Raw genomic sequence first — 57,671 nt, 5'->3', positions numbered from 1 at the left:
GACGGAGATAATAAGGGGAGCGATCGCCATAAGGCGCACCTAATTTTTCATAAGGATGAGGAGATTCCACCGCAAACAATTCTAAAGGAATCTCCACCAACGGTTCACCACACTCAAAAATCGGGATTTGATGATAAGGTCTCATCTAGTCAGCTACACAGGACTTACGGATTTTAGCGCAAGCATAGTATTTTGGTAAAAATTTAAGCAATTGCCAAATCATAATGTAAAACTAAGATTTCATCTGCTTTCAAAGTCGCCATTGCATATTCGCAGCCCTGCGTATCAGCAAACTCAACTAAATAATGATATTCTTCTTCTTGCTCATACACTTCTACAATTGTCCCAACTTGCCCACTAGGTAAGCTTTCGATAGAAGTATAATTTTCTTCTATTAGTTGTAACCTCTCAATGGGAATAGGCTTGAGTGTAGCAATAGTATCCAAAAGTTTAACTTTTTTCATTTAACTTCAGAAATGCAGTAATCAAACGTGGATAAACATTATTAGCGGTAGTTTCCCAGATTGTTCGCAGCCTGATTCCGTCTGTATCAGGTACTATCCAATCTACCTTAAACTGTTGACCAAATTGTGTGGTACTTTGCTGAACAACTTCACCTGCAACTGCTGCTGTTTGAATAAGTTCACGCAAAACATCAGGGTTTTCTAGTGTGATTCCTAAAATTGATGCGAAAACTCTAGCTTTATGTTTCCCACTTGGATGTTCTGGGTTTAGACAATAACCTATGAGCTTTTGCACAGAAATCTCTGCTTGCTCGCCGTTGGGTAATTTCATTGTCTATGAATATGCCCTAACAGATTTCAAATTTTATCATTAACGGTTGGTTTTATTTAAATGCTCAATCAAAATCAAATACCCTTATTAGATGCCTTGAAAGCCAATGCAGCAAGATTCCATGCACCTTTTTACACCCCAGGACATAAACAAGGTGAGGGAATTTCTCAACCCTTAGCTGACTTATTTGGTAAAGCTGTCTTTCGCGCTGATTTAACCGAATTAGCAGATTTAGATAATCTGTTTGCGCCTCAAGGCGTTATTCAAGAAGCACAACAACTAGCATCTGAGGCATTTGGCGCTTCACAAACATGGTTCCTTGTCAATGGTTCTACCTGTGGGATTGAAGCAGCAATTCTCGCTACCTGTGGCACAGGCGATAAAATTATTCTGCCTCGCAATGTCCATTCATCTGCGATCGCTGGTTTAATTCTCTCTGGTGCAATACCTATTTTTCTCAATCCTGAATACGATCCAGTTTTAGATATTGCCCATAGCATCACGCCTAATGCTGTAGAATCTGCACTCCAACAACATCCAGATGCTAAAGCAGTGTTGACAGTTTACCCAACATATTACGGCGTTTGCGGAAATTTGAGTGCGATCGCCAACATCACACATCAATATAATATTCCTCTACTTGTAGATGAAGCACATGGCGCCCACTTTGCCTTTCATCCAGAATTACCCACTCCAGCTTTAGCCGCAGGTGCTGATTTAACTGTACAATCCATCCACAAAGTACTTGGTGCAATGACACAAGCATCAATGCTGCACATCCAAGGTAATCGAATAGATGGCGATCGCATCAGTAAAGCTTTGCAACTCTTACAATCTACCAGTCCTAGTTATTTACTTTTAGCTTCTTTAGATGCGGCACGTCAGCAAATGGCACTCCACGGAAAAATGCTGATGTCTCGCACTTTAAAACTTTCTGATGAAACTAGAACAAAAATCAGTCAAATTCCTGGATTATCAGTTTTAAGCCCCCCTTTAAAAGAGGGGTTAGGGGGATCTCCCGGCTTTGTGGCTTTAGACAAAACGCGATTAACAGTAACTGTTTCTGGTTTAGGCTTAACCGGATTTGAGGCAGATGAAATTCTGGATGAAAAATTTGCTGTCACTGCTGAATTCGCCTCACTGCAACATCTCACCTTTATCATTAGTTTGGGCAACACCCCAACCGATATTGAGCAACTGCTACAAAGTTTTACCACTCTTGCCAAAGAATATCGCCGAACCAACTTGAATGTTAAAAGCCATCTTTGGCAAGAGCTTTTCACTACACAGTGTCATGCTTTATGTTGTTCTCCCCGTGAAGCCTTTTTTGCTGTCAGTGAGATACTACCTTTAATACAGACCAATCAACGCATCTGTGCCGAAATCGTCTGTCCCTATCCCCCAGGAATTCCTGTATTAATGCCAGGAGAAGTCATCACCAAACCCGTCCTTGACTATCTGCAACAAATCCAGGCAATGGGAGGATTGATCAGTGGTTGTGCTGATAGGAGTTTACAAACCTTAAAGGTAGTAAACTAATAACTTATATGGTAAATTTAAGCATAATAGCTTAAACATATTTCTCACAATGATTGCTCATTTTTCAAATTTAGCTAAATAATCCTCTATTAAGAATAAATTTAAATCAATGAAGAGAAATTTTTGGTTAGTAGCAGTTCTACTTTCTCTGGTAACAACCTATGATAGAGCCGCTTTTGCTCAAAGTCCAACTAATCTTATTCCACCAAGTAATAACGCTCAAGAAATAGAAAAAACTAATAATATCAAGAAATTGTTTGAGTTAACTGGTGTGAAAAATCTTTCTCGACAGATCCTCACTCAATTATTAAATAATGTTAAGTCCGATTACCCTCAAGTCCCTCAAAATTTTTGGGATAAGTTTGCTACTGAATTCAACTCAGATGATCTTGTAGATGAGATTATTCCTATTTATAATAAATATTTTACTAATGAAGAAATAAAACAACTTATTACATTTTATCAGACACCTTTAGGACAAAAAACAATTACCGTTATTCCCCAAATTTCTCAAGAATCTTATGATGTTGGAAGAAAATATGGAATAGCAGCAGCCCAAAGAGCTTTAAAAAAATTGGAAGAAGAAGGATATATTCGCCCTAGTAAATAAAGCAGTGTATGATTTTAATTGAAATTTAGGAATGGGTAATTTTTAGGTTCTACTCAATCACTAAACTGATGCGCGAAAAGAATTGTACATTTTTGCATTCAGACCGTCCTAAGTCAATTGGTCATCTGTCCTTTGAAATACAAAGCTTCCTCTGTGCCTATTGTGACTTGCTTGATAAAGCAACTTTAAACTCAGATCAACTTTGCTCTCCACCTTCTACAATAAAGATAGACTTTATTGAGATTTGTATAGTTGGGGAAAAGCTGTCATGGCTCCCGCCGTTTTCATTCAAAATTTGCAAAAGCGCTACGGCACAGTGGTCGCCGTCCAAGATGTTTCCTTTCAGGTAGAATCAGGAGAAATCTTTGGTTTACTAGGCCCCAACGGTGCTGGGAAAACTACAACCTTGCGTGCCTTATGTACACTTACCACACCGGATGCTGGCAAAATCGAAGTATCTGGTATCTCTGTGTTAGATAATCCGAGAGTGGCAAGACAACGATTAGGCTACGTAGCTCAAGAAGTCGCTATAGATAAGGTGCTGACAGGAAGAGAACTGCTGCAACTGCAAGCCGCACTTTATCACCTCCCAGGCGCAGTAGCCAAACAGCGCATTGAGACTGTATTAGATTTACTCGGTTTGCAAGAATACGCCAATAAAAAGACAGGAACCTATTCCGGCGGTTTACGCAAGCGCCTAGACTTAGCTGCTGGATTACTCCATTCACCGGATGTTTTAGTCTTAGATGAGCCAACAGTAGGGCTTGACATAGAAACACGCTTCGTGGTGTGGGATTTCCTGAGAAAATTACGCGCCTCTGGGACAACGGTAGTAATTACCAGCCATTACTTAGAAGAGGTTGACGCTTTAGCCGATCGCGTAGCAATTATAGATCGCGGCGTTGTAATTGCGGCTGGCACACCTTCACAATTGAAAGATCAAGTAGGGGGCGATCGCATCACTTTGCGAATCCGCGAGTTTTCCCCCATTGAGGAAGCCGAAAAAGCTAAAAACCTCTTGCAACCTTTGCCGTTTGTGCAAGAAGTGATCATCAACAGTGCTCAAGGTAATTCCCTCAACTTAGTAGTGACACCTCAAAACGATGCTCTGATTAACATACAGCAAGCGCTAAATACTGCTGGCTTACCCATATTTGGCATAGCCCAATCTCGCCCCAGCCTCGATGATGTTTACCTCGCCGCTACAGGACGCACACTGATGGATGCAGAACTAGCAGCCGTTGCCACTCGCGATCCTAAAGCTGAGAAAAAGCAGAATATGAGATAAAGCAGGGGAAGCAGAGGAGGCAGGGGAGGCAGGGGAAGAAGAACGAACTATTAACCAATCCCCAGCCCCCAATCTAAAATTCAAAATCCAAAATCTAAAATTGCTATGAGCGTTACTCCTAAATCTGATATCAATTGGCAGCCGTTAGCATCGCCACAAGCAGATGTTAATCCTGCACCTAACTTTTTCGGTGAATTGGTACAAGAGACGTTGGCTTTAACTCGTCGCTTGTTTATTCAGTTACAACGGCGTCCCTCCACATTGGTTGCCGGAATTATTCAGCCGGTGATGTGGTTGGTGCTATTTGGTGCTTTATTTCAAAATGCACCCAAGGGATTGTTTGGCAGTACGACAAATTACGGACAATTTTTGGCTGCTGGAGTAATTGTGTTTACAGCCTTTGCTGGGGCGTTGAATGCTGGTTTGCCCGTAATGTTTGACCGCGAGTTCGGCTTTTTGAATCGTTTGCTGGTAGCACCCTTAGCATCACGCTTTTCCATTGTCTTTGCTTCAGCAATCTTTATCATCAGCCAAAGTTTGCTGCAAGCAGCCGTGATTGTTGCAGCAGCAGCGTTTATTGGGGCTGGACTACCAGATGCAACGGGTTTATTTGCGATCGCTCTAATTGTCTTTCTCTTAGCTTTAGGCGTAACAGCAATCTCCCTTGGTTTAGCTTTCGCTCTACCCGGACACATCGAATTGATTGCAGTGATTTTCGTCACTAACCTACCATTATTGTTTGCTAGTACTGCTTTGGCTCCTCTATCCTTCATGCCTGGGTGGTTGCAGGTTATAGCTACCCTAAATCCCCTCAGCTATGCGATCGAACCTATTCGCTATCTATATCTCCATAGTAGTTGGGAACTAAGTAGCGTAGTCATGCAAGCTCCTTGGGGTGATGTTACCTTCGGGGGAGCATTGCTGGTATTGTTTAGCTTTGCCGTTGTTGCCTTACTGAGTATCCAACCCCAACTGCGACGAACTCTTGCTTAAAGAGATAAAATAGAGCAATTTTAGGGTCAAAATCCCATGAAAAAATCATTTTTACAAATTCCTAGACTCTTTGTAGCTACCCTGGCAGGAATTAGTTTTGCTTCCTTGCTGATGGCTCAACCAAGTTCGGCTCAAGTCAGCAGCCCAGCCGATGCTTTTCCCAGTAATAGTACAACTGACCAAAATACCGATCCCTTCTCCCGTTCAAACTCAGACAACTTTAACATGTTTGACCTGATTCATCGGGCAAATTTCGGGACTCTCAACTGGAATTCTAACCAACAGAACGAACAACTAGACTCAGCCGCAGCAGCTTTTAAAGCAAGACAACAAAAACTAATTCGAGGTCAACAACAGCAAGCAACCCCCAGTTTGCCATCGTTTACACTACCATCAGCTACACCGCCATCGGTTACACCACAATCAGGTAACTGAATTCAAATAAAGAACCCCAAGCTTGTAGTGCTTTGTAAAGCAGGGCTTGGGGCTGAAACTATTAAAAAATCTTTAGTTATCAGGTAAAAAACTACAGTCCAAGTGCAGTTAAAACATCGCTAGCATGGGTGGTGGTATTTACACTAGTGTCAACATGGGTAATTTTGCCGTTGGGGTCAATTACGTAGGTGACGCGCTTGGCATAACCACCGCCATCCACATCGAAAGCTTTGATGAGGGATTTGTCGGTGTCAGCCAGTAGAGGAAAATTCAAATCATATTTTTGGGTGAATGCCTGATGAGAGACTTCATCATCTGCACTGACTCCCAAGATGACAATATCTTTACCTTGATATTGAGCTTGGGCATCCCGAAAACTACAGGCTTGTTTGGTGCAGCCTGGCGTGTCATCTTTGGGGTAAAAATACAAAACAACTGTCTTTCCCCTCAAATCAGATAGCGAGACTGTGTTGCCGTTTGTATCTTTGGCGGTAAATGCAGGTGCATCCGTACCAACTGCTAGAGGCATAATTAACCTTTCCTGTTTCAGATTGTTGATGCACTTGAAATTTTACATTAATTTATAATCATTAAATATAATTACTAAAAAATAGCATAACTATACTTTAGGTAAGCAGTTTTTGCTTAAATAAGGTAGTTGCTACAAGGAAAAATATATTCTTACATTAATTTTTATCAGAAGAAAAATTACTACCTATACACAATGGCTGCTGTTGATTCCCAAAACCCAAATATTTTTGTCTATCCTCAAAGCACAGTAGACAGAGCCGAGCGATCGCTAGTGTGTTCGCCCTTCAATTTATCTTTATTTGAAGTCATGGGACAAAGAAGTGTGTCATTAGCTGCGATCGCCTTAGAAAATGGTCTCAAGCAGGGCTATACTAAACGCCCTTTATCAGAATTAGCCTGTGACAACGCCTTGGGCTGGCTGATTCAAGTGGGTGTATTACGGCGAGAAGTCGATGGTCAGGGGATTACAGATAGTTTTCGCCTCACTCCCTTGGGTCGTCAGTTGGTAGAACAATATCAGGGAAAAAATTGGCGGACACCTTCATGGCGCGATCGTTTATCCGATATTGTGATTCGTTGGTTACGGATACCTTTTTAGAATAAAAAACTAAAAAGTTAGGATTAGGGAATCAAAGGGAACAATATATACGGAAACGTCACATCTATTCATGAAGTCTTTACCATAATCATCTAATAATTAAAATTTGTGATGCTTGTGGTGAGCATGGGGCATTGGGCATTGGGGAGCCAGTGCGTTGGGCGGCTCTGCCGACTTGAAGCAACTGGCGTCATTGGGCATTGGGCATGATGTATTAGTTCTTCTCCCTCTGCTCCCTCATCCCCCTCATCTCTCTGATCTCCCCCTGCTCGGCTATTGTTCGCTCCTAAAAATTCACCCTGTATCCTGAAAACTAACTAATAGCAACTATGAAATCAATTATGGTGGTGGGGACAACATCCCATGCAGGGAAATCACTTTTAACTACAGCTATTTGTCGCATTCTGTCGCGGCGTGGCTGGCGAGTGGCTCCCTTTAAAGGTCAAAATATGGCTTTAAATGCTTATGTCACTGCAAATGGTGGAGAAATTGGCTATGCCCAAGCAGTGCAAGCTTGGGCGGCGGGAGTCGTGCCTTGGGTAGAAATGAACCCAATTTTACTCAAACCTCAAGGGGATATGACTTCCCAAGTAATTATTAAAGGCAGGTCTGTTGGTAAAGTAAGCGCCTCAGATTACTACGAGCAATATTTTGACCTGGGGTGGCGGACAATTGAAGAATCGCTACAGCATTTAGGAACAGAATTTGACATGGTGGTTTGTGAAGGTGCCGGTAGTCCAGCAGAGATTAACCTCAAGCACCGCGACTTAACTAATATGCGAGTGGCAAAACATTTAAATGCGCCAACGATGTTAGTAGTTGATATTGATCGGGGTGGTGCTTTTGCCCATGTCGTGGGAACCTTAGAGTTATTAGAACCAGATGAACGCGCCTTAATTAAGGGTATAGTAATTAACAAATTTCGAGGGCAGCGATCGCTCCTAGATCCGGGGATAAAATGGTTAGAAGAACGCACAGGTATCCCTGTTATTGGTGTTATACCCTACTTACAACAAGTATTTTCAGCAGAAGACTCTCTTGATTTGCTAGAACGTGAATCCTATAAAGCCCAAGCTGACCTCAACATTGCCGTCATCCGCCTACCCAGAATTGCCAATTTTACTGACTTTGACCCACTCGAATCAGAAAGCACTGTTTCAGTAAAATATTTAAGTCCTAAGCAAGATTTGGGACATCCTGATGCCGTGATTATCCCAGGTACAAAAACCACAATTGCTGATTTGCTACTGTTGCAAAAAAGCGGTATGGCAGAGGCTATCCAACACTATGCGGCTTCTGGGGGAACGGTTTTAGGTGTCTGCGGTGGGTATCAAATGCTCGGTCAAATCATCGCTGATCCGGAAGGGATAGAGGGACAAGCAGGCAGGTATCAGGGGTTAAATCTTTTACCAATCAGAACCGTAATTACTGGGCAAAAAATCGCTCGCCAGCGTCAAGTTAGCTCGAATTATCCGCAACAGGGCTTACCAGTAAATGGCTTTGAAATTCACCAAGGGCGATCGCGCATCGAACAGCAAGGTATAGACCCTCAATCGTACCATGCCCTATTTGATGATATTAATTTAGGGTTAGTGGATAGTTGTCAATCAGTCTGGGGAAGTTATCTCCACGGGCTTTTTGACAACGGCCCTTGGCGACGCGCTTGGTTAAATCGCCTCCGTCAACAGCGCGGTTTAAAATCTTTGCCCACCGGAGTTGCTAACTACCGGGAACAGCGAGAGCAGATTTTGGACTCTTTAGCCACTGAAGTAGAAAGCCATTTAGACTTAACTCCATTTTTGTCTTAAACTAGGCTCTAATTGGAAATTTAAAAAGGATCTATTGTTTGCAAATCAGGCTAAAGCAATGAAAACTACTTTGAGTGTGTCCCAATTACGAATTACGAATTACGAATTATTATCTAATGATTGTTCGTGTCCGCTTTTTACCAGATGATGTCACAGTAGATGCCGAAGTGGGAGAAGCCCTATTAGATGTAGCAGACCGGGCTGGGGTATTTATTCCCACCGGTTGTTTAATGGGGTCTTGTCACGCTTGCACCGTCGAATTAGAGGATGGAGAAATCATCCGCGCTTGTATTACCGCAGTACCACCACACGAGGACTTGACAATTAATTTGTTTAGTGACCCAACTTGGTAATTTTTTAACCTTCTAAGTTCAGAAAATCAGATGAATAAATAGAGGATAAAAGACAATATGAGTAAGCTTAAATACCAAATGCTTATTCAGTGGTCTGATGAAGATGATTGCTTCTTAGTAGGATTTCCTAATTTTCCAGGACAAGCCTGGCGAACTCACGGGGATACTTATGAGTTGGCGGTGGCAAATGGAATTGAAGCTTTAGAGTCTCTAATTATTGCTTACGAAGCTGTAGGCAATCCACTTCCAGAACCAACAATAAGTAGAGTGCGTTAACGGGATTGAGTAGGTGGTAATTAATGCTGCACAACTTGTGCAATACGGCTTATTTTGCTTGAAATAGTATTTTTGTATTTAAAAAATCCATATTTTCCCTATTAGACAGCAAGAAACTTTTAGAGATTGTTTCCTACTGTCTGTTTTTGCTATATATATGAATTAATTAGCCTTAACATTCAGCGCGTATTCTTTAAACCTTTCCAAGTCAGCTTGAATTGTCGATTCAACTACACGCCCCAGAAACAAGTTATCCATAATTTTGCCAAGAATGCCGGGGATAGCGTAGGAAATGGTCATTTTAACAATGCTACTATTGTGGCGATCGTAAAAGCGAATCGCTCCCTGATTTGGCAAACCATCAATCGATTCCCATTGGATAATTTGGTTGGGAATAACTTTGAGAATTCGGGATTTCCAAGTAAATTCTAGACTGCCCGTCTTCAGTTTCCAAAGAGATATATCTGGATTATCCGGTGGAATTTTCACCGAATCAATCCACTTCATCCACCGGGGCATTTGCTCCAAATCTGACCAGAGGCTCCATACTAAATCTATGGGAGCGTCTACTTCTACCTGCACAGTATGCTCTAACCAATCTGACATTCTCTCTTTTTCCTTCTCTTTGAGATGCTTTGCATAGCTTGTTTTTTGCAGGAGTACGCGGTTAGTTATTTCTTCAAATTCTCCAAAATCACTTTTGCCGCCCGCCGTCCAGAAATAGTAGCACCTTCCATGCTGTCGATGTAATCTTGCTGAGTATAACTCCCTGCAAGGAAGAAATTATCTACTGGTGTCTTTTGGTTAGGACGGTATGCATCCATCCCTGGCGCTTCTCGGTAGAGAGACTGAGCAAGTTTTACCACACTATACCAAGTCATATTTAGCTCCCGCGACGAGGGAAACAGTTCATGCACTTGCTTGAGGACATGCTGGGCGATCGCTTCATTGCTTTGTGCAATAAAAGGATCTCCCGGTGTCAGCACTAACTGTAACAGTGAACCCTGTCCTGGGCGATAATAATCAGCAGGGCTAGTCAACGCCAAATCGGCAAAACAAGAAAAGTCAGCATCTGCTGTGTATAGCAAATTATCAATTCCAGCTGCATGATTTAGCTGTTTACGTTGCTCTCCATCGTTGAGTTCAGTTACCCAGCCATCGAAACGTAACTGTACTGTAGCCACTGGCACTGCATCTAGTTTGTAAATATTGTCAAATTCTGACCACTTACGCCACTCGTGGGGTAGGATGCGTTGAATTCCTGGAACATCACAGGCAAAGACATAAGCATCAGCAGTGATAGTTTCTAATGTATCACCTTGGGCAACTACTATACCAGTGACGCGCGTTTGTTCGTCTAACTCAGTAAATTGAATTTCTCGAACTTGCCGACGCGTATAAACTTTCGTGCCTCTAGCTTCTAAATATTCTAGAATGGGCTTGTGCAAATACTCAGATGGAGAACCTTCCAGCATTCGCAAAACAGAGGCTTCAGTTCTGACTGCAAATAACTGAAATATCGTTAACATACAACGGGCAGACATATTTTCGCAATCAATAAATCCCAATGCGTAGGCAATGGGGTTCCACATACGTTTGATGCTGCCATTGCTCCCACCGTGGCTGCGGAACCAGTCGGCAAAGCTAACTTTATCTAAGTTGCGGATGGTTTTCATCGCCCCGTTAAAGTCTACCAACCCGCGAACTATGGGACTAGTACCCAGAGCGATCGCATTTTGCAGTTTATCCTGCAACGATAGTTGAGAGGTCGTGAAAAATGCCTTTAAGCCATTGAAAGGCGCACCTGTTAGGAACCGAAAATCCAAAGCACCGGTGCGGCCTCCTTTATTAATAAAAGTGTGGGTATGTTCTTTGAGGCGTAAGTTTTCTAACACCCCCACTTTCTTCATCAAGTCAAATAGTTGGTAGTAGCAGCCGAAAAATACATGCAAACCCATTTCTAGATGGTTGCCATCGCCATCAACCCAACTGCCAACTTTACCACCCACAAACGGACGAGACTCAAAAATCTCTACTTCACAACCAGCATCAGTTAAATCTACTGCGGTTGCTAGCCCAGCCAGTCCCGCACCTACGATTGCAACACGCATTCCGTCGTTCCTTTTCAGTTTCTTTACAGATTGTAACTGCGTTGGTGTCGGAATTTGCTACTTAATATCAACTCCACCACATATTAAAGCATCGCAATTGCGATACTAAAATCTTTTTCATCGCTCGTTTTAATCCTGGCAATTGACCAGACGCGAGAAAAACGCGTCTGTATCAGCTACACAAACTCTTGTCCATAGCGACGGACTCAAAAAAATATCATAGCTATTTTTTGGTAACAAAGCAGTTATCTGGTAAATCGTAAAAGCAACTTCTTACTTGTTTACATCTTTGTCGTCATCGGAGACAGGCAAACTTCTAATCAGTTCGCGAATCACATCGGTTGCGGGTCTACCTGTTTGTTGACAATATTTTTCTAGCTTTTCCGCTTCCTGTGTTGCGAGATTGACAGTTATACGTTTAACAGCCCATTTTTTATTTGTCATTATCATGCTATCTGCTGGATATTTAGATCGTTGGAAGATTCTAAATTAAAGAGGGAACCGATAAGGTTATCAGAATTTGTCTCACGAAACAAGTAATATTATTAATATTAAAAATGTTCGTTTTGTCAAAGTATTCATCATTTCCTAAAAAAAATAAAAAACTACGCTTTATTTGTTACTCTGGTGACAGGATAAAGACCACATAGTTGCTTTTGAAGATAATAACGCTACTAACATCATGAGTAAAGCCTGACAATGAAATTTTATAAATGAATTTGAGACACGTACTGTTGATTCAATCAAGATTTCCAAAGTTATTCTCCATCGGAAGTATTTGACCTTATCTCTTAACCAAGTTCGCCAAACCCACTTGAAGAGAACATCTCAGATAACACCATAAAATAAAGCTTCAGAATCATTATCATGCCGAAATGCTTTATGACAGGCGAGTTACCATCGCCTATAGAGGTTGTGAATAATCACTTAAAAGTAGGCAAATAAGCGTTCGCTCTAAAACAAACACCCATCTAAACCCATTACTCTAACCATGAAGTTAAAAGCTACTTGAACGTTTATGAATTTTGGCTATCCTCTATCAAGCTGATTGCTTCTTTGCGTCAATATAGTAACCACCAAAAAACTTATAAAACTCGGTTTCCTGGGTGTAAATCGCTAAAACTTTGGTAAATTTTAACAGCATTGTCTGTAATTTTACACAGATAAATGCTTGCAAAACAGAGATGGTGTTACTTGACTGTTGCCGAAAACAATATTTTATTTTTGCTTCATTCTTTTACACTAACTCGCCGTAAAAATACGATGCAATCTAAGATGTGTTTTATCTTCTCTCTAGTGATATAGTTTGTCTTAGACTCAGTGCTTTTTTTCCCATTCATAGTATGTATCCATTGAAAGATTAGACAAATTATTTTTTTTGCAAATTTTTGTACCATAAATTAGGCAGTAAATTTTTTCAAAAATAAATTACTGCTAATATACTTTTAATTTGCAAACATTTATTATTTAGTAAGTATACTCATAGAAATAATTATACATTCCGTTTTTTTCAATTATGTATTCATTATAGCTATTGTTTATACGCTTTAAATAATCTTCATTTAGAGACTAAATAAACTCATTCTCATTTTTTATAAAAAAATTACAAAGAAAAAGATATATTCTCAGATTTTGCTTAATTATATTGATATATAACAATATAAAAAACTCAGTAAATAGTTAAAAAATATTTCTATATATAGGTGCGTCACCTAGATTTTATGAAACAGAACTTTGCGGAACTTTTTTTGGTTGTTTGTACTGATTTATACTAGTAAATCTTCATATAGAAAGGCTGGAAAAATTTCAAAATACAGCTCCTTCATGAAATTGAGGTAAAGTTAGGTTCTAATCATTGGTTACCTACTGCTGTTGATATATAGCAGAATTCAGAGAGAACTCTGAGCTAAAGGAAAATCCAGAGCGGATATTTTCTCCTCTCTGGATTTTCCAATCTTTGGCTTTCTTAAAATCAGAATTTTGAAGAGTTAGAAAGCCATACGCTTGGAAAAAGATCAAGCTTTCCTTTTTCTTATGCCGAATGCAGTTTTGTCAATATGTGAATCAAATATCTATCAACTTACAGCACTTTGCAAGTAAGTGAGGTACAAAATGCAAGATTCACGCATCAGAAATAAAGAGTTTGTACCTCTTGCCTCAAAACCCTTAGCTTCATACTTCATGCAAAAGAAAACTGCTTGTAATTTGTTATAACTACAATTTGAGATTGAGGATTGGGGAAATTCGTGCAACTATTCAAATTTAAGTTGGGGCATCAGTTGAAGAGTGCCAATACCTAAATCTTTAGGTGAAAGCGATCGCGCTTCAAACAAAGCCATCATATCTCGTAACTGAGGATTGCCACGAGAGGCTCCGGTTAGCCCTTTGGCAATGATTAAGCCACAATAGCCCTTAGTATTTTTACAGCGCTGATTCCATTTTTTCCGGGCTTCTACATGAATCGGATCTTCATCTAAGAATTCACCAAATAGGAATAGTTCGCCATTGTGAGTTTGTAATAAACCCAGGTCGTAGCGATCGCCATCGAAGGGATCAGCACCTGGATTAAAACAAATAGCTCTCAGTCCGCCTGTTGCTTCAATTCTTTCAATTACAGTCTTAGCCTTGGGTCGGGAAGTTTGAATTAAAATCACCGGCAAACCGTCACCCACTTGTTTGATTTCACCAGCCGGATGGTAGCTAACCCCTTTACGCAGGGACTCCAACATTTCCCAAGACACTACACCTAAGCTGAGGAAGGAATCTTCTGGTATCAAGTCATCTTGCAATGATTGGAAATTTAGAGAGTTAAGGTTTTCGCTCTCCTCGTCATCGACATCAAAGCCTGCCATTTCCTCTAATTCTGCTGCTAACTGCGGCATGGTAGAGACTGTAACAGGCAGAGATTTAGTTGATTCTTCCGACTGCGGCAGAGAAATGCGATAGCGGCGGCTAAGGGGAGGGAAGATGTCCTCATGAAGCTGGCGACGGTGATCGCGAATAAAGCGGATCAAGCTTTCGATCGCAACCAAGATTACCAGTGCTTCTTCGTCATACAAAACAGAACGTAGTCCTTCTAAGGGGTGGATATTACCGAAGGTGGGGTCAATTTCTGATAATGGCAGATCCGCCAAATCACTTTCTTCATCCTCATCTTCATCGGTTTCATCACTACTCTCAAAGGTGAGAAACAGGCAATCTTGCTTGAGGAACGCTTCTTCTAGATGCTCCGTTGATTCTTGATCTGTTAAAACGGCGGCGCGAAACTGTTTTAAAGACTCTTCTGAGCGATAAAACAAAATCCCATACTCCATTCCCAGCATTCCCATGACTGAGGCGTAGAGTGTGCCAACATCCCACTTATTAATCTCGATTGACAAAATTTGCTGTTCTTCCAAAAATTCCCAAGGTGCTGCTTGCCAAATTGCAAATGCTTTTTCTCGCAAGATTTGTGCATACTGTGGGGGTAAGTCGGGGGTTTGACTATCGAGAATGTCAGCAAACCCGCGAAACAGTTCGTCAATTAAAGGCAGTTCTGGTGCGTAGTCAATGGCAATATCCAAATCTTGCAGCACCCCCCGCAGGTAAAATTGGATTTCCCGGTCTTTGACTACAATTCTTTGGGGTCTGGCAGGTCTTGCCGGACTGTGGGGATGCTCCATTGCTTGCATTAAAGTCCGAACTATTGCTTCTGGGCCGATATCTGAAGCTACCACGTCCATTCCTCGAACCACCCCTTGGGAGTAATCTACCCAAAGGATGCATTCTCCCTTTCCTTCTGAGTCTGAATGCTGGTTTGGTGATGACAACGGACGGCGATCGCCCTCCCATACAGAAGGAATTTGAGTTAATTTCTTCAACCGACGACTGGTAGAGCGATTAAAACTTGTCATAGAGTAAGTTAATCAAAAGAAGCAATTTGGAAGTAGACTTTGGGGGATAGCTAGCCTCGGATTAGGTTTTTATGGCTGCACCTGAAAGATAGTTGCTTCTGGTGACTGCCGCCAGGCTTGAACTCCAAAAATACCGAATCTCTAAACACACTGAGTCTCTAATTCTAGAATAAAAATGTTTGGCTGCTTTTAACGGAGTGTTTACAATTTGGCATCTAACGACATCTAAGCCGCTAGAATAAATACAAAAACACTAACGGCAACCCAGAAGCATTAACAAGCTGATATAGGGTAAAGATTAAACTAATTAAGGAGTTAAAAAAGCAGATGACACAAGCAATTCAGCCTCAACAACGCGGAATTTTGTTGAGCGAAGCCGCATTGCACCAGGTAAAATCCCTCCGGGACAAGCAAGGCACAGATTTCTGCTTACGGGTAGGAGTCCGCCAGGGTGGCTGTTCAGGGATGTCTTACATGATGGACTTTGAAGACACTAGCAAGATCACCCCGCAGGATGAAGTTTTTGACTATGATGGCTTCAAAATTGTTAGCGATCGCAAGAGTTTATTATATCTCTACGGTTTAATGCTCGATTACAGCGATGCCATGATTGGCGGTGGCTTTCAATTCACTAACCCCAATGCCAACCAAACTTGTGGTTGCGGTAAGTCGTTTGGGGTGTAATATTGTCATTTGTCATTTGTCCCTTGTCATTGGACGAAAGACAAATGACTAATAACCCTTCGGGTTCACTAGTTGCTCATGGGGGAAACCCCCAAGACCGCACTGGCTCACCAATGACTAATGACTAATGACCAATGACTAATACAGTTGAATCCCTATTTGATACAGGTTTAGAACGCTATAAAGCAGGAGAACCAGTAGATTCTTTAATCCCTGTGTTTAAAGAAGTGTGCGATCGCGCTCCTAAAACTAGTGCTGCTTGGATTTGTTTAGCCTGGTTATATCTACTCGATAACAAACCCAACTTGGCTTACAAAGCTGCACAGAAAGCAGTCAAGTTAAATCCCCAAGATCCACAGGCTAGAGTCAATCTGGCCTTAGCAATGCTGGAAACAGGTCAAAAAGGTTTACGAGAACATATTGACATAGCACAGCAGCTAATGTTTGTCAATGAAGAATGGCGTGATGAAATAAAAACCAGTATTGAAGACGGTTTCAGTAGAAAACCAGATTGGCAGAGTTTGACAAAAGTCAAAAAGTGGCTGTTTGAAGAATGAGGATGGGGAGCCGGGAGAGACACGATAAATCGTGTCTGTACGGAGTCAGAAAACAAGGATAATTTATTGAATAAGTTTTCTCCCTTGTCTACCTAGTCTCTTATTAATACCAACTCCCTATTCCTCATTTCCCATTCCCCATTCCTCATTCCAATCATGAAAGATAAATTGTTAAATTGGCTAAACACGATTTTAGTCGCCGATGTTTTTTTGGTTTTGTTTGGCTTTATCTGGTTAGCGATCGCAGCGATCGGTGATTCTGTAGGAGTAAACTTGGGTTTGGATTTGTGGCATAAACTGTGGCAACCTGTATTTAACCCAGCGATCGGCATCCTTATGGGTGGTGCCATTCTCAGTGGTATTATCAGTTGGGTTTCCAAAAAATTTCTATCTAGTCAATAGATTGTGCATAGGGCATTGGGCATGGGGCATTGGTTTAACCACATCTTCTTCTATTCCCCACTCCCCACTCCCCACTTCCCACTCCCTTTTGATTTATGCAAGAATTTGTGTTAACGCTGATTGCAAATTAGGATATTTGTACTCAAAACCTGTTTCTAAAGTACGTTTGGGAAGGACTTGCTGACCTTCTAAAACTACCATAGCCCCGTCTCCTAAAAGAGCTTCGATCGCAAAACTAGGAACAGGCAACCAAGAAGGGCGATTCATTGCTTTTCCCAAGGTTTGGCTTAAATCTGCCATCGTGACTGGGTTAGGGGCAGTGCCATTATATACACCTTCTATTTCCGGTTTAGTTAAAGCTTCCAGAATCAGGCTAACTAAATCGTCTACGTGAATCCATGAGAACCACTGCCTACCACTGCCAATGGGGCCACCAGCAAAGAGTTTGAAAGGCGTAATCATTTTATCCAAAGCACCACCATTACCCAAAACAATCCCAAAACGCAGAATTACTAGCCTTACACCAGCGTCTTTTACCTTTCTAGCTTCTGCTTCCCAGATTTGGCAGACTTGGGCAAGAAAATCGCTACCAGATTGGCTGGTTTCATCAAAGGTTGCTGTTTCACTGGTGCCGTAGTAGCCAATAGCCGAAGCGTTAATTAACACAGTTGGCTTGGGGTTAGCGTTGGTTATTGCTTCAACTATTTTTTGTGTACCTAGCTTCCGGCTATTGAGGATTTCTTGTTTGCGTTCTGGTGTCCAACGTCCTTCACCAATGGGTTCTCCTGCCAGATTAACTACGCCATCACAACTAGCGATGACACTTTGCCAAGAATCAGATGTATTTGGTGTATAGGCAACAATTTCTACATTTGGGAACGTCTCAGATGGAAAAACCTTTTGAGCAAAGGTGGTATTCCGAGTTAATACTACTATTTTATGACCTTTTGCATGGAGTCGTTGTACCAAACTACTACCGACAAATCCTGTTGCTCCAGTAATTGCTACTTTCATTTACTACCTCAGCCAAAACTTTATTGTAAAGTTTTTAATCAAACTTCAGCTTACGGCACTTTTGTTGAGGATAGAACAGATGTGACTGTATATCTCGTAATGCCTAATCTAAAAAACTTTGCTTTTTGAATCACTTTTCGTTTAGATGCTTCGGTATTATAGGATGGACAGAGTGTTGCAAGGCTTGGGGCTATTATGGCTCGCTATACCTGTTCATTTACTGTTTCTGTCAAGAGTGACCATCTGTTACCGTTACTTGTAGAACTTCTACAGGACTGTCAGTTGGATATTCAATACTACACTGGCGATTATATTATCGCTCGTGAGGTTCCGGGCCATGTTCCTTTTCCTAAATTGATCACAGTAGAAGTATTGATTGATAAATCAAAATCTACTGAAACAGAAACCCGGATGAGCATTGTGATTAAAAATGAAGAACTACCACTCCAACTAGATAATTACTGTCGGCAAATGTTTGAAGTTATCAAGCAGGCTATTGAAAGTAGTCGCCATTGGCATTTGATTGAAAGTATTGCAGGATAGCTTTGGTGATTAAATTGACATTCCCACGACTTTAAGACGTGGGATTATCAAAAGCCTTCTTGCATAAGTCGGGAAAAGGGGAAGGGGGAAGGGGAAAAAGTTCTGTATCGTCCTTTTTCCCCTTTAACCTTTACCCTTTTCCCTTTCTTGCAAAAAGCACTTTTGCAAAAGGTCTAAAGTGTTATTGGTAGTTATAATTCACTCTTCCACATCCTCTAAATCCTCGGCCATACCGGGGTTTATTAGTGTAATATCGTACTCACTCGAATCCGTTTGTCCCAAACGCTGAGTGTTTCTTAAAAGGTAATAAATAGCACGTACTTGAGGGCCAAAAACGATCTCGTCTTCATTTCTGAGATCGTGAGCTGGGATCTTACGTCCATTAATCATCAAACCGTTGGAACTAGGCTTGCCTTTGGCATCGCCATCTACAATCCGGTAATAATAGCTATGACTATTTTGATCTCGTGGCAATCTCACTAATGTAGCATGGCGGCGGGAGACAAACTGCGACATCAAGCGGATATTACACTCACGATCTCTACCGATAGAGTAGACGGGGTGCTCTAGAGAAAATTCTTTGCGACCTTGATCGTCTTCAATAATCAGTAGATGGTTTTCATTGGTTTCTGCTGCCATTGACAAATTGGTGGAACTGTGATAAATCAATATTTGTTTAGTATCGTATCTTGCTATTTTCGGGCACCATCAGTCTGTGGTGCTGATCTAAATAAGCTTTAAAGTTGCATAATACCTTGAAAGAGTAGAACATATTCGTTCTACTCCACTAGCTATGATAGCTTTGCTAAGTGTTTCAAGAGGCTTTATGGGCTGCGTAAAAGCTGGCGGGGCTACTCAGCTTAACTTGAGATGGTTGAGATGCAAATTCTACAGGTGATGAGCTAATCGCCGTAATAATATTGAGTTTGTGACGACACTAACAGAGCTAAAAGCCATTAATGCAGCAGCACCAGAGGGGTTAAGAACAAAACCCAGACTAGGAAACAAAACACCTGCTGCTAAAGGAATCCCAAGTGTATTATATGCAAAAGCCCAGAATAAATTTTGGCGGATTTTGTTGAAAGTGGCGCGACTAAGCTGAATAGATTCGACGACATCGTTTAAGCGATCGCGCATTAGGACAATTTCAGCAGTTTCCATTGCCACATCTGTCCCGGAGTGTAAAGCAATGCCTACATCTGCTTGGGATAAAGCTGGAGCATCGTTGATTCCATCTCCTACCATTGCGACTACTGAGTGAGTAGAGACGCGATTAATCGCGTCTGTACGGAGTAAGGAGTTAGGAGTTTTCTTTGTCCCCTTGTCTCCTTGTCTCCTTGTCCCTTCTAACTGGAGTGCTTGTATTGCAGCCGCTTTTTTGGCTGGGGGAACACCTGCTATAACATCAGCACTATCTAATCCTAGTTGTTTGGCTATGGCGTTAGCTGCCTCTTGGCGATCGCCACTGAGCAACATTACCCGTAAGCCCATCTGACGCAATTTGTCTATGGTAGATTGGGCATCTGGTCTGAGGGTATCAGAAACAGCAATTAACCCAGCTAAAGCTCCCCCAACAGCTACGCAAACGACTGTTTTACCATCTGTTGCCAAATCCTGTGCTACCTTTTGTGCAGTTTCGTTAATGGCAATGCCGTGCCAACTCAACCAGTCCCAGTTACCCAATAGTACAATTTTGCCTTCTACAACAGCAGACACTCCTAGCCCTGGTTCTGTGTGAAAGTCCACAGCCTCTGGAATAGATAACTGTTGCTGCTGTGCTTCTTGCTGAATCGCTTTTGCTAGAGGGTGGTAAGTACCGCTTTCTACGGCTGCTGCTAGTTGAATTAGGGAGTAGGTACAGACGCGATTAATCGCGTCTGTACTGAGGAGTGGGGAGTGCGGTTCCTTACTCCCTACTCCCCATTCCCCCTTATCCCCAGAGGGGGCCCCACCTTCCCCACTCCCCATTTCTCCAATTAATAGACAATCTGTAACGATGGGATTACCCGTGGTCAAAGTGCCAGTTTTATCAAAAACCACGGTGTTTAACTTGTGTACTTTTTCTAAAACGTCGCCGCCTTTGATTAACAGACCCCGTTCTGCGCCCATCGCAGTCCCGACAAGAATGGCTGTTGGTGTGGCAAGTCCCAAAGCACAGGGACAGGCAACTACCATAACTGCGATCGCTAGTTTTAAACTAATTAATAGGGGAGAGTGGGGAGCTTCATGTGTAGCGTGGCCCATCATTTCCATGCCACCAGACATGCTGACATCAACCCAGATGTGAGTACCGAAAAAGTACCAAAAGACAAATGTTAATACAGATGCTGTTAGCACTCCATAAGTAAAGTAACCAGCTACTGTATCTGCTAATTTCTGTACTGGGGCTTTTCTAGTTTGGGCGGCTTCTACTAGGGCGACAATTCGAGCTAAAGTTGTATCACTTCCAGTCCGGGTTGTCTGAATAGCGATCGCTCCTGACTGGTTTAGCGTCCCTCCTGTCACCATATCGCCTGGTTGCTTAATCACTGGTACAGATTCCCCAGTCAACATGGATTCATCCACCGTTGTTTTACCAACCACCACTTCACCATCGACAGGGATTTTATCACCTGGCAGCACTTGTACCCATTCACCAACACGTACTTGTTCAGCAGGAATCTCTACGCTAGAAGATCCCATTCCTCCTTTCTCTGGGTTGGCAATCAATCGCGCTACCTGTGGCTGGAGTGCAAGCAATTTCCTAAATGCAGCAGCAGCGCGACCTCTAGCTTGTTGCTCTAATGTCCTTCCTAAAAGAATAAAGCCCAGCATCATCACTGGTTCGTCAAAGAAACACTCCCAACCCATTTTCGGAAAGAGCAACGCTACTAAACTAGCAATATAGGCAGTCAGCGTTCCTAATCCTACCAGCGTGTTCATGTTAGGTGCATTTCGCCGCCAGCCCAGCCAGCCATCTACTATAATCGGGCGACCGGGAATTAATAGGGCTACTGTCGCCAGTCCACAGTGAAACCAGATGTTATTTAGCACTGGTAGCATTGAGCTACCAAGATTACCAAAATGTCCACTTCCCGACAATAATAGTAAGATTGCAGCGATCGCTAACTGCCTAAAAGAAGAGCGCATTTCTCGGCGTTGTCGTTCTGCTGGGTCTGGTAAGGTAGATATCTCGCCTGCTACCGTGCCATTAGGTTTTCGGGGTTGAGCTGGGAATCCAACAGCTGTTAATCGCTGTGCTAGTGCATCTGCATCTACCGCACCAGTTTCTGACTCTACAACTGCTACCTCAGTGGCCAGGTTCACACAGGCACTCTTGACTCCTGGATGTTGGGTTAGCTGTCGTTCTACTGCGTTCACACACCCCGCACACTTCATACCCCCAACATCAAGAATAATTTTCTCTAGGATTGGGTCAAGTTCTGGGGCTAGCTTAGTTTTCGGGACAAGTTGCATGGCAAGTGTTTAGATTCGCTACAGAAATTCAACGCCTGAGTAAAAGCGTCTCTAATTTGAGCGTAGGCGAAATATGGAACTACGACTGTATGTCAACCCTATTAAATTTCTTAATTTATCGTATCTCGCTGAGGGTCAATGCCGGCTCCAGCGTAAATAAGTCATATAAATGATAGCTCCAACCTGCATTGGCATGAGGACAATCAGGCTTTTCCAAAAATTGTGAATTTCCAAATTAGACATGGCGCTGAAATAACCAAAGCCCAATAACAAGAAAAGTATCCAGATCAACTGTTTACGTTTGATGGTTAGCATAGCAATATAATTCAAAAATTTTTAGCCAAAATCCCTATTTATACCTATAAATCTCTATAGAATACGCAATAATCTCAATTAATAGTTATTTAAAAAGAAGTTTACCCAAAGGGGAGTTAATGAAAATAATTCTGTATGATATCAAAATTTTTGTAGAGACGTTGCAATGCAACGTCTCTACATCTGGATTCATACCGCAATTGGGCAATGGCTGAAATTTTATATTTAATTTAATCCACTTACTTATAAGTTTTTAGAACCAGCCCTGTTTATTCACAAAGTAGGTATTTACAAATTCTTCAGGAGACTTATTCAAGTAAATCATGCCTTCAATTAAACCTACAAGTACCATAATTAACAAGGCAATTCCATAGGTGAAAGAACCTCCGACTACAGAAATCACCAACATGATAAAGCCTTGTGGAGCGTATCCTAAAATAAATTTATGAACCCCAAATCCTCCAAGGATGATGGCACAGTAACCAGCTAGAAGTTGTTTGGTAGGGTGACTGGGGTTGAAATTTGACATAGTGCTGCTCCTTGATAAGTGAGGTATAAAAATAAAATCTTTATTTTAATCAAAACAAATACATTTACTTGCTTAATACATATATTTTTAATTTTTTAAGTACAAGTAAAACTCAACAGAAATAAGCAAAATCAGCGTACTTCTATTCCAGATGGGACGCTAAAGTGTTTTCCCGCATAGCCGGGAAATCTGACGTTCCTTAATAACTTTTGGTAGGTTTGACGATTGCAAACCCTGGTGCAGCAATTTCGTTTTATCTTGAAAAGAATAAACCTCCATAGTTAGCGAAAACTGCTACACCACTTTTTACATGTCCATCAGTATTATTTCCGGATTTTTTTTACACCGAATAGCCCGTCGTAGACGTCGCTTCCATCAGGGGTGAAACGCGATCGCACTAATAACGAGAGATGACTAGTAAACTGTTCTTACCTATGCAGATAGAATCAGATATCTATCTTTTTGGCAACTGTAATATATTAGTATTAATTGCTACCTAAAACAAATAGACTTAATAATGTACCGCTATTCCAGAGGCTATGGAGGAGCATAGGAGCAAGGAGGTTGCGTGATCGCGTGTAAACTACTCCTAAGACAATGCCCAATGCAGTCAGAGGAAGAATTTCCGACAAGCTGAGGTGAGCGATCGCAAACAACAAAGCACTTGTAAAAATTGCTCCCCACACGGGTAAGTAGCGAGTCAGAGAGGGTAGCAAAAAGCCGCGAAACAGAATTTCTTCAAAAAATGGAGCAGCGATCGCTGCTGTAAAGAAAAATATGCCAAGTGCTACACCATCTTGGCTTTCTAGGGCTAATTGCAACAAAGGGTTACTACCACCCTGTCCTTGCCATAGCTGTTGATTGATTAAAGATACTATCACAACTATAGGTAAAGCCGCGCAATAGCCTCCTAATCCCCACAAGAACCAATTATCTTGAAAACGGAAGCGAAACCAAAATTCTGGTAATGGAAAAAAGCGCTTGAGAGAAAAATACAGCACTAACAACGCACCCGATGCTACCAGTAAGTAACTAACTAAAACATAAAAAGCCTGAAGTCGCACATCACCCACAGGACGAGGGATAGGGAGGAGCGATAGTAATAAAGGGACAAAAATTTGCCCCATGAAGAAAAAGCCGACGATAAAAACCTGCAAAATCGTTTCACCATCCCAAGGTGTTGACCAAGGGACATCAGCATTTTGAGCTAGTAACGAAGCTTTTCCTTTCAACAAGCGTTGAGCAACTAAAAAAATCAGTAGTATTAGACCAGTTAAAGCTGCCAAAGTGGGGATAGTGCCAATAACTGCTAATTTGATCACTGCTTGAGCAGCAGCTTCTTGTTGTGCAGCTTTAACTGCTGATAAAGCGTCTTGTCGTTGCTGGAGTTGGTATAGCTGAACCAAAGCAGTAGAGCGAAACCAACCTTCTAAATTCTTTTGAATCCGTTCTTGAGAATTTTGGAGCAGACGAGGAGGATTGCTCCACAGTCCACTTAATACAGCTGCGGTTTCTCCAAATTCTGGATTGATATCTGAGCGTTGTTGTAATTCACTCCAAGTTTTGAGAGCTGTATCCGTCTGTCCTTGCTGTGCTTGTAAAATTCCCAGACGCAAGTCTAATTCAGCCAGTAATTTTTGTAATTGCTTGAGGGACTCCTGTAACTGTTGCTGTCCCTGTTTAGAAGTTTTAGTAGTGGGAGGAACGTCCGGTAGAGGTTTCGGAGGTATGGGAGTTATTTCAGGTTGAGAGCGTAATTGTGTAAGTTTATTGTTAACTTTGTCTAAATTAGCTGCAACTGATTGACGCGCCTCTTCATATTGCTTTGTAGCGCCCTCCAGGGGTTGCTCACCAAGTATTGCTTCTTGAACTGCTTTGAGATTGTTATCGCTGTTATTTTCTGATTGCCAAGCCTGGGCTTGTAGAGCAATATTAGTTTGGTATAGTTCCAGGCGACTTTGAAACTGAGGTTCTTGCCAACTACTGAATAAAGCCGAAACTGCCAAGAGAACTGCTATCGGCGTCAGTATAAAAATTAAAACTAATCGCTTGAGTGTCATCTATCCCTCTTTTAGTAGCCAATGGAGAGCGCGTCCCCCTTGGGAATTATCGCAAGAAAAAGTCAGAGGTGGATAGATATCATCAATATTATAAGTTTGCGATGTCTACGACGGGCTACGCCTACGCACCCACCATGTTAAATTACAACCCATTGCACTGCTTACCCTCCGCCGAGGATCTGCCAGATTCTGACGATGAACCTGTGGATAATCAACTACAACATTTGATTCCTGGCTTGCTAGAAGCCATCTTAGCTTGGCTGTAGACAAGTCGGATGGACTGGTTTTTTGGCGTTGATATGGGGATATATTACGATCCCGAATTACCGCCGATTGTCCCTGATGGGTTTTTAAGTTTAGGAGTCGAGCGAGTTTTTGATGAGAACTTGCGTTTAAGTTATGTGTTGTGGGAAGAAAAGGTGATACCAATTATGGCATTAGAAGTTGTTTCTCACAGACGGCGTGGGGAATACACCAGCAAAAAGAAACTTTATGCTGAGATGGAGATTTTATATTATGTTGTTTACAATCCCCAACGTCGGAGAAAACCACCTTTAGAAGTTTATCGCTTTGTAAATGGTGAATATGTATTGCAGCCAGGAAATTTAGTTTGGTTATCAGAGATAGGTTTAGCAATTGGTTATGAACGGGGAACCTATCAGGGAATTACGCGGGATTGGTTGTATTGGTATGACAAACAAGGAGTCAGATATCTAATAACAGAAGAACGAGCGATCGCTGCTGAACAACGCGCTCAAAGGTTGGCAGAAGAATTGCGAAAGTTAGGGATAGATCCAGATTCTTTGAGTTAATTTTGTGGGGTGCGATCGTTTTTATTAACTAATAGTTCATTCAAATAAACCTAGTCTTTGCTTCACGGATTGCCAGGTTGAACCTTGGTTTGGGTTTTGGCCATGTATCTCCAAGCGTCTATCTAATTCTTGTTTTTGCTCATCGTTGAGAGGAACTTTATCTGGTGTGGTAAGAATGCTGTCCCATAAGTCCTCGGCAAGTTGTATACGTTCAGATACACTTCGTTTGCAAATATCGACTTTTAATATAGGGTGCATAGTTGTTATTAATATAATTGCTTGTATATAAGCTTACTCGTTTTTTATTACTGAATCATTATTTTAGTAGCTAGTCCCTGTTTGCTCAAAGCCATCCTAGCTTGGTTATACGAATCTTTTTTGCGTAGCATTAGCATTTGCACAATCAATTTTATATGTTATGACAGATTTGATTGAATTTTCAGCCATAAAATGTATTCTTGTTTTTTAATTAGTTTTTAATTTGCTTGGAAATACTATGTCTGCCACCTCAATTTTTCTATAAATTTGACTAAGAGAGTAGATTGATGAAAATTACTTTTGGGGTTTTCGTGTTCAAAAAGTGGAGTCATAATTTCTAAAACACCGCAATCATAAGCAAACCGAGAACCTCTATCTTCACCTGTATCTCTCAACAAGGCTTCAAAGGTTTCCCAGCTAATGTTATGTAGCACTGTTCTTTGTTCACTAACCGTTGACTTGACAAGCATATATCAAAAATAAGCCAGTAATTATATTTATCAATGAGGTACGCTTTACCCTATCTTTCCCTGCACCCAAGTACGGAAGGATTGCACCAGATCAATTTCATCCATAGTTTTACTTTGCTGGATAAATCTATTCATATCATTAACAGAAATTAAAGGAAAAGCTATGCTCAATTTAATATCAATATAGTTGCTTTCTGTTAGTTGATAAAATTTTAAAACTTCACCGTCATATCTCCATAGTTCTCCTACACCTAAAGCCGCATAAATATTAAATTTATTAACAGAACTGCTAGTAATATCAATTTCAACTGCTAAATCCGGCGCCGGGTCTGTTCTTAAATCTAATTCTTGTTTACCTCTAATTAGTGGCTCATTTTGAATATAATAGCAACTATCGGGTTCTATTCCCTTTGTTATTGGTTGACGTTTTAATGTTGTAGAACCAGCACTTCTAATTTTAGTTTTTAATTCTACTGCTAAAGCAAATATCAATCGGTCAAACTGAATTTTAGGATTTTCGTGTTCAAAAAGTGGAGTCATGATTTCTAAAACACCGCAGTCATAAGCAAACCGAGAACCTCTATGCTCACCTGTATCTCTCAGCAAGGCTTCAAAGGTTTCCCAGCTAACGTTGTGTAGCACTGTTCTTTGTTCAGCAGGCGTTGACTTTACAAGCATATTACAATACTTCTTCTGTCAGGATATTAGATAAAATCCCGATAATTTTACCTATGTCATTAATATAATATTCGCTCAAGTCAATTTCAATCACTTGCCCAATAAGTTTTAAAAACTTCCAGTTAGTTCCAGTGGTGACAGTTCCATAAATTGCCTGAATGTTATTACCCTCACGTTCATTAAACAATTTAGCTGCTAACATTTCTGCTACACACTGACCTAATCCTGCATTAATATTTTCTTTCTTAGCTTCTACAATTGTGACAACTGGTGCATTCAGAATTAGTAACTCTGGTGAACGGCTAATAATAAAATCGCAATTTCCGTTTAAACCTTGTGCGGAATCAACTGTAAAATCGATACCAGAAAATAGACTTATTTGATTATTTAAATATTTTCTTACAGCAATTAAAATAGGCGCAATAATCATCTCTGAACGGGATTTCTCAGTATTACTAGCAAGAGCTAAAGGTACATTTTCCCGCAAGACTTCTACAAGTAATGGTGGACACTCTACTTCATGTACAGATGCAAATATATCAACTTTATCAGAAATAGTTAGGTCAAAGGTTTTTCTAACTCTGTCTAAAGTAAAGTCGCTGTATGACACTTTAGTTGCTCCTGTAAATAATCCAGATAATTAAATTGTGCCAACTATTAGCAAGATATGTTGCTGATATTTGGCACAATTACTGTCTGAATATTTTGTAACTTTAAGCAAGTAAACCTGCGAAAAAGTCGAGAGTTTCTTTTAGTGCTTTGATGAAAATATCAATTTCTTCGCGGGTATTGTAGAAAGATAGACTTGCTCGTGCGGTTGCAGCAAGACCTAAGTAACGGTGTAATGGTTGTGTGCAGTGGTGTCCAGAACGGATGGCAACGCCTTCTTGATCTAATAATGTAGATAAGTCGTTGGCGTGGACTTCTCCGGCTGTAAAGGACGCAAGAGCGGCTCTCCCTTCACCTTTCGCATTTGGTTTGGGGCCGTAAATTCTAATTTGGGGAATTTGCTCTAATTGTTGGAACAAATAAGCCGTTAATTCTGCTTCGTAGGCGTGGATTTTATCCATGCCGATACTGCTAAGATAATCTATTGCAGCACCAAGTGCGATCGCTTCCCCAATTGCAGGTGTACCAGCTTCAAATTTATGTGGTAATTCTGCATAGGTGGAATGGTCTAAATACACCTCTGCAATCATCTCACCACCACCAAAAAATGGTGGCATTGATTCTAATAATCCTAACTTGCCATACAAAAATCCTATCCCAGTTGGAGCGCACATTTTATGACCGGATGCTACCAACCAATCACAATCTATTTTTTGCACATCTATAGGGTAATGAGGAACACTTTGGCAAGCATCAACTAAGAATTTAGCACCGTATTTGTGAGCGATCGCAGCAATTTCTTGCACTGGATTAATACAACCCAAAGTATTAGAAATATGCACCACCGATACTAATTTTGTTTTGTCAGAAATCAGTTGTTTAAACTGTGACAAATCAAAAGTTTCTTCTGATGTTAATTCTACAAACTTCAATACTGCACCCGTTTTTTGCGCCACCAATTGCCAAGGTACAATATTACTGTGGTGTTCCATCACCGACAGAATAATTTCATCCCCAGGCTGCAAATTATTCATTCCCCAGCTATAAGCTACGAGATTAATCGCCTCACTTGCGTTGCGAGTGTAGACAATTTCCTGACGCGATGCAGCGTTGATGAATTTGGCAACTTTATCTCTAGCGCCTTCATAAGCATCAGTAGCTTTAGCACTCAGAGAATGGGCACCTCGATGCACGTTAGCATTATATTGCTCGTAATAATCCCGTAGGGTATTTAATACGAACAAAGGCTTCTGCGATGTCGCAGCATTATCGAGATAAACCAGGGGTTTTTCGTTGACTTCCTGATGCAATATCGGGAAGTCAACGCGAACTTTATCAGCAAGGGTTTTGGTAGGAGTAAAAGTCATTGGTAGATTAGTTATTACTCATTAGTCAGGGACTTGAGATTATTCACTGTGTTTAAAAGGATTTCTCGCAGAGAGGGGACTGGTATTTTGTTGATAACTTCAGCAGCGAAGGCGTTAATTAACAACTTTCGAGCATCGTTTTCATCAATTCCCCGACTTTGCAGATAGAATATTTCGTCATCTTCTAATTGGCTAACGGTAGCACCGTGAGCGCATTTGACATTATCCGCAGTAATTTCCAATTGGGGTTTAGTATCAACTCTGGCTTTAGACGATAGCAGCAAATTGCGATTCAACTGGGATGCATTTGTCAACTGCGCTGGTTTGGGTACAAAAACTTTACCATTGAATACCGCATGAGCGCGATCGCCTACAATACATTTATGCAATTGGTCACTTGTACCGTGGGGATAATTGAGTGCGATCGCACTGTGAGTATCAGACAATTGCTTACCAGAAATTATCGTCAAACCATTGAGAGTAGTTTCTGTCTGCTCACCAGTTTGCAAAATTTCTAAATTGTGCCGTGACAACTTTGCACCTAGAGTTATGGCATGACAAGTATATCGACTATCACGGGACTGTGCGATCGCAGTTTTCCCAATATGAAAAGCCTCTGCACCTTCCCACTCAACCCTAGTGTGACTAACTTGGGCATTGTCACCAACCCACACTTCTGTAACCGCATTGGTGAAATATACTCCTCCCTCTTGTGGGGTAGGCATCTTGCCTGCCACATACTCCTCAACCAACGTCACCTGCGAACCACTTTCCGCCACCACCAAACAACGCGGCTGTGAAATCGTCGCCGTCTCACCCGCAACTGAAATAAACACCAAATGAATTGGCGTTTCAACTACCACATTCTTCTTCACCCACACCACAGCAGCATCAGTTATTCCAGCCGTATTGAGAGCAGTAAAAACCTCCTGCGCTCCCTCAGCTTGAGCTAAATACTGTTGTACACCTTCCTGCTCAACCGCAGACAAACCAGCCAAATTACTCACCACAATTCCAGATGGCAAATCTGAAACTGCTGATAACTCCGGCGCAAAAACGCCATTAACAAATACCAAACGACTATTAGCCGTCTCTGGCAAAATATCAAATTCTACAGACGCGACAGACGCGAAATTTCCCGTCTCTACATTAAATTGCACCTTTCGCAAAGACGATAAATCAGTAAACCGCCATTCTTCCTCGCGGGTAGTCGGGATAGTCGCATGACGTACCCAATTTGCAGCACTTTCGCGTAATTCCTGCAACCAACCTTCTGTTTTCGTTGCCGTTACTTGATTTAACAACCCAGTCAGATAATCATCTCTATCTAACATTGATGTCAAACTAACTACATTGGAATTAGGAATTGGACTAGGAGATACTTGAATAGTCATTACACACCCACCTCAGCAGCTGCAAATTCTGCCAGCACCCAGTCATAACCGCGAGACTCTAATTCCAACGCCAGTTCCTTACCACCACTCGTAATAATCTGCCCCTGCGCCATCACATGGACAAAATCAGGCACAATATAATCGAGTAATCGCTGATAGTGAGTAATCAAAATTGTGGAATTGTCTGGACTTGCCAGTTGATTTACGCCATTCGCCACAATTCGGAGCGCGTCAATATCCAAACCCGAGTCTGTTTCATCCAAAATTCCTAACTTTGGTTCCAACAGCGCCATTTGCAGAATTTCATTCCGCTTCTTTTCACCACCAGAAAACCCTTCATTCAAACTGCGACTGAGAAAACTGGCATTCATCTTCACTACATCCAGCTTTTCCTCAATCAAATCGTCAAAATCAAAAGCGTCTATTTCCTCTAAACCTTGCGCCTTCCGACGGGAATTGTACGCCACCCGCAAGAAATCCAAATTGCTCACACCTGGAATTTCTAACGGATACTGAAACGCCAAAAATACACCACTTCTAGCGCGTTCTTCCGGTTCCAATTCCAGCAGATTTTGCCCCTGGAAAATCACTTCACCGCCAGTCACCTCATACGCCGGATGTCCAGCCAACACCTTAGAAAAAGTACTCTTACCAGAACCATTCGGCCCCATGATCGCATGAATTTCACCCGATCGCACCTCCAGATTCACACCTTTCAAAATCGGTGTCCCATCAACATTAGCCGTCAGATTCCGTACTGACAGCACAACTTCACTATTTTCAATAATCATCTTCTCTCCCTTCTCTCCCTTCTCTTTCTTTGCGCCCTTCGCGCCCTTCGCGGTTCGTCATTCTTCCAAAAGATAAACACAGAACGCCGATGTCCCTGTGTTTATCCTTGCTTCCATTTATCCAACACTGCCTTCCAACTTCAAACTCAACAACTTATCAGCTTCCACAGCAAACTCCATCGGTAGCTGATTGAAAACATCCTTACAGAAGCCGCTAACCATCATCGAAATGGCATCTTCTGCTGAAATACCCCGTTGAGCAAAGTAGAATAGTTGATCTTCCCCAATCTTAGAAGTAGAAGCTTCATGCTCCACTTTCCCAGTATTATTTTGCACTTGGATATAAGGGAAAGTATTGGCATGGGCATTATCCCCAATCAGCATCGAGTCGCACTGAGAATAATTTCTCGCGCCTTTAGCCGTCGGATTTACTTTCACCAAACCCCGGTAACTATTACTAGAATTACCTGCGGAGATTCCTTTAGAAATAATTGTGCTGCGGGTATTCTTACCAACGTGAATCATCTTTGTACCCGTATCAGCTTGCTGCATATTATTTGTCAGCGCCACCGAGTAAAACTCACCCACAGAGTTATCACCCACCAAAACACAGCTAGGATATTTCCAAGTAATTGCCGAACCTGTTTCTACTTGAGTCCAGGAAATCTTGGAATTAACGCCCTGACACAAACCGCGTTTGGTGACAAAGTTGTAAATACCGCCTTTACCGTTAGCATCGCCAGCGTACCAATTTTGCACGGTGGAATATTTAATTTCGGCGTTATCCAGAGCAACGAGTTCCACAACGGCGGCGTGTAATTGGTTGCTATCATACATCGGTGCGGTGCAACCTTCAAGGTAAGAAACATAACTACCTTCTTCGGCGACAATCAAAGTCCGCTCAAATTGTCCCGTGTCACCAGAGTTGATGCGGAAGTAGGTAGATAGTTCCATTGGGCATTTTACGCCTTTAGGAATATAGACAAAAGAACCATCGCTAAATACGGCGGCGTTCAAGGCAGCAAAATAATTGTCAGCTACAGGAACAACGCTACCCAAGTATTTTTGGATCAATTCTGGGTGTTCTTGCAACGCTTCCGAAATTGAGCAGAAAATAACGCCATCTTCTGCTAGCTTTTCTTTAAATGTAGTGGCGACAGAAACGCTATCGAAAATTGCATCAACGGCGACATTTGCCAGCCGCTTCTGTTCAGATAGGGAAATGCCTAACTTCTCGAAAGTTTCTAAAAGGGTTGGATCAACTTCATCCAAGCTGTTTAGTTTTTCTTTCTTACGTTTTGGCGCTGAGTAATAAATGATATCCTGATAATTTATTGGCGGATACTTGACATTCGGCCAAGTTGGTTCCGTCATTTTTTGCCACTGGCGATAAGCTCTGAGGCGAAAGTCCAGCATGAACTGCGGCTCGTTCTTCTTAGAGGAGATCAAGCGGATAACGTCCTCGTCTAGTCCACGCGGAATAGTGTCGGCCTCAATGTCCGTGACAAAGCCGTACTTGTAGGGTTGGTTGACTAAGGTTTTGACAGTGGCACTCATCAGTAATAATCTCTCGTGTTCGGAACTTGAATCTCTCTATAAGGATGGGAGACGGGGTTTCTTTAGCCGATTCCCATCTACCGTTACGGAATGGTTACACGGCTGCTAGAATAGTGGTGGAGAGTAAAACAACAGCTATGTTGTTTAATCTATCTTCATTTTACGCTAAATTAACAACAACAATGTTGTCAAAGTCAAACAATTTTGGATTTTAGATTTGCAATTTGGGATTGAAAGAGACCACAAAGGTGCTTGGCTCAAGGATTTTAGATTGACGATCGCGTAGCAGGCTACATACCAGAAAACTTTTTTAATCCAAAATCGTTCGACTGAGCGAAGTCGAAGTCCAAAATCCAAAATCCAAAATCGGCACGGTCAAATTTTCAAAGAAATTAATTTTTGGGGCGTTCGCTGAACGTCTCGCACCACATGAAGATGGCGACTACCCACCAGTCCTCAACCAAGCAAGATATCCTAGAGTATCTGCACAAACACGAAAAAGCAACGGCTTTGGAGCTAGCTGAAGTTTTAGACGTTACCCCTCAAGCTATTCGTCGCCATCTCAAAGATTTGGAGACGGAGGAGCTAGTTTTGTATTCTACATCAGTGCAGGCGGCGGGGATGGGGCGGCCGCAGCATCTTTATCAACTGAGTCGTCAAGGACGCGATCGCTTGCATCGAACAATGAGCGATCGCTTTGGTGATGGCCACGGGAATTTTGCGGTTTCGCTGCTAGACACCTTAGCCGAAACAGTAGGACACGACCAATTTAAATCGATTTTAGAGAAACAGTGGCAGCGCAAAGCTAAAGAATACCGCGATCGCGTGGGTAATGGTTCGTTGCGAGAACGTGTAGCCAACTTAGTCGAGTTGAGAAAAGCGGAAGGCTTCATGGCGGAGTATCACCCTGTTGATGTGAATGACTCTTTTGAGAGCGATCGCTTTATCTTAATGGAGCATAACTGCGCTATTTCTAACGTTGCCGAGTCTTTCCCCAGCATCTGTGGTCACGAATTAGAAATGTTTGCAGCTGTCTTACCAGATTGTACCGTAGAACGCACCCACTGGATTATTGATGGCGAACACCGTTGTGGCTATTTGGTGCAAATTCGTCATTAGTTCTTAGTTTTTTTAATAACTAATCCCCTATAGCCAATACTTAATAATCAACTAAATTTGAGATAGCATTTCATTTATGGATGTACCACCACAGCAACCATCAACACAATTTTTAACCCTGGAAGAGTCAGCAAAAGTAGATGCGGCTTTGTTGTCTTCCCCAGAAAAATTTTTAACAAGATTAACAATTTCATCACTTAAGCTTTTGAAGCATATCGCCCAAGAGTACGGCGTTGCTATTGAAGATTTGACAGCACAGCAGGTAATTGCCTGGTTTGAAAAAGATGGCAAAATTCGACGTGAACAAGGCATTGAGGATTCATACCTGAAATGGTGAACTGTGGTACTAAAGTTTGCATTTCGGGTATAGCCTAAAAGTAACTTTACATAACGCCAACAGTAATCACCTCCTCTTCTATCTTTATCTGTGGTTAATTTATTTCTGTACCTTACCTATGTAGGAACCACTATAAAAACAAAAAGCACCTTTTTTAAGGTGCTTTTACAGTTGATACTATTTTGTTTATCAAACAATTATTTAAGCATTGTAATTGTTAGCCCGAGGACTACGAGCACCAGTTGCGGCTCCAATCATTGAAGCTATTAAACCCAACAAAGAACCAAACACAAACCACCACAATCCCGAACGTAAATTAGCTGCTGCATCACGAGCTTGTTGGGCACTGATATTTGCTTGTGGTACATTAACACCACCTTGTTGTTGTACCTGATTTATAACTTCCCCAGCGTTAGAAGCAGCAACACCAAAAGCACCAGATACTCCGCTTGCTAATAGCCATGAACTAACTGCTAAAGTCGTTGCCCAAAGAATTGCACCGTTAAGAAGAGCTGTATTGCGGTTCATTGGCCCACAAGCACGAGCTGTAACCCAACCACCAGTAAATAGGGAAATTAGTAAAGCGATAGTTGACCAAAGCCCCGCATTACCCGCAGCGTTAGGAGCGATTGTTCTGGGTGCGCCTGAACCTTCAACTGCGCCTGCTGCAAAAGCACCAATTATAGCGCTCAAAATTAATTGAGTAGCTAAAGCAACCAACAAACCAGAAATAATCGGCCCCCAGCGAACAAGATCATGATACTCACTTACTCGGCCTGCTACCACAGACTCAGTAGGAATAACGTCATTACCTGTCCGATTTACGTATGACATAACTTATGTTCTCCAGTGCTGTTTCAGCAAAGCTTACTCTCAGGTATATTCATGTTTATGCTTAAAATTAAATAGCTAAATCATCTACTTTTATATCTATCAATAGAAAGATTTTATAAGTATATCTTTAGTCAGAAAAAGCAGATCATAATAAACTTTAATATAAAAATTTTAATATCTAAATAATTTTTTAGAAAAGAAATTTTCATTAAATTTTTAAATTAAAACACAATTAATTATTAACTATTATGAGAAACTAGCTTTAATTTTGTAAGCAATTAGACTTAAGACAAAACTTTGTAACAATCGTCAAAAGTTAAGAAGAATCAAAAATTAACGCATCCTCACAGCAGTACCTGTGGCAGTAATCAATAAAAGAACTCCTGACTGGTCAAGATTGATTGTGCCAGTATCAATTTCAATACCAATCACAGCATTTGCTCCTAAACGTTGTGCTCGTTGTTCTAATTCTTCTAATGCCTTGCGTTGACCCTGCTCAAATAGACGCTCATAGCTACCAGTGCGTCCACCAATAATATCTCGAATACCCGCCAGAAAATCCCGCAAGAAATTGCTACCGTAGACTACTTCTGCTGTCACAACGCCTAAATAGGACTCAATAACGGCTCCTTGAATTACATCAGTGGTAGTTATAATCATAAATTAGCCTCCCAGATTGTATATAGGTTGATACTTATTATTAAAATTTATATACAAAACTAGTTTGTATTCATACAAGCTTAATAAATATGCTCTCACATAATTTTAGATTGTGAACATATTTGTACTCTTACTCTCTGGCTAAAAACTAGCATTTAAAAAAATATTTAGCTTGTTAAATTTATCTTACCGTGTAATGTCTAGAAAAGGATATAAATGCCTAAATTGCGACTTCCTACAGGGTAGTATAAAAATGTGAATAATTGGATACAGAGTCAGCCATTTGTTCCAGAAAACAATAAACAGAAATAAATCTTAAATTTTCTAAAATTGGTAGCTCGCTTTCTAAAATTAAGCCAGATGCCTGTTAAATTTTTATAAGTGGCACGTATAACTACTGAGAAAAAAGTGTTATTTTGCTAGTCTACGAATTTATATGTAAGTAACTTCATCTAAACTTGATATCTTACACTTCCTCATTCAGTAAAAACCCTGTAATGTAGGTGGCGACTAATGTAAAGGAAAGAATCAATGAATTATTAACATCTTAATCAATACGAAGAAATACAGTTTTCAAAAGTCCATATTTTTGTTTTAATGTACAAGAAAAAAGTCCTCAAAAATTTCAGGAAATTTACTGTGTACAAGCCAACATCAATTGTGCTGAGTGTGTTGTTATTAGGATGTTTTTCTTTAACTATACCTTCAGTAGCTCAGGCTCAGGTATTAGTGGCGCAAGGCAAAAACGCAGAGTTAAAGCAACTACTAGAAGAAGGACGGAGGTTAGTGGATACGGGCGATTATGGTGGTGCGATCGCAGTTTATCAGCAAGCAGCTAGGCTAGATGCCAAAAACGCTAAAATTCATTCAGGTATTGGTTATTTATACGCACAACAGGGAAATTACCAGGCAGCATTAACAGCTTATCGTCGTGCGATCGCTATCAACCCTAACAATAGTGATTTTTATTACGCGGTGGGTTACATCAAAGCGAATTTGGGCGACACCCGTGGGGCAAAAGAAGGCTACCGTCGGGCTATACAGCTGAACCGTAATAACGTTAACGCCTATTTAGGATTGGCTGTGACGCAATCTCGAATGGGAGACTATAATGCTGCTAGCTGGGCATACCAACAAGCGATCGAATTGGATAAGAACAACGCTCAGACTTATGAGTTAATGGGTTCGATGTATAAACAGCGCCGACAAACCAAACAAGCAAACAGCTTGCTTCAGAAAGCCCGTGATTTATACAAGCGGCGTAATGACTCAGATGGCGTCAACAGAGTAGAAGCCATGCTGCGACAGTTAGGAGGATGAGATTAATCTAACTGGCGTCCCGTTAATTCCACAAAAATATCTTCCAGGTTAGAGGGACGCACCATCATTCCGGTTTTATCAGGCTGTTCATTCAAGTAGATATTTGCTGCTGACAAAGATGGGAAAAACAAATATTCCCAACTACGAGCACCATCACTTCCCACTTCAGATACACCTAATTGTTTCATCACCAAACCTTCACCGTGAGCAGAACGCAGTTGTTGTAAAGTTCCTAAAGAAATCAGCTTACCACTATCCATAATACCGATGCGTCCTGGCTTGGTAGAACCAAAAGCATCGCACAAAAATTCGACCTCATCCATATAATGGGTCGTTAGTAACATCGTCATTCCCTGCTTATTCAAATCTCGAATAATTTCCCAAAGCCGTCGCCTAGTTTGGGGGTCTAGTCCTACCGTTGGTTCATCCAAAAACAGAATTTGCGGTTGATGCAATAAAGCTCTGGCAATCTGCAACCTTCGTTTCATACCCCCAGACAGAGTTTTTACCAAATCATTACGTTTTTCTGCTAACTCAACATACTCTAGCCATTGATTAATTAGTTTTTGTCGCTGTGGGTTGCTAATGTGATGTAGCCTCCCATGCAGTTCCATATTTTCCCAAACGCTTAAATCATTATCCACACTTACTTGTTGCAAGACTACGCCAATACTCTGTTTTGCCAGCATTGCTTGGCTCATCACATCATATCCGCCTACTTCTATCCGTCCTTGGGAGGGTTTAGTTAGTGTAGTCAGCATCCGAATTGTGGTGGATTTACCCGCACCGTTTGGGCCAAGTAAAGCAAATATTTCCCCCGCTTCAATTTGGAATGACAGATCATTGACTACAGGTATATTGTTGTAAAACTTGTAGACATTTTCTAGAAAGACAGCAGTAGTCATAGTCACTTTGCTCCAATAAAAATTTAACGAGATCAGGGGTTTAAGTCTTCTGCTTCTATCAAGCAGCGCGTGAAAGTGTCGGGGTCTAAATCCCTGTTACAAAATGCAATTGCGTTAGCGTAGCGGGGCGAAGCCCATTGCGAATTGCGAATTGCGAATTGGTTTAATTTCTCTTGGCGATTATATCTAGAATGACTGTAATTAATGTGTCTGGGTCTATTGGCTTAGGAACGTGCTCCTGAAATCCGGCGGCTAGAGCTTGTTGGCGATTAACTTCTCCAGCGTAAGCCGACAAAGCTAAAGCCAAAATTCGCCCACCTTGTTCGGGTGGCATGGCTCGAATTTGTCGAATCAGCATATAGCCATCCATCTCTGGCATTCCAATGTCACTCAACAAAATATCTGGTGGTGATTGCTCTACCGCTTGCAGTGCTTCTATTGCCGATGTCACAATACAAACCTCTCCTCCCGCCTGCTCAAGAACAAAGCCCAAAAAATCACGGATATCTTCATCATCATCAACAATTAGTAACCGTATTCCTGTCAGAGGTGAGGTGTTAAAAGTCAATAATGAATAGTCTTCTTCTGCTTTCTGGCTAGAACCTAGTGTTTTCATCAAAGGAAACCTGACATTAAAGGTGGCTCCCTGTCCTTCTCCAGGACTGTCTACTTGAACAGTACCTCCATGCAGTTCAACTAGATGACGGACGATCGCTAGCCCCAACCCTAATCCGCTAAACTTCCTAGTTGTTGTCGCATCCGCCTGACGAAAGGATTCAAACACGTAGGGTAAAAAGTCTGGATTAATACCTTTACCCGTGTCGCTAACAGTAATTTGAGCCTGCGAGTCTCGGCACTCTAAGCGAATTTCGACTCGTCCACCAGTGGAACTAAATTTTACAGCGTTAGTAAGCAAATTCCAAAATACTTGCTGTAAACGAGCAGAATCTCCCAAAATCTGCCCAATATTTGGGTCGAATACTCTTTCAATTTGAATTGACTTCGCTTCTGCTGCTAAACGCACAGTTTCAATAGCCGCTTCAATTGTCGATACCAAGTTAACAGGAGCCATTTCTAAATTGAGTTTGCCAGACAAAATGCGAGAGATATCTAACAAATCTTCAATTAATTGTGCCTGGAGTTTGGCATTGCGCTCGATTGTTTCCAAAGCAATAGCCGTTCTTGCGGCATTTAATGTTCCATTGCGAAGCAACCTAGTCCAACCCAAAATAGGATTGAGGGGCGATCGCAATTCATGTGACAACACTGCCAAAAACTCATCTTTAATTCGATTCGCTGTCTGAGCTTGTTCACGTGCAGCTTGCTCACGCAAAAAAAGTTGTTCGCGTTCTGCTTCTGCTTGTTTTTGCTTTGTAATATCGCGTGAGATGACTAAAAGTTGTGCAATAATTCCTGATGCATTTCGGACGGAAGTAATAATTACATCCCACCACTTCGGCTTGCCCTTTGCTGTGGGACAGTAGCCTTGAAATTGACCAACATTACCTATTTTGGCTGTAGCGATCGCCGCTTTGGCCTTTTCTCGGTCTTCGCCTTCCCAAAAACTAATCCACTCGGCGTTAAGAAAGGACGCAGGCTCATCAATTTCTAGAAGATGCAGCCCGCCTTTATTCAAGTAGAGTACCTGCCCATTTAACGTTAAAACTTTGATGCAATCATGACTGCTGTCCAAAATTCGTTGCTTTAACTCTTCACTTTCTCGCAGGGCGGCTTCGGCCAGTTGGCGTTGCGTAGCTTGCTCATAGGCATTGCTGATATCCTTGAAAAGGACGGCGACTTGTCGCTGCTGCGGTTGCCCAATGCGGAATGCATAAACGTCGAACCAACGTTGTAGGGCAACAGCCCTATTCTCAAAGCGAACGGGTTCGCCCGTTATGGCTACTTTGCCGTAAATTTCAAACCAATGCTTGTCATGATTCGGAATTAGATCGCGTATTTTTTTGCCTTCTACGTCTTTGAGTCCTGTTTGTTTCTCAAAGGACGCATTGATTTCTAAAAAGCGGTAATCGTTTGGCGTGTCGTTTTCATCAAACAGCATTTCGATCACGCAAAATCCTTCGTCAATGGACTCAAACAGCGTTCGATAGCGTTCTTCAGATCGGCGTAAGGCTGATTCTGCAAGTTTTTGCTCACTGATATCTGTGCAAGTGCCATACCAGCGAATAATTTGACTGTTTTCATTCAGCATTGGTAAAGCACAGGAGAGATGCCAACGATAGGTTCCATCTGCCTGTCTCAAGCGATGTTCAACTTCGTAGCTTGTGCCCATTTGAACGGCTTGAGTCCATGTCGAGATGGTGTGTTCTCGTTCCTCTGGGTGGATAAGGTTCTGCCAACCGAACCCCTGGATTTGCTCTAGCGTCATCCCAGTGTAGTCAAGGCAGCGAGGGCTGTAATAATCTACCCGACCAATTGCATCGGCTGTCCACACCATTTGGGGAATGGATTCAGCCAGAAAACGAAAACGTTCCTGACTGGAAGCAAGGCGCACTCGTCCCAACTCTAAATTGGCAGCAACCCGTGCCAGTAATTCCCGTCGGCTGAATGGCTTCACCAAGTAATCATCTGCCCCAGACTCCAATCCTTCCACTGCCGATTCTTCTCCAGCCCGGGCAGACAGTAGCAGAATGGGAATTTCGCGCGTTCTTAAATTAGCCCGCAACTGCCGCAGCAACTCAATGCCATCCATTCCTGGCATCATGACATCGCTGAGGATTAAATCAGGCGGATCGTTATACGCGGCAGCTAGAGCGCTTTCACCATCAATTGCCACGTCCACTTTATAATATTCGCTAAGAATCCGTCGCAAATAATTCCGCATATCGGTGTTGTCATCCACCAATAAAATCCGGGCAGAAGAAACAGGGGAGAATTCTTCCTCTTCAAGAGTTTCTTTCGGCAGCCACCCTAAAGCTTCCTCAACATAAGACATTGCTCCAGAAGCAGTAGAAACATTGCTTTGACTAGTATTAAGGCAATTTAGGGGTAAGTGAGCCGTTCCAGTTGGCAATTGAACAGTAAATGTACTGCCTTGACCGAAGGTGCTGTCAACGGTGATTGTCCCACTATGCATCTGGACTAATTCTTGCACTAGCGACAGCCCAATGCCCGTACCCTCAAAGGTGCGACCTTTGACACCTTTAACTCGATAAAACCGCTCAAATAATCGAGGAACCTCATCTGCCGGAATTCCAGTACCAGTATCGCGCACTATCAGTGATACCATCATGTCAACCGGGCGCAAAGAAACCGCAATCTCTCCAACGAAGGTAAACTTCAATGCATTGGAGAGCAGATTTAACACAATCTTCTCCCACATTTCGCGGTCTACGTAAACGGGTTCTGCTAGGGGAGGACAATCCACAATTAATTGCAATCCCGCCGAATCAGCAGCAGACCGGAAAATACTTGCCAGTTCTGCGGTATAGGTGGCTAAATCAATTGGCTCATAATTAGCTATGGTGCGTCCGGCTTCAATGCGCGAGAAATCTAACAGCGTATTGACTAGTTTGAGCAGCCGTGTACCATTGCGCTGTACCATCTCTAATTGCGCTTGGGCTTTGGCTGGAAGAATTCCGTCTAATTCTAATTCAGTTAACGTCTCTTTCAGTGGCGACAGCATCAGCGTTAGGGGAGTGCGAAATTCGTGGCTGATGTTGTTGAAGAAGGTCGTTTTAGCTCGATCTAGTTCTGCTAGTGCCTCCAGTCGCTTGTGTTCTTCTTCATAAGCACGGGCATTAGCGATCGCGATCGTCATGTTGCCTACCAGCAAATCGAAAAACTTTCGGTAATCCTCCTCAAAAGCCCGGTAAGGATTGATGCCCAATACTAGTAATCCAAAAATTTGTTTTTGTCCAGGTGGGATGAGCGGCACGACCCAAGCAACTGAGGGGGGTTTGTCCCAAGCTCCTGTGGGCAGAGCTTCAAACTGATTTGTCAAATCATCTACGATTGCTGCTTCCCCGGTATGATAAACTTGTGCGAGTTTCCATGCATCGCTCTGTTGAGTTAAATTTACTCTCGATAGAATTGTTCCTGTTTCCTCGCTTAGAGTAGTTCCAACTAGCTTTGCACTTCTGCCATCTGGCTCAACCTGATACAGCATGGCAAACGGGATGTCATGAGAATTAGTTGCTAAAGCTTGAATTGCAGACAGGCAAGCCGCTTCTGTGGTCTTTGCTTGAGCCGTTTCTCTACTTAGTAAGCTCAGAGTTTGTAAACGGCGATCGCCCAGCACTCGTCCTGTTGTTTCACTAACAATACAAAAGACTCCGCCAACTTTCCCGCTCTCGTCTCGCACGGGGTCATAGGAGACATCGAAGTAAGTTTCCTCAATGTAACCGTGTCGATTTAAGAAAAATAAATGATCTTGCGCCCAAAATGCAATTCCTGTGGCAACAACTCCCTTAAGTAAAGGTTCTACAACATTCCAGGCTTCGCTCCACGCTTCATGAGCAGGGCGACCGAGCGCCCAAGGATGTTTTGAGGCAAGGGCAGGGCGATAGGCATCGTTATAAATCGTGATTAATTCCGAACCCCAAAAGAGGCAAATCTGAGCTTTAGAAGCTAGTAAGATGCTAATAGCACTCCGTAAGCTCTGGGGCCAATCAGCCACATAACCTAAAGCAGTCTGCGACCAATCGAGTGATCGCATCAGGCTTCCAATTTCGCCACCTTCAATAAAAACATTGTTAACAGCTATACCTTCTTCTTCAGGTGCCATCGCTGCTAGTTCTGATTGCTAAAGTGTTTGGTTAACAGGTTTTCACCTGGTTCTCCTATATTATTATGTAACAATTTTTCAATCTGTTAGAGTGCTAGGGGAATTAGTTTGCTTCGTCCATTCTCCCATCGATTGACACTCTGAAATGACACCCAACTTTACTGGCAAACTTAACTTCTTAAGACAGTTACAGTAGCTGCCGAGCTTCTCGAATCAACGCCACCTTAAAAGGGCTAGTCATTTTTGAACAACAAAATTCCCGACTTATTTGAGAAATCGGGAATCTAAAATTTCAATTTTCACAAATCAAATAGAATTCATATAGCGATTTTGATAGTAAGCCAAAATCTGGTTAACTCTTTGCCGACTTTCTGAACCAGAGTTTGCTGTCCACGAGATACACAAGCCATCAATTTGACTTTGATTGTAATCAAACTCTTGGGATGACTGGGGAATTAACTCCACTTCTACCCCTTTGACTTGATGTAAATGAGCTGCTATCTCTCTATAGACAGCTAAAGGTAAACCAGCGAATTCAATTTTTTCCTTAGTCTCCATCTTTATGAAGCTCCAACATTGACAGGATTTGAGGGAGGCGTTGTCACTGACACAGGATTGCCGCTAGCAGATGCAGCTGACGGCGTTGAATTGACAGCCCCTTCTCCTACCATTTTGGCAACTTCAATACCATATTGTTCAAGAATCACGATCGGATTGTAGCCCTGATTCATTTCAATACGTTTAACCAGTACGCCATTTGCTAATCGCTGTCCCGCCTGCACATAGCGACTCGTCGGCTCATCCGGTACTTTGATAATTGCCTGTGGTTCCTTACTAATTAAAACTACACCAGTCACAACAACTGCCTTTGCTAACTCAGGTTGTGCTGGCGGTGGCAATACAGATATTAAAGCTGGGTTAGGGACAACTTGAGGCAAAACCTTAGGTAAGACTGAGATCAAACTAGGATTGACTTTTTTTGGTACAGAAGCAATCTTATTTTTTTTCTGATTTAAAGCTATTTTGGGTGTTGGAAGTTTTCGGACTGTTATTGATGGAGTAGGTAGCTTAGGCACCACAGGAACCGGTCTTCCAGATGTTTTAGGCATTCCGGTAACCGTTTGCCCGAAAAGTTGTGCAAACGGATCACTTCGATCTTTTGATAGTTGAACTAACTGTACCCGCTCTGTAGCATTAGTGGATTGAATCAAGTTAGCAGATGCAGGAGTAACTTGTGAAACCTCTTTGGCAGGTATCACTGGATTCTTAAAGGATTGAGTGGTTGGTGGCGACTTTGCTGCTATTTTAGGAATCGGCGCAGGATTGATGGCTTGTGGTGTATCTTCAGAAGCACATCCAGCGATCGCCAAAGTTAAAATAGCTGCAATTGTAATTTTTAAATTTCTGCCCATGAGCTGTTCTCAAAAGCCATTGAAAAATTGGAACGTGAAAATCAACATGCCTAAAACTTGTATCAAAGGCAAAGTATGTTACCTTTATAACTTAATTTTTTAAATTTTGAGGGTTATTTTTAGCACTACCTACTGGGTATAACTGCGGCTTGGTGTTTATGCAATCAATCTTCTGCCACACCCATAAGCTGTTTCATCAAATCCAGACCTTTCTTAACTCTACGGGAAACTGTTACCACACTAATTCCCAGATGTTCTGCAACTTGTTTTTGTGTTAAATCTTGTAAAAATACACATTCCAACACATCGCGGGTGCGTTGTTCTAGCTGAACCAATGCTTGTTGCAAGCGAAGTTGGTCTTCTTGTACTAGTTGAAAGCTGCGATAGTTAGGATCTGGAACTAATTCTCCCAAACAAGTAGAGCCTTCTTCTCCATCTTGGATTGGCACATCAAGACTCAAGGGAGCGCGATTTATCCACGCTAATTTAATTTCTTGCCATTCGTTTGGAGAAATTTCCAGTGCTGTTGCTAATTCCGAGTCTGTTGGTTGGCGATTATGCTTTTCACGCCAAGAACGTGACACTCCTATTGCTTGCTGTTGCAGTGCTAACCACTTGCGAGGAATTCGCACGGTGACACCTTTATCTCGCAGATAGTGTTGAATTTCACCCCGAATATAGGGAAGAGCATAAGAACTAAAGGCATGTCCCTTGGAAAGTTCAAATTTTTCAATAGCCCTGATTAAACCCAAAGATCCAACTTGGAGCAAATCATCGTAGGTTTCATGACATTGATTCGTCCAGTAGTGAGCTTCTTTTCTCACAAGTCCAATATTGAGTTTTACCAGCTTATTGCGAATACTTTCTGACGGAGATTGCTGATATTCTCGCAACAACTGCCAAATTTCATGTTTCAGTTCATTGGTTGTTGTGGTAGGCATAGCACCATGTTTATTAAGTAAATCAACAATTAATTTCTCTGTTTTAAACTCTGCTGCGATGGCGTACCCGCCCTTTTCGGTGGCGATCGCACGATATCAAAGCTAATGTCGTGCTATATGCTTTAGCAAGTTCTCTGGTAGATAACAACGTTTTTCTAAAGAAAATTCCACAAACTTACTTGACAATCGAGCAAAGTTTAAATAAGCAAAATCGGTGTATTCTGTAGCTGTTTTTAGGACTACATAGAAATAAAATATAAAATTAGTTACCAAATGTAAAACCGAGATTGTACTTAACTTTAATTAATTAATGCTGAAGCTAATTTCTATAAAAAAAACAACAGTAGCCGTAATTTTGTTGGATAAGCAAAAGTTTGATTTACAGTAAAATTACGTGTTCATTAAACTAAATTCAGCCAATAATTAAAAATTACTAATAATTTGCAGAAAATAATACGTAAATTTACGCAAAAAGAGATAACAAAAGGTATTTCACCCTTTGTTGTATTTAAAGTTTCCTCTATATTCAATACGGTTCAGTTAAGGCTAAAACTTTTTATCAAAGTCAAATTTTTTAACGTAGACGCAAAGCGGTGAAGCGGCGTGGTTTTCTCCCAAAGGGAGAGGCTAGCGCCTGCCGTAGGATGCCCGAAGGGCTGTAGGGGGTTTCCCCATGAGCGACTGCTGTTAGCGCAACGTAAAGCCTTCTCTACGAGAGGCTGCGCCCTAAGCGTAGCTATGCCGCAGGCTTTACGGCATGGCAAATTTTGGAGACGCTGTGCGTAGCTTGCTTCCCCGTAGGACTACGCTTAGAGCGACGTTAGGAGCGTTACCCGGAGAGCTTGCCGCAGTCTACCGCAGAGGCGCAGAGAAGCCAGTGCGCCCTTGCGGTTTCGCGACTTGTTCGTCTTTGGCGTTCCCGCTCTTTAGCAACTGGCGCAAAACAGAGAAAAGAAAATGCTTAACCCAAGTGTATTGTCCTTTATTTGTAAAAAACGCTAAAAAAAAGGCAGGGCTGTTTCATTCTTTAAAAGCCTCTTGAAAAGCTGGGAACAAGGGAAGGAAGAATTTTTCTCTTGTCTCCCCTTGAACCTTTGTCTCTTTTCGTCGCTGTAATGCTTTTATAGAAATGAAACAGCCCTGAGAATGGGGGCAAAAAAGTTAACTTTTGTTATGAAACCTGATGCTTACAGAATTGTAGTTCTGAGTGCCAGTCAGTTACCTAACTCCAGAGAGTTTAGGCACGAGCCGGTTCAACCCGTGCAAAAAATAGACCGCGAATCTTAACTTCTTTAGGTTCGCCAGCACCTAAATCTGTATCAGATGGCTGTTCGCTCTCGAAAGTACCAGCAATTTCACCACTAGAGCTATCAACTTTAGCGATTTGCAATGAAATCTTGCCATTAAGATTTTCAGCACGCTTGACGTTAGTGCGCGTAAGTTCTTCATCATCCGCTTGGGCGGGGAGAGCCACAGCATTATCGTAGCCACTAACGACACCACGACCCTTTGGATCTAGGAAGGCAGCACCACGGTAGGAAGGAACTTTGAAGGTGCCTTCAAAGTCTGTAGAGGTGTTAATACTGCTCAAACTGGGTTGGGTTTGAGCAACCAAGTTTTTGATAGTAAAGAGGAAAGGTACTCGTTCACCACCAGGAAGTTGCACAGTGATGGCTTGGAAGTCAAGACCATCTGTTTCCACAAAGGTGAGGCTATTATCTGAGTTGATTTTTATGTCGCCTTGCACCTGGTCAATGGTGGAAGTGTATCTGGTCAACAATTTGCCAGCAACAAATTCTGCTTGTTGGCGTTTATTAGCAGGTTCTTCTTTGATAAAGAAGCTAGTTGGTTCTAAGCAAAGTTCTTTGATGGTGTATGACTGGCTAGAATCAATGGGAATGGAGCCACGGCTTGTTTCTGCTAGTTGGGGGCATTTGTTAGCCAAGCCAGTGCCGCGAATTTGATCGTAAGTGAGTACATCTCTACCACTACTAACAGCAGGAGCATCACTACAAGCTGTTATTAGCCCCAGGCACAAAGCCAAGAATGCAACAATTAAAGCGCGATACCTCATGGTCAACCTCAATCTCAAAAATTAATATCTAAGTTGTAAAACTGCATCGAAGCTTTGATCTTTGACGAGAAGCCATCCTTTATCGGACATTGTATTGCTCTGATTCTTGAGTTGAAACAAGTGTCCGGGCGTATAGGTTGGCAGTCGCCACTCAAACTTTTCTCTGCTAAACGTACTTAAACGTGTCGCTGCTTCGCACTTTGCTCTTGCATATAGCAAAAGCGGCGTCGCCCAAGTCTTTTTGTATCATGTATGTGACGCCACTACATACAGCCCATTGTTTGATGGGTAAATCAGCCAGATCATACGATTTTTTTTAACTCAAAATCAAAGTACTCAAAATTCAAGAAAGTCTCATCCCGATCGCGTCTAGCTACCGTGGAGCCTATGGTAAAGGTTACTACGCTCTTTTACGAGCGATCGCAATTGCTTTTGATAAAGATACAAATCTAGTTATATTCACCTCTGACTCAAGGAAGGGGCAGGGGGAAAGGGAGATTCTAGAAGCTTACAGAAGGTTCATTTTTTAGGAGAACTATTGGCAAACTAGGGAAAATTAAAAATCTTCGGTAAATTTGAGTTGAACTCATTTATACGGAAAGGATGGCATGAACGATAACAAAAATCTTGAATCAGGAGAGTTGTCCTGTAAACTGCAAGCGATCGCAACTGTGGTGTATGATGCAGTTCAAGGTTGTCAAGGCGATAGTGTGGCTCTTTTGGCAATGCTTCGGCAATTGGAGTATTTACACCGAGAGATCCGGGATGGAGTTTTTCAAGAGAGTTTGCCTGTTAACCGTCGGCAACTCTACTCACTACTGAAAGATATTGAGTCTGAGGGAGGCTGGCCTTATATTGAGCGCATGAGACTACAAGCCTTTTTAGCAAATTTGCCACAAGAGGCTCCCGCAGAAAATAATCATGAAGTTTTAGAGAGCGATCGCTCATACGGCTGATCATGTCAAAATAAATTTCTAGCTGTGAATTAACAACTCTGATCGCCTCATCAACCGCTAAACCAAGAGCGGTTGCTCATTGAGGCTTCAAGCTAATTCGTAATTCGTAATTCTTAATTCTTAATTAAAAGGGGTTTTTACTGGTTATACCATCGCAAAGAATGCGATCGCGCTCCTCTAGATTGGGGTTGTGTTTGAGGTAATTGCCCACCCAGTCGCAACCACGAACAAGTAAGTTGTCAAGATTTAAATTCCACAAGATTATCGTGTTGTCATCACTCGCTGATGCTAGTGTTTGACCATCTGGGCTAAAACTGACACTAAATACCCCAGCGCGATGCCCATTGAGACTTTTAATTAATTTGCCATCACGGCTCCAGAGTTTCACTGTACTGTCCCAACTGGCGGCGGCGAGCAATTCACCATTGGGACTGAAAGTAACGGCATTGACGCTATCAGTGTACCCCTTTAATAAAGTTTTTAATAACGTTCCATCTCGCCGCCACAGTTTCACAGTGTTATCCCAACTAGCAGAAGCCAGTAACTCGTCAGTAGGACTAAAGCTGACACCTGTCACCCAGCTGTCATGGGGCGATAAAGTTTTTAACAACGTACCATCTCGTTGCCAAAGTTTAACAGTTTGGTCATCACTGGCAGAGGCTAAAACCTGACTATCATGGCTAAAGTTGACGCTATTTACCCAACCCTGGTGCCCCACTAAGGTTTTGAGCAACTTGCCCTCACGGTTCCAAAGTTTGACTGTTTTATCTTTGCTAGCTGATGCTAAAAACTGACCATCAGGACTGAAATTCACGCTCGTCACACTATCGCTATGCCCGTAGAGAGTCATGATCAAACTACCGTCAAGCCGCCAAAGTTTAACTGTTTTGTCAAAACTTCCTGAGGCCAGCATTTCACCTTTAGGATCAAAACTGACACTAGTAACTTGATTTGTATGCCCCACTAAAGTTTTATAAAGTCGGGTTTTGACCTCGCCACTACTGGTGTATCGTTGCCAAAGTTTGACAGTGTGATCGCTACTACCAGAACCTAGCATCTGACCGTCGGGACTCCAAGCAATGCTCGAAACTCGTTTCTGATGCCCTTGAAGAATAGAAGGTTTTGGGGCATCTAAACTCCATAGTTTCACGCTTTTGTCATAACTTCCCGAAGCTAAAAATTTGTTATTTGGACTAAAAGCGATGCTGACAACAGCATCGCTGTGTCCTTTGAAGGTTTTGAGTAAGGTACCATTAATAGTCCAGAGGTTTATGGTAGTGTCTTCACCTGCGGAAGCTAACTTTTGACTATCGGAACTAAAGCTCAAACTCCACACTCTCCTGGTATGCTGCCGTAAAGTTTTGTCAAGACGAAAGTCAAAACCGTCTTTAGTGCTGTTAATTTCCCGCCGCCAAAGTTTCACTGTTTTGTCTCGACCTGTTGACGCCAAAAATTTACCATCTGGGCTGAAAATAGCCATTGTCACATTCTGCTGATGTCCTTGCAAAGTTGTAACAAGGCTACCGTCCCGTCGCCAGATTTTCACTGTTTTGTCGTCGCTAGCCGAAGCGATAAATTGACCATCGGGACTAAAGTTTACCCAGTTAACCCACCCTTGATGTCCTTTCAGGATTTTTACTAAACTACCGTCTTTGCGCCAGATTTTTACGGTTGTATCCTGACTGCCAGTAGCTAACAACTCGCCATCAGGACTGAAACTAACGCTGTCAACAGAATCACCGTATCCTTTGAGGGTTTTATATGGCTTGTGGTCAAATTCACCTGTAATCAGGTTTTTGCGCCAGATTTGCACTGTTTTGTCGAGGCTGGCGGAGGCGATAAATTGACCATCCGGGCTAAAAGTTACACAAGTTACAGCATCAGTGTGACCTTTAAGGGTTTGGAGTAGAGTACCGTCAGGACGCCAAAGTTTCACCATCTGATCTCGGCTACCTGATGCTAGCAATTGACCATCTGGGCTGAAAGCTAATCCCCAGACAATATCAGCGTGCCCTTCTAAGCGGTTAGCCTCTGTTACCCCATAAACTGCCTGTTGCAGGGCTGTCACCACCCGCATTCGGGTGTCTGGTTGCACTCCATCTGCCTGTTTAAGTTCTCTCCAAGCGCGTAAACTTTCTAATAGGGCATCAAACTCTTTATTAGAGGTAAATAAAGCTTCACTAGCAGCAGCGATCGCACTAATGTTCAAGTTGCTTTCACTACGTTCAGCTCGTAGAGTTTGGCGGATTGCTGCTCTTTTTTGCAAGTCGGCTTGCCACCATAATGTTGCTATTGTTCCCCCCATGATTGCCAGCACTGCGCCTGCTATTCGTGCTTCCCGCAGTCGTCGTTGCAATACCAAATTGAGTTGCTTTTGACTAAGTTGTTGGGCGACTTCAGCTTGAGTTTTTTCAAGTTTGATTTTTTCTAATTCCGCGAGCATACCATAATTGTTCTTTTGCCGAATCGGTTCAACTAAATAATCGTGAACTAGCTGATAGCGATCGCCTAATTCTTCTCTAACTCGCAACACCAAACCTGAACCCACCAATATTTCTAAAATCAGTTCCCCAACTGTTTCAAAGCTTGATATTGTATCTATATCACGATTATTAACTAATGCAGCCGCTAAATCAGCTTTAGTTTTTAACGGTCGCGTGCCTTTTTCATCAGTTAACTCAAATAATAGTTTCCAAGTTAACTCTTCATTCTCCTGACCACAATCTTTAATAACCTCCTCAAGCCAGCGTTCTACCAATTTTGCCGAGCCACCGCAAAGTTTATATTGTCCGAGTGTGGTAATGTTTTCTATTTGTAGTTGAGCGCCAACTATTTGTAATTCAATTGGATGTACTTCGTCTAATTCTGTTGTTAAATCCTGGACTAATCGGTTAATTAATTCATCACTTAGTTCGGAATGTGAACGCTGAGTAAGACTATGAATTATGGCTTTAGCATCCTGGCTAGAGAATTTCCCTAGATAGTAGCGAATATCCTTATCAAGAATATTTTTATTAATTACGCCTAAATCATATAAACTAATACTATTTTTTTGGCTTAACCGTTCAAATTCTAATAAATAATGTAGATAATCTTCTCTTAATGATAGAATAATTTTGACAAATGAAATATTTAAACATTCACTAAAAAATTGGTAAAACTCTATTCTTTCACTGGGAAAGTTACTAATAAAGAAAAACTCCTCAAACTGGTCTAAGATGATAATTATTGTATAATTACGCTCGGTTGCTAACCGAATTTTTTCTAGGAGTATAGTGGGTGTAGAGTCAAGATTAACCGATATTCCTGTAGATGCCAGCACTTGATTTAGACTGCTTATTAAGACTGTGAGCCAATCAGTGTAAACAGACAAAACAATAGGTATAGGAATGCGTTCACCGATAACTTTACCTTTGAGCGCTGGAACTAAACCAGCTTTGAGAGTTGAACTTTTACCTACACCAGATGGGCCATAAATTACTGTAAGCTTGTAGTCTGCACGACTAATTCTTTCAATCAAACGATTGACATCTTGCTGCCGTCCAGAAGCAGATATTTCTTGGGCAACTCCCTCAGGAATAAACGGTATTTTTTGAGGTTCCAATGCTGGGTTAATTTTAGAGTGTTGCGGCTGCAATTGACTTGCCCCAATGAAAGCACGAAAGCCATATTGATGCTCTATTTGAATTTTTTCTTGCTTAAGTTTAAAGGCTTCTGTATAGTCATGACGCTCAAAAAAGTAAAGCGATCGCAGTTCCTCTAAAATCTCTAAATAAAGAGATGGCTGATGTTGTAGCTCACAAACTACCCTCGCCCATTCCAGATTATTAATAGCCTCCTCTGGCTCACCGAGATGCCTCTGTGTACGTGCTAGCAAGAGAAGATACCAACTTTCTTGTCGTCGTCTTCGTAAAGCATCTTGCAGAGAAGCTTGTGTTACTTCTTCGGAGATAGAAAGTGCTGTATTCGCTAATTCATGAGCCAGTATCCAATTCGACTCAGAAGCTGCCACACTTGCCAAAAAGCCATAATCTTGAGCAACTTGTGCAGGATTTCCATAGCTTTGATGTAGATGTAATGACTTTTGAGCTAATTCTTTTAAGTCATTCCAGGCTTGTAAACGTTGCAGCATTTCACAAGCAGGCAAAATAAATTTAGCAACTAAGTCTTCTCTTTGTACTTCCTCCAATATTTCTAGACATTGTTTAAACCACGACAGAGCATGTTCGCAATAGCTTCTATTACTATTTTGATGTAAGTCCGCCATTCGGTGATAACACAGCCCCAGATGGAATATTACTATTGCTTGCTTAAGTAAAGATGAGAGGGGTAAAGAAGAATTACTTTCCCACTCTGCTACTCTCCTGGTTTCTTGCTGCCACAATGCTAGGCTTTTTTGATAATTGGCTAAAGCACCATTAATTTGATCGTTGGCGTATTTATCTCGCCCTATAACAAACTCTAAACTAGCTTCTAATCCTGGTGTTAATTTAACGCCGTACAAGCGCAGCAAATCATTACGGGCTGATTCTATTTCGTGGCGGTGTTGAGACGTAGGATCTAAATCTAGGGAGGCGTTAGATAAAAATGTTTCGGCACCTGCTTCTAAAACTTTAGTAAATAGAGATTCTGTCTCTTGTTGGATCAAAGCAATTAAATCTGCTTTTGCCATTTCAAATTTAATCGTGGTTGCAGCCCAGCTTTTAAAATCAGGTGCTAATCTTGAAAGCAATGATGCCACATCATCTTGTAGCCACAACACCACTGGAAATGGAAAAGTCACGGCATAGATATCTCGCGCTTGGTTGATACCTGTAAGTAAGTTTTCTATGTCTATAGTTGACTCAATACCAAAAACCATTACAGCTGATGGCAAACAATCTGTAAGGACAGCAGGATTATCTAAAGATAGTTCTGAGATTATTGTATTATGTAAGGAAGTAGTTGATGGATTTAGAAAGATTTCTCTGAAATAAATGTCTTTGCTAATAGAGCGAATATTTTCTAACATTTGTTCACGTAATTGCCCATAGTTACACCGAACTAAAATTAGGGCAAATTGACCTTCAGAAAGTGCGATCGCTCTAATTAGTCTTTGCAATGTATGCTGATTTTCTTTTGTGTAGATGTGTAGCTGCTTATCAGTAGTCATGGGTTATTGAACATGGAAAGTGAGGAATGGAGAATGAGAAATTGAGCATTAGTTATTAGTCCAATGGCAAATGACAAAGGACTAACGACTAATGACTCACGCAGCATTGTTACTTTTTTTGTTGCCAAGCTAAAACTTTTTCTGTTTCTGCTAGAGCTGGACTAATACCGAACCATCGTCCCAGAGGATCACGATATTCAAATAGATACATGCTTCTTAGTAAACTTTGATAATCAGACTCACCTTTAACTCTCTGCTGCTGCACTACTTCAAACAATAATTCCCATTGGGATTCATCAATAGCTAGTAGCAAATCGTCACGGTAGTCCTTAATCACGGCTTCTAAGCAGTCCTTAGAAAAAGGTGGATCTTCTCGTTGTAGGCAGCTATAAAGTAAACCTAATAAATTACGAATATGACCACCACTAATGCGGCATATACGATCCAAAGTTTGAGAGTGATCGAATAATTCTGTAATTAATAAAAGCCTTTCATTTAAAGGAACTTCTGGAAAAGCTCTTGCTAGAACTAATTGGCGGACTAGTGACATGCCTGGTTCGTAGTCACTGCCATCTCTTTGGCGTACCAATACCATCGGTAGTACTTTTGGCGCAATCCCTCCCCCCAAACGATTTTTCAGTGTCTCATACTCATTGGAGAAAATTAACGTTAGAGGAATTGTATAAACTAGGTGGCATTTGAGTCGGCGTAGCTGTTCGCCTCGGTCGATAAAGAGATATTCTGGTTGCGATCGCCCCGATGCTAAGGGACGCATATCTACTCGATCCAAATTATCTACAATTACTACTAATCCTTTTTGACCCCGTAGCTTTAGCTGTTCAACAGCTTTTTCTAGAATTTCTTCGTTAATGGCTTGCAAAATACTATTGGTACGTGGCTCTAGATATTGCCTTAGTTGATTCCGCGTCTGGGTACTATCTTTGGTTTTAGCGGTAATTTTGGCAATACCCAACGATAACTCTGCTTGTCCAGAAAGCTCTATGGGACTTTGCAAAAAATCGCCTACTTCTTTGAATAAATTGGTAAAGTAACCAGGTTTAAGTTTGACGTTAATGCCTTCTAAACTGGCACTGACTTGACGGGCTACACTTAGCAAAATATCGCTGATATCAATATCTGCCATATCTAAGTCTTGACTCGACTCAAAGTAAACTACATGAAATCCCGCTAATTCTAGTTCTGTCTTGAGGCGCTGCAATTCCGTTGACTTCCCGCAGCCAATGTGACCCGTAAATAACTGGCAGGTTGGCTCATCAGGAGAAATTCGAATGATAGTTCGCTGCAATTCTTCGACAATCTTGCAACCACGAACATCAGCAAAATCTATGTAATACTGGCGATCTAGCACGTTACTTATATTGAGCGTGTAGCTTGGATTACATGCTTTATAAAAACGTGACAAATTTAATGTCGTTTTCATGTATCTAGAGGTATATGTTGATGTGTGTGTGTAGATGTGTGTAGATGCAGTTAACTTGTATTTTTTATACCAAAAATCTCTAGTCTGGATGTAAGCACACAATTACTTCGCAAGTTGGCAATATCTTGCAAAAGACAGCACTTGTTCCAGATCGCTGTCAGTAGTATGGTAGAGATTTAGTTGACCCTAGTAACCTTAAGCATATCTGTCCTTTTTACACCTGCTATTGAGTTTTTGGTAATCTGTAGCTTTTGTGTGACTTAGCACAACCCTTTATAGCTGAGTTAATTAGTAAAAAAGCTACTACGTCTTATAGTTCCCAGTTTGGATTGCTAATGATAAGGACTGGTATGAATTATAGCAATCTATACAGAGACTTAATGATATTTGCTTATCATTTCACCTTTTCTTTGTCAAGGTGGCAAAATTAGAAATATCTAAATTAACCTTTTGTAATCTTTAGAGACAAGATGTTTGACGATCCCTTGTCGAAAAGACAACAGTAAGTTAAGAATGGACACCGGAAACTTTAATTGGAAGGATGACTAGCGCCACGTTCGTTAATGTAGTTACTGTAAAGTGTTACTAAAAATAAAAAAAGTCTTGAGGAGAGCGGCTAATAGATGCTGGCAGTGTTTACTGAGATTAATAATGATAAAAAGGCGTCAAGGAATTTGAATTGTAAGTAGAAAGGGGTTTGAATGGCTGGCATAATATCAGTTTCCCGCACCGATCTAGCCCAGCGTCGTAAGAAATTACGTCGGCAGAGGCAGATGAAAATTATTCAAGCTATTTGGCGAACTTTTGCCATTACTGGTTTGGCGATTGGATTGCTGTGGGTGGCAGTCCAACCAGTGTGGGTGCTAAAAAGTCCTAAACAAGTTGCGATCAAATCAGGTAATCAGTCCCTGTCGGATGAGACAACTCAATCACTATTGGCGCTATCTTACCCCCAATCTTTGTGGCGGATTGAACCGGCAGCGATCGCTAACTCTTTGAAGAAACAACCAACTATTGCCGAAGCGATCGTTAGACGCCGCTTGTTTCCTCCTGGATTAAACATCGAAATCCAAGAACGAGTCCCTGTAGCCGTAACTCAAACACCAAATGGGCAAAATCAAGGCGCTGGCAACAAAAAAGTCACAATCGGCTTGCTAGATGCAAGCGGGGCCTGGATGCCTTTAGAAAAATATACATCACTGAATCCTACTAAGAAATTACCCAATCTCAGAGTAATTGGATTGCCCAAACAATACTGTCTCTACTGGACTCAACTTCATCAAGCTGTAAGCCAAAGCCCCATAAAGGTGATGGAAATTGATTGCCAAAATCCAGCGAATTTAATTTTGAAAACAGAACTCGGAAATGTGCATCTCGGCGTTCCAGGCCCCCAACTGTCTGAACAAATTAAAGTACTCGCCCAGATGCGGCATTTAACAGCAAAACTAAATTCCGGCCAAATAGAGTATATTGATCTGAAAAATCCCGAACTTCCATTAGTACAGATGAACCAAAAAGAACAAAAATTAACTTCTAAAACTCCTAAAAACATCTAGTACAGCATGACGTAAATAAACAGACCATTTCAAATAGCGTAAAAGCCTGGAATACAATTCTTTTGAATGCTTGACTTTTAACTTCCGCCTTGCAGTACTAGAGTGTTTAATGTATTGATAGCTTTTAGTAAATTAAGAAGCTTTATGCTGATAAATAAATTTATTATTTTCAGTTTTCGAGCAACCCGCACGAAAATTGGCATTAACTTCTAATTAAAATGAGAAGATAAATCCTAAAATCTCTATTACGAGTAAAACACTTTCAATTATGACTCCTAACACCTAATAGTAGGGTGCAAGATGTTCAGCAATCTAATCATCGGCTATGGCGTGCAAAACGCCTTCTATTCCAAAGACAGTTTACCGAAGTTTCAATCTGTAAAGGAAAATGCCGCCCAAAGTTGCGTAAGCATAGCTTCTGGGCAGTCAATTTAGACTATTCTGTGCCGTAATTCCTATCGGTTTACAAAACCTCTGGAAAAATCTTGATTTGTTGACCACACTAGTAAGGGTTCTCGTAAGATAGACTATTGCTCGAACAAAGTCTCCATTAAGACCCCCCAAACAACAAATTAATCAGGTATAGTCTGACAAAGTAAATTATTGCTTACTTCAACCTTAGGGATAAGTAAGTATAAGGTAAATTTTGTGTCTAAAGTTGCAGCTATCCCCAATGGTGAAATCTATTAACAATATTATTGAGGTAGATCAGACGCACTGTAGTGTGTCTTTACTAGTTCTGCCCTCTGCTGAGAATAATGAAACGATTAATGTATGGTTGAAGTTATACAGATCACTTTTAGATAAATGTAGGTATACTTCTCTAGAATTGGCTGTGCGATCGCTTGCCTTGAAGGCTCATCCCATAGCAAATTTTCACACTGCCAACTCTGTTAGGCTTGGCAGTAGTGAAAACAATAAAGAACAGTGCCATAGTATTGTGGCACTGTCAAACTAAAGTTGACTCTGAGGTGAGTAACACCTGAAAAAGTCGTTTATCTACCCTTTGACAAATCCAATGACACTTGATAATAACCAAGGACTTAACTATAAAAATTCCCAATCGACGGGACAGCCGGGGTTCTCTCTGGCAGTTAACTCGACCAATCCCTTTAATAACTCTGGGTTGAACTTCGGACAAAATCACGATAATAAGAAGATTTCTACGGAAAATAGCCGAATTGGCGAGATCGTTCCTGGTCGGGTTGCCAACATTAAAGTGATTGGTGTCGGTGGTGGCGGTGGGAATGCCGTTAACCGCATGATCGAATCTGATGTTTCTGGGGTAGAGTTTTGGTCAATTAACACTGATGCCCAAGCTCTAACCTTAGCTGGCGCTCCCAGTAGATTACAAATCGGACAGAAGCTAACACGGGGTTTAGGAGCAGGTGGTAATCCTGCCATTGGTCAAAAGGCAGCAGAAGAATCACGAGATGAAATTGCCACAGCTTTAGAGGGTGCAGACCTAGTATTTATCACTGCTGGTATGGGGGG

50 protein-coding genes and 2 pseudogenes (2 of these 52 cut by a window edge) are annotated in these 57,671 nt (G+C 41.6%); 21 read left to right on the top strand and 31 right to left on the bottom strand.

Going from position 1 to position 57,671, the window contains the following annotated elements; genetic code table 11:
• The 3 genes in view from RMZ43_RS30300 to RMZ43_RS30290 are tightly spaced (at most 58 nt apart) and all read right to left on the bottom strand, a layout consistent with a single transcriptional unit that may run on beyond the window.
• Nucleotides 1-145, bottom strand: partial view of a M15 family metallopeptidase gene (locus RMZ43_RS30300; RefSeq protein WP_322652361.1) — the start only. The gene continues 563 nt to the left of window position 1, outside the view; only the first 145 of its 708 coding nucleotides appear in the window; it begins with the start codon at nt 143-145; its stop codon lies beyond the left edge, outside the window.
• A 58-nt stretch (nt 146-203) separates the two neighbouring features.
• Nucleotides 204-464 (bottom strand): DUF4926 domain-containing protein, encoded by a 261-nt coding sequence (locus tag RMZ43_RS30295; RefSeq protein ID WP_322652362.1) that lies wholly within the window; start codon nt 462-464, stop codon nt 204-206.
• Nucleotides 451-795 carry a DUF6883 domain-containing protein gene (locus tag RMZ43_RS30290; RefSeq protein WP_322652363.1) on the bottom strand — a complete coding sequence of 115 codons (345 nt, stop codon included), beginning with the start codon at nt 793-795 and terminating at the stop codon, nt 451-453. Before RMZ43_RS30290 ends, RMZ43_RS30295 begins: the two co-directional genes overlap by 14 nt.
• A 60-nt stretch (nt 796-855) precedes the next feature.
• On the opposite strand from RMZ43_RS30290, the gene RMZ43_RS30285 reads away from it, so the two are divergent.
• The 5 genes from RMZ43_RS30285 to RMZ43_RS30265 all read left to right on the top strand — a co-directional run bounded on the left by RMZ43_RS30285 (nt 856) and on the right by RMZ43_RS30265 (nt 5,660).
• Complete coding sequence (locus RMZ43_RS30285) at nt 856-2,334, top strand: aminotransferase class I/II-fold pyridoxal phosphate-dependent enzyme (protein ID WP_322652364.1); 1,479 nt, start codon at nt 856-858, stop codon at nt 2,332-2,334.
• Nucleotides 2,335-2,443: 109 nt separating this feature from the next.
• Nucleotides 2,444-2,944, top strand: a complete 501-nt coding sequence (locus RMZ43_RS30280; protein WP_322652365.1) for a DUF2059 domain-containing protein — start codon at nt 2,444-2,446, stop codon at nt 2,942-2,944.
• A gap of 268 nt (nt 2,945-3,212) precedes the next feature.
• On the top strand, nt 3,213-4,232 hold the full coding sequence (locus tag RMZ43_RS30275; protein ID WP_322652366.1) for an ABC transporter ATP-binding protein: 1,020 nt from the start codon (nt 3,213-3,215) through the stop codon (nt 4,230-4,232).
• Between the two features lie 105 nt (nt 4,233-4,337).
• The gene (locus RMZ43_RS30270) at nt 4,338-5,225 is read left to right on the top strand and encodes an ABC transporter permease (RefSeq protein WP_322652367.1); all 888 of its coding nucleotides are present in this window, start codon (nt 4,338-4,340) and stop codon (nt 5,223-5,225) included.
• Between the two features lie 36 nt (nt 5,226-5,261).
• Nucleotides 5,262-5,660 (top strand): hypothetical protein, encoded by a 399-nt coding sequence (locus RMZ43_RS30265; RefSeq protein ID WP_322652368.1) that lies wholly within the window; start codon nt 5,262-5,264, stop codon nt 5,658-5,660.
• A 91-nt stretch (nt 5,661-5,751) separates the two neighbouring features.
• Here the strand turns inward: RMZ43_RS30265 and RMZ43_RS30260 are convergent, their stop codons facing one another.
• Entirely contained in the window at nt 5,752-6,189 is a 438-nt protein-coding gene (locus tag RMZ43_RS30260; RefSeq protein ID WP_322652369.1) for a peroxiredoxin, read from the bottom strand.
• A 195-nt stretch (nt 6,190-6,384) separates the two neighbouring features.
• Between RMZ43_RS30260 and RMZ43_RS30255 the strand changes: the two genes are divergently transcribed.
• The 4 genes from RMZ43_RS30255 (at nt 6,385) to RMZ43_RS30240 (ending at nt 9,226) form a co-directional block, all read left to right on the top strand.
• Complete coding sequence (locus RMZ43_RS30255) at nt 6,385-6,789, top strand: Npun_F0494 family protein (protein WP_322652370.1); 405 nt, start codon at nt 6,385-6,387, stop codon at nt 6,787-6,789.
• A gap of 329 nt (nt 6,790-7,118) precedes the next feature.
• Entirely contained in the window at nt 7,119-8,597 is a 1,479-nt protein-coding gene (gene cobQ, locus RMZ43_RS30250; RefSeq protein ID WP_322652371.1) for a cobyric acid synthase CobQ, read from the top strand.
• Nucleotides 8,598-8,713: 116 nt separating this feature from the next.
• Nucleotides 8,714-8,950, top strand: a complete 237-nt coding sequence (locus tag RMZ43_RS30245) for a 2Fe-2S iron-sulfur cluster-binding protein (RefSeq protein WP_322652372.1) — start codon at nt 8,714-8,716, stop codon at nt 8,948-8,950.
• A gap of 57 nt (nt 8,951-9,007) precedes the next feature.
• Complete coding sequence (locus RMZ43_RS30240; RefSeq protein WP_322652373.1) at nt 9,008-9,226, top strand: type II toxin-antitoxin system HicB family antitoxin; 219 nt, start codon at nt 9,008-9,010, stop codon at nt 9,224-9,226.
• Nucleotides 9,227-9,388: 162 nt separating this feature from the next.
• Here the strand turns inward: RMZ43_RS30240 and RMZ43_RS30235 are convergent, their stop codons facing one another.
• The 4 genes from RMZ43_RS30235 to RMZ43_RS30220 form a co-directional block, all read right to left on the bottom strand.
• Complete coding sequence (locus RMZ43_RS30235) at nt 9,389-9,832, bottom strand: SRPBCC family protein (RefSeq protein ID WP_322647750.1); 444 nt, start codon at nt 9,830-9,832, stop codon at nt 9,389-9,391.
• A 65-nt stretch (nt 9,833-9,897) separates the two neighbouring features.
• A complete protein-coding gene (zds, locus tag RMZ43_RS30230) occupies nt 9,898-11,337 on the bottom strand; it encodes a 9,9'-di-cis-zeta-carotene desaturase (protein WP_322652374.1) in 1,440 nt (479 codons plus the stop codon).
• A 273-nt stretch (nt 11,338-11,610) separates the two neighbouring features.
• Nucleotides 11,611-11,787, bottom strand: a complete 177-nt coding sequence (locus RMZ43_RS30225; protein WP_181985004.1) for a CopG family transcriptional regulator — start codon at nt 11,785-11,787, stop codon at nt 11,611-11,613.
• Nucleotides 11,788-13,589: 1,802 nt separating this feature from the next.
• Nucleotides 13,590-15,230 (bottom strand): DUF6930 domain-containing protein, encoded by a 1,641-nt coding sequence (locus RMZ43_RS30220; RefSeq protein ID WP_322652375.1) that lies wholly within the window; start codon nt 15,228-15,230, stop codon nt 13,590-13,592.
• Nucleotides 15,231-15,557: 327 nt separating this feature from the next.
• On the opposite strand from RMZ43_RS30220, the gene RMZ43_RS30215 reads away from it, so the two are divergent.
• The 3 genes from RMZ43_RS30215 (at nt 15,558) to RMZ43_RS30205 (ending at nt 16,873) form a co-directional block, all read left to right on the top strand.
• Nucleotides 15,558-15,914, top strand: coding sequence for an iron-sulfur cluster assembly accessory protein (locus tag RMZ43_RS30215; protein WP_190894026.1), 357 nt, complete (start codon nt 15,558-15,560; stop codon nt 15,912-15,914).
• Nucleotides 15,915-16,048: 134 nt separating this feature from the next.
• On the top strand, nt 16,049-16,471 hold the full coding sequence (locus RMZ43_RS30210) for a tetratricopeptide repeat protein (RefSeq protein WP_322647753.1): 423 nt from the start codon (nt 16,049-16,051) through the stop codon (nt 16,469-16,471).
• A 156-nt stretch (nt 16,472-16,627) separates the two neighbouring features.
• Nucleotides 16,628-16,873 carry a hypothetical protein gene (locus RMZ43_RS30205; RefSeq protein ID WP_109009489.1) on the top strand — a complete coding sequence of 82 codons (246 nt, stop codon included), beginning with the start codon at nt 16,628-16,630 and terminating at the stop codon, nt 16,871-16,873.
• A 93-nt stretch (nt 16,874-16,966) separates the two neighbouring features.
• Here RMZ43_RS30205 and thyD read toward each other — a convergent pair whose 3' ends face one another.
• Nucleotides 16,967-17,887: a thylakoid membrane protein ThyD gene (gene thyD / locus RMZ43_RS30200; protein WP_322652376.1), complete on the bottom strand. Its 921-nt coding sequence runs from the start codon at nt 17,885-17,887 to the stop codon at nt 16,967-16,969.
• Between the two features lie 195 nt (nt 17,888-18,082).
• Between thyD and RMZ43_RS30195 the strand changes: the two genes are divergently transcribed.
• Nucleotides 18,083-18,430, top strand: a complete 348-nt coding sequence (locus tag RMZ43_RS30195; RefSeq protein ID WP_322652377.1) for a hypothetical protein — start codon at nt 18,083-18,085, stop codon at nt 18,428-18,430.
• A gap of 198 nt (nt 18,431-18,628) precedes the next feature.
• On the opposite strand, the gene RMZ43_RS30190 is transcribed toward RMZ43_RS30195, so the two are convergent.
• The 4 genes from RMZ43_RS30190 to RMZ43_RS30175 all read right to left on the bottom strand — a co-directional run bounded on the left by RMZ43_RS30190 (nt 18,629) and on the right by RMZ43_RS30175 (nt 24,790).
• A complete protein-coding gene (locus RMZ43_RS30190; protein WP_322652378.1) occupies nt 18,629-19,069 on the bottom strand; it encodes an FHA domain-containing protein in 441 nt (146 codons plus the stop codon).
• Between the two features lie 249 nt (nt 19,070-19,318).
• Nucleotides 19,319-21,886 (bottom strand): heavy metal translocating P-type ATPase, encoded by a 2,568-nt coding sequence (locus RMZ43_RS30185; RefSeq protein WP_322652379.1) that lies wholly within the window; start codon nt 21,884-21,886, stop codon nt 19,319-19,321.
• Between the two features lie 568 nt (nt 21,887-22,454).
• Nucleotides 22,455-22,730, bottom strand: coding sequence for a TM2 domain-containing protein (locus RMZ43_RS30180; protein ID WP_322652380.1), 276 nt, complete (start codon nt 22,728-22,730; stop codon nt 22,455-22,457).
• A 485-nt stretch (nt 22,731-23,215) separates the two neighbouring features.
• Entirely contained in the window at nt 23,216-24,790 is a 1,575-nt protein-coding gene (locus RMZ43_RS30175) for a CPBP family intramembrane glutamic endopeptidase (RefSeq protein ID WP_322652381.1), read from the bottom strand.
• A 134-nt stretch (nt 24,791-24,924) separates the two neighbouring features.
• On the opposite strand from RMZ43_RS30175, the pseudogene RMZ43_RS30170 reads away from it, so the two are divergent.
• Nucleotides 24,925-25,602 (top strand): annotated as a pseudogene (locus tag RMZ43_RS30170) (Uma2 family endonuclease).
• 36 nt (nt 25,603-25,638) lie between these two features.
• Here the strand turns inward: RMZ43_RS30170 and RMZ43_RS30165 are convergent.
• The 8 genes and pseudogenes from RMZ43_RS30165 to sufB all read right to left on the bottom strand — a co-directional run bounded on the left by RMZ43_RS30165 (nt 25,639) and on the right by sufB (nt 32,726).
• Nucleotides 25,639-25,860, bottom strand: coding sequence for an addiction module protein (locus RMZ43_RS30165; RefSeq protein WP_322647760.1), 222 nt, complete (start codon nt 25,858-25,860; stop codon nt 25,639-25,641).
• Nucleotides 25,861-26,111: 251 nt separating this feature from the next.
• Nucleotides 26,112-26,330: pseudogene (locus tag RMZ43_RS30160) on the bottom strand (Uma2 family endonuclease); the annotation flags it as partial.
• 45 nt (nt 26,331-26,375) lie between these two features.
• Nucleotides 26,376-27,008: a Uma2 family endonuclease gene (locus RMZ43_RS30155; protein WP_322652382.1), complete on the bottom strand. Its 633-nt coding sequence runs from the start codon at nt 27,006-27,008 to the stop codon at nt 26,376-26,378.
• 1 nt (nt 27,009) lies between these two features.
• Nucleotides 27,010-27,618: a hypothetical protein gene (locus tag RMZ43_RS30150; protein ID WP_322647762.1), complete on the bottom strand. Its 609-nt coding sequence runs from the start codon at nt 27,616-27,618 to the stop codon at nt 27,010-27,012.
• A gap of 103 nt (nt 27,619-27,721) precedes the next feature.
• Complete coding sequence (locus RMZ43_RS30145; protein WP_322652383.1) at nt 27,722-28,984, bottom strand: cysteine desulfurase; 1,263 nt, start codon at nt 28,982-28,984, stop codon at nt 27,722-27,724.
• A 14-nt stretch (nt 28,985-28,998) separates the two neighbouring features.
• Complete coding sequence (sufD, locus tag RMZ43_RS30140) at nt 28,999-30,378, bottom strand: Fe-S cluster assembly protein SufD (protein ID WP_322652384.1); 1,380 nt, start codon at nt 30,376-30,378, stop codon at nt 28,999-29,001.
• Nucleotides 30,378-31,169, bottom strand: a complete 792-nt coding sequence (gene sufC, locus RMZ43_RS30135; protein ID WP_322647765.1) for a Fe-S cluster assembly ATPase SufC — start codon at nt 31,167-31,169, stop codon at nt 30,378-30,380. The genes sufD and sufC overlap by 1 nt, the downstream gene beginning before the upstream one ends.
• Nucleotides 31,170-31,286: 117 nt before the next feature.
• Nucleotides 31,287-32,726: a Fe-S cluster assembly protein SufB gene (gene sufB / locus RMZ43_RS30130; RefSeq protein WP_322652385.1), complete on the bottom strand. Its 1,440-nt coding sequence runs from the start codon at nt 32,724-32,726 to the stop codon at nt 31,287-31,289.
• Between the two features lie 435 nt (nt 32,727-33,161).
• On the opposite strand from sufB, the gene sufR reads away from it, so the two are divergent.
• Both sufR and RMZ43_RS30120 read left to right on the top strand, forming a co-directional pair.
• Entirely contained in the window at nt 33,162-33,845 is a 684-nt protein-coding gene (gene sufR / locus RMZ43_RS30125) for an iron-sulfur cluster biosynthesis transcriptional regulator SufR (RefSeq protein WP_322647767.1), read from the top strand.
• A gap of 76 nt (nt 33,846-33,921) precedes the next feature.
• Complete coding sequence (locus RMZ43_RS30120; RefSeq protein ID WP_322647768.1) at nt 33,922-34,182, top strand: hypothetical protein; 261 nt, start codon at nt 33,922-33,924, stop codon at nt 34,180-34,182.
• Between the two features lie 201 nt (nt 34,183-34,383).
• Here the strand turns inward: RMZ43_RS30120 and RMZ43_RS30115 are convergent, their stop codons facing one another.
• Nucleotides 34,384-35,016 (bottom strand): hypothetical protein, encoded by a 633-nt coding sequence (locus RMZ43_RS30115; protein WP_322647773.1) that lies wholly within the window; start codon nt 35,014-35,016, stop codon nt 34,384-34,386.
• Nucleotides 35,017-35,349: 333 nt separating this feature from the next.
• Nucleotides 35,350-35,676 carry a YbjQ family protein gene (locus tag RMZ43_RS30110; protein WP_322647774.1) on the bottom strand — a complete coding sequence of 109 codons (327 nt, stop codon included), beginning with the start codon at nt 35,674-35,676 and terminating at the stop codon, nt 35,350-35,352.
• 639 nt (nt 35,677-36,315) lie between these two features.
• On the opposite strand from RMZ43_RS30110, the gene RMZ43_RS30105 reads away from it, so the two are divergent.
• Complete coding sequence (locus tag RMZ43_RS30105; protein WP_322652386.1) at nt 36,316-36,996, top strand: tetratricopeptide repeat protein; 681 nt, start codon at nt 36,316-36,318, stop codon at nt 36,994-36,996.
• Between the two features lie 2 nt (nt 36,997-36,998).
• Here the strand turns inward: RMZ43_RS30105 and RMZ43_RS30100 are convergent, their stop codons facing one another.
• The 6 genes from RMZ43_RS30100 to RMZ43_RS30075 all read right to left on the bottom strand — a co-directional run bounded on the left by RMZ43_RS30100 (nt 36,999) and on the right by RMZ43_RS30075 (nt 47,072).
• Nucleotides 36,999-37,901: an ABC transporter ATP-binding protein gene (locus tag RMZ43_RS30100; RefSeq protein WP_322652387.1), complete on the bottom strand. Its 903-nt coding sequence runs from the start codon at nt 37,899-37,901 to the stop codon at nt 36,999-37,001.
• Between the two features lie 163 nt (nt 37,902-38,064).
• Complete coding sequence (locus tag RMZ43_RS30095; protein WP_322652388.1) at nt 38,065-42,645, bottom strand: ATP-binding protein; 4,581 nt, start codon at nt 42,643-42,645, stop codon at nt 38,065-38,067.
• A 306-nt stretch (nt 42,646-42,951) separates the two neighbouring features.
• Nucleotides 42,952-43,203 carry a hypothetical protein gene (locus tag RMZ43_RS30090; RefSeq protein WP_322647778.1) on the bottom strand — a complete coding sequence of 84 codons (252 nt, stop codon included), beginning with the start codon at nt 43,201-43,203 and terminating at the stop codon, nt 42,952-42,954.
• Between the two features lie 2 nt (nt 43,204-43,205).
• The gene (locus tag RMZ43_RS30085) at nt 43,206-44,057 is read right to left on the bottom strand and encodes a hypothetical protein (protein WP_322647779.1); all 852 of its coding nucleotides are present in this window, start codon (nt 44,055-44,057) and stop codon (nt 43,206-43,208) included.
• A gap of 164 nt (nt 44,058-44,221) precedes the next feature.
• Nucleotides 44,222-44,998: an RNA polymerase sigma factor SigF gene (locus RMZ43_RS30080; RefSeq protein ID WP_322647780.1), complete on the bottom strand. Its 777-nt coding sequence runs from the start codon at nt 44,996-44,998 to the stop codon at nt 44,222-44,224.
• Between the two features lie 1,237 nt (nt 44,999-46,235).
• Nucleotides 46,236-47,072 carry a photosystem II manganese-stabilizing polypeptide gene (locus tag RMZ43_RS30075; protein WP_322652389.1) on the bottom strand — a complete coding sequence of 279 codons (837 nt, stop codon included), beginning with the start codon at nt 47,070-47,072 and terminating at the stop codon, nt 46,236-46,238.
• A gap of 608 nt (nt 47,073-47,680) precedes the next feature.
• Between RMZ43_RS30075 and RMZ43_RS30070 the strand changes: the two genes are divergently transcribed.
• Nucleotides 47,681-48,028 carry a hypothetical protein gene (locus tag RMZ43_RS30070; RefSeq protein ID WP_322647782.1) on the top strand — a complete coding sequence of 116 codons (348 nt, stop codon included), beginning with the start codon at nt 47,681-47,683 and terminating at the stop codon, nt 48,026-48,028.
• A 124-nt stretch (nt 48,029-48,152) separates the two neighbouring features.
• On the opposite strand, the gene RMZ43_RS30065 is transcribed toward RMZ43_RS30070, so the two are convergent.
• Nucleotides 48,153-53,180 (bottom strand): hypothetical protein, encoded by a 5,028-nt coding sequence (locus RMZ43_RS30065; protein ID WP_322652390.1) that lies wholly within the window; start codon nt 53,178-53,180, stop codon nt 48,153-48,155.
• A gap of 109 nt (nt 53,181-53,289) precedes the next feature.
• Nucleotides 53,290-54,621 (bottom strand): P-loop NTPase fold protein, encoded by a 1,332-nt coding sequence (locus RMZ43_RS30060; RefSeq protein WP_322652391.1) that lies wholly within the window; start codon nt 54,619-54,621, stop codon nt 53,290-53,292.
• Nucleotides 54,622-55,322: 701 nt separating this feature from the next.
• Between RMZ43_RS30060 and RMZ43_RS30055 the strand changes: the two genes are divergently transcribed.
• The 3 genes from RMZ43_RS30055 to ftsZ form a co-directional block, all read left to right on the top strand.
• Nucleotides 55,323-56,177, top strand: coding sequence for a cell division protein FtsQ/DivIB (locus RMZ43_RS30055; RefSeq protein WP_322647785.1), 855 nt, complete (start codon nt 55,323-55,325; stop codon nt 56,175-56,177).
• Nucleotides 56,178-56,850: 673 nt separating this feature from the next.
• Nucleotides 56,851-57,135 (top strand): hypothetical protein, encoded by a 285-nt coding sequence (locus RMZ43_RS30050; RefSeq protein WP_322647786.1) that lies wholly within the window; start codon nt 56,851-56,853, stop codon nt 57,133-57,135.
• 60 nt (nt 57,136-57,195) lie between these two features.
• Nucleotides 57,196-57,671 carry the start of a cell division protein FtsZ gene (ftsZ, locus tag RMZ43_RS30045; protein ID WP_322647787.1) on the top strand. Its footprint extends 841 nt past the window's final position, so only the first 476 of its 1,317 coding nucleotides appear in the window; it begins with the start codon at nt 57,196-57,198; the stop codon falls past the right edge of the window.

This window comes from Nostoc sp. CmiVER01 (assembly GCF_034531135.2).
GTDB lineage: Bacteria > Cyanobacteriota > Cyanobacteriia > Cyanobacteriales > Nostocaceae > Nostoc.
The sequence above is the reverse complement of the archived record's forward strand: the minus strand, read 5'-3'. Positions and strand labels throughout refer to the sequence as shown.

What these genes read in the sequence shown, in the direction of transcription:
- RMZ43_RS30295 (WP_322652362.1), bottom strand. Translation starts at nt 464, where the DNA reads ATGAAAAAAGTTAAACTTTTGGATACTATTGCTACACTCAAGCCTATT.
- RMZ43_RS30290 (WP_322652363.1), bottom strand. Translation starts at nt 795, where the DNA reads ATGAAATTACCCAACGGCGAGCAAGCAGAGATTTCTGTGCAAAAGCTC.
- RMZ43_RS30285 (WP_322652364.1), top strand. Translation starts at nt 856, where the DNA reads ATGCTCAATCAAAATCAAATACCCTTATTAGATGCCTTGAAAGCCAAT.
- RMZ43_RS30280 (WP_322652365.1), top strand. Translation starts at nt 2,444, where the DNA reads ATGAAGAGAAATTTTTGGTTAGTAGCAGTTCTACTTTCTCTGGTAACA.
- RMZ43_RS30275 (WP_322652366.1), top strand. Translation starts at nt 3,213, where the DNA reads ATGGCTCCCGCCGTTTTCATTCAAAATTTGCAAAAGCGCTACGGCACA.
- RMZ43_RS30270 (WP_322652367.1), top strand. Translation starts at nt 4,338, where the DNA reads ATGAGCGTTACTCCTAAATCTGATATCAATTGGCAGCCGTTAGCATCG.
- RMZ43_RS30265 (WP_322652368.1), top strand. Translation starts at nt 5,262, where the DNA reads ATGAAAAAATCATTTTTACAAATTCCTAGACTCTTTGTAGCTACCCTG.
- RMZ43_RS30260 (WP_322652369.1), bottom strand. Translation starts at nt 6,189, where the DNA reads ATGCCTCTAGCAGTTGGTACGGATGCACCTGCATTTACCGCCAAAGAT.
- RMZ43_RS30255 (WP_322652370.1), top strand. Translation starts at nt 6,385, where the DNA reads ATGGCTGCTGTTGATTCCCAAAACCCAAATATTTTTGTCTATCCTCAA.
- cobQ (WP_322652371.1), top strand. Translation starts at nt 7,119, where the DNA reads ATGAAATCAATTATGGTGGTGGGGACAACATCCCATGCAGGGAAATCA.
- RMZ43_RS30245 (WP_322652372.1), top strand. Translation starts at nt 8,714, where the DNA reads ATGATTGTTCGTGTCCGCTTTTTACCAGATGATGTCACAGTAGATGCC.
- RMZ43_RS30240 (WP_322652373.1), top strand. Translation starts at nt 9,008, where the DNA reads ATGAGTAAGCTTAAATACCAAATGCTTATTCAGTGGTCTGATGAAGAT.
- RMZ43_RS30235 (WP_322647750.1), bottom strand. Translation starts at nt 9,832, where the DNA reads ATGTCAGATTGGTTAGAGCATACTGTGCAGGTAGAAGTAGACGCTCCC.
- zds (WP_322652374.1), bottom strand. Translation starts at nt 11,337, where the DNA reads ATGCGTGTTGCAATCGTAGGTGCGGGACTGGCTGGGCTAGCAACCGCA.
- RMZ43_RS30225 (WP_181985004.1), bottom strand. Translation starts at nt 11,787, where the DNA reads ATGATAATGACAAATAAAAAATGGGCTGTTAAACGTATAACTGTCAAT.
- RMZ43_RS30220 (WP_322652375.1), bottom strand. Translation starts at nt 15,230, where the DNA reads ATGACAAGTTTTAATCGCTCTACCAGTCGTCGGTTGAAGAAATTAACT.
- RMZ43_RS30215 (WP_190894026.1), top strand. Translation starts at nt 15,558, where the DNA reads ATGACACAAGCAATTCAGCCTCAACAACGCGGAATTTTGTTGAGCGAA.
- RMZ43_RS30210 (WP_322647753.1), top strand. Translation starts at nt 16,049, where the DNA reads ATGACTAATACAGTTGAATCCCTATTTGATACAGGTTTAGAACGCTAT.
- RMZ43_RS30205 (WP_109009489.1), top strand. Translation starts at nt 16,628, where the DNA reads ATGAAAGATAAATTGTTAAATTGGCTAAACACGATTTTAGTCGCCGAT.
- thyD (WP_322652376.1), bottom strand. Translation starts at nt 17,887, where the DNA reads ATGAAAGTAGCAATTACTGGAGCAACAGGATTTGTCGGTAGTAGTTTG.
- RMZ43_RS30195 (WP_322652377.1), top strand. Translation starts at nt 18,083, where the DNA reads ATGGCTCGCTATACCTGTTCATTTACTGTTTCTGTCAAGAGTGACCAT.
- RMZ43_RS30190 (WP_322652378.1), bottom strand. Translation starts at nt 19,069, where the DNA reads ATGGCAGCAGAAACCAATGAAAACCATCTACTGATTATTGAAGACGAT.
- RMZ43_RS30185 (WP_322652379.1), bottom strand. Translation starts at nt 21,886, where the DNA reads ATGCAACTTGTCCCGAAAACTAAGCTAGCCCCAGAACTTGACCCAATC.
- RMZ43_RS30180 (WP_322652380.1), bottom strand. Translation starts at nt 22,730, where the DNA reads ATGTCAAATTTCAACCCCAGTCACCCTACCAAACAACTTCTAGCTGGT.
- RMZ43_RS30175 (WP_322652381.1), bottom strand. Translation starts at nt 24,790, where the DNA reads ATGACACTCAAGCGATTAGTTTTAATTTTTATACTGACGCCGATAGCA.
- RMZ43_RS30165 (WP_322647760.1), bottom strand. Translation starts at nt 25,860, where the DNA reads ATGCACCCTATATTAAAAGTCGATATTTGCAAACGAAGTGTATCTGAA.
- RMZ43_RS30155 (WP_322652382.1), bottom strand. Translation starts at nt 27,008, where the DNA reads ATGCTTGTAAAGTCAACGCCTGCTGAACAAAGAACAGTGCTACACAAC.
- RMZ43_RS30145 (WP_322652383.1), bottom strand. Translation starts at nt 28,984, where the DNA reads ATGACTTTTACTCCTACCAAAACCCTTGCTGATAAAGTTCGCGTTGAC.
- sufD (WP_322652384.1), bottom strand. Translation starts at nt 30,378, where the DNA reads ATGACTATTCAAGTATCTCCTAGTCCAATTCCTAATTCCAATGTAGTT.
- sufC (WP_322647765.1), bottom strand. Translation starts at nt 31,169, where the DNA reads ATGATTATTGAAAATAGTGAAGTTGTGCTGTCAGTACGGAATCTGACG.
- sufB (WP_322652385.1), bottom strand. Translation starts at nt 32,726, where the DNA reads ATGAGTGCCACTGTCAAAACCTTAGTCAACCAACCCTACAAGTACGGC.
- sufR (WP_322647767.1), top strand. Translation starts at nt 33,162, where the DNA reads ATGGCGACTACCCACCAGTCCTCAACCAAGCAAGATATCCTAGAGTAT.
- RMZ43_RS30120 (WP_322647768.1), top strand. Translation starts at nt 33,922, where the DNA reads ATGGATGTACCACCACAGCAACCATCAACACAATTTTTAACCCTGGAA.
- RMZ43_RS30115 (WP_322647773.1), bottom strand. Translation starts at nt 35,016, where the DNA reads ATGTCATACGTAAATCGGACAGGTAATGACGTTATTCCTACTGAGTCT.
- RMZ43_RS30110 (WP_322647774.1), bottom strand. Translation starts at nt 35,676, where the DNA reads ATGATTATAACTACCACTGATGTAATTCAAGGAGCCGTTATTGAGTCC.
- RMZ43_RS30100 (WP_322652387.1), bottom strand. Translation starts at nt 37,901, where the DNA reads ATGACTACTGCTGTCTTTCTAGAAAATGTCTACAAGTTTTACAACAAT.
- RMZ43_RS30095 (WP_322652388.1), bottom strand. Translation starts at nt 42,645, where the DNA reads ATGGCACCTGAAGAAGAAGGTATAGCTGTTAACAATGTTTTTATTGAA.
- RMZ43_RS30090 (WP_322647778.1), bottom strand. Translation starts at nt 43,203, where the DNA reads ATGGAGACTAAGGAAAAAATTGAATTCGCTGGTTTACCTTTAGCTGTC.
- RMZ43_RS30085 (WP_322647779.1), bottom strand. Translation starts at nt 44,057, where the DNA reads ATGGGCAGAAATTTAAAAATTACAATTGCAGCTATTTTAACTTTGGCG.
- RMZ43_RS30080 (WP_322647780.1), bottom strand. Translation starts at nt 44,998, where the DNA reads ATGCCTACCACAACAACCAATGAACTGAAACATGAAATTTGGCAGTTG.
- RMZ43_RS30075 (WP_322652389.1), bottom strand. Translation starts at nt 47,072, where the DNA reads ATGAGGTATCGCGCTTTAATTGTTGCATTCTTGGCTTTGTGCCTGGGG.
- RMZ43_RS30070 (WP_322647782.1), top strand. Translation starts at nt 47,681, where the DNA reads ATGAACGATAACAAAAATCTTGAATCAGGAGAGTTGTCCTGTAAACTG.
- RMZ43_RS30065 (WP_322652390.1), bottom strand. Translation starts at nt 53,180, where the DNA reads ATGACTACTGATAAGCAGCTACACATCTACACAAAAGAAAATCAGCAT.
- RMZ43_RS30060 (WP_322652391.1), bottom strand. Translation starts at nt 54,621, where the DNA reads ATGAAAACGACATTAAATTTGTCACGTTTTTATAAAGCATGTAATCCA.
- RMZ43_RS30055 (WP_322647785.1), top strand. Translation starts at nt 55,323, where the DNA reads ATGGCTGGCATAATATCAGTTTCCCGCACCGATCTAGCCCAGCGTCGT.
- RMZ43_RS30050 (WP_322647786.1), top strand. Translation starts at nt 56,851, where the DNA reads ATGGTGAAATCTATTAACAATATTATTGAGGTAGATCAGACGCACTGT.